The 56264-nt window shown below is 68.8% G+C and carries 55 protein-coding genes, 4 tRNA genes and 1 pseudogene (1 of these 60 running past the window's edge); 24 read left to right on the top strand and 36 right to left on the bottom strand.

From position 1 onward, the window contains the following. The 7 genes from AB0M45_RS19495 to AB0M45_RS19465 form a co-directional block, all read right to left on the bottom strand. Window positions 1–58, bottom strand: the beginning of a protein-coding gene (locus AB0M45_RS19495) for an HIT domain-containing protein (RefSeq protein WP_364330632.1). Its footprint begins 542 nt before the window's first position; 58 of the gene's 600 nt are visible here — the first part of the coding sequence; the start codon lies at window positions 56–58; its stop codon lies off the left edge, out of view. A 64-nt stretch (window positions 59–122) separates the two neighbouring features. Further along, window positions 123–2186, bottom strand: coding sequence for a threonine--tRNA ligase (gene thrS, locus AB0M45_RS19490; RefSeq protein ID WP_364330629.1), 2064 nt, complete (start codon window positions 2184–2186; stop codon window positions 123–125). Window positions 2187–2452: 266 nt separating this feature from the next. Further along, entirely contained in the window at window positions 2453–3067 is a 615-nt protein-coding gene (locus AB0M45_RS19485) for a (2Fe-2S)-binding protein (RefSeq protein WP_364330626.1), read from the bottom strand. Then, the gene (locus tag AB0M45_RS19480) at window positions 3064–3495 is read right to left on the bottom strand and encodes a TIGR02611 family protein (protein ID WP_364330623.1); all 432 of its coding nucleotides are present in this window, start codon (window positions 3493–3495) and stop codon (window positions 3064–3066) included. Before AB0M45_RS19480 ends, AB0M45_RS19485 begins: the two co-directional genes overlap by 4 nt. A gap of 110 nt (window positions 3496–3605) precedes the next feature. Then, window positions 3606–5855: a bifunctional SulP family inorganic anion transporter/carbonic anhydrase gene (locus tag AB0M45_RS19475; protein WP_364330620.1), complete on the bottom strand. Its 2250-nt coding sequence runs from the start codon at window positions 5853–5855 to the stop codon at window positions 3606–3608. 250 nt (window positions 5856–6105) lie between these two features. Continuing rightward, complete coding sequence (locus tag AB0M45_RS19470; RefSeq protein ID WP_364330617.1) at window positions 6106–6276, bottom strand: hypothetical protein; 171 nt, start codon at window positions 6274–6276, stop codon at window positions 6106–6108. A gap of 712 nt (window positions 6277–6988) precedes the next feature. After that, window positions 6989–7060, bottom strand: a tRNA-Val gene (locus AB0M45_RS19465). A 356-nt stretch (window positions 7061–7416) separates the two neighbouring features. Between AB0M45_RS19465 and AB0M45_RS19460 the strand changes: the two genes are divergently transcribed. The 3 genes from AB0M45_RS19460 to AB0M45_RS19450 all read left to right on the top strand — a co-directional run bounded on the left by AB0M45_RS19460 (window position 7417) and on the right by AB0M45_RS19450 (window position 7682). Further along, window positions 7417–7489: transfer RNA gene (locus AB0M45_RS19460), tRNA-Gly, on the top strand. A 46-nt stretch (window positions 7490–7535) separates the two neighbouring features. Next, window positions 7536–7606, top strand: a tRNA-Cys gene (locus tag AB0M45_RS19455). A 1-nt stretch (window position 7607) separates the two neighbouring features. Further along, window positions 7608–7682 (top strand) — tRNA-Val (locus AB0M45_RS19450). Window positions 7683–7810: 128 nt separating this feature from the next. Here AB0M45_RS19450 and AB0M45_RS19445 read toward each other — a convergent pair. The 4 genes and pseudogenes from AB0M45_RS19445 to AB0M45_RS19430 form a co-directional block, all read right to left on the bottom strand. Further along, complete coding sequence (locus AB0M45_RS19445) at window positions 7811–8998, bottom strand: tyrosine-type recombinase/integrase (protein ID WP_364330615.1); 1188 nt, start codon at window positions 8996–8998, stop codon at window positions 7811–7813. 109 nt (window positions 8999–9107) lie between these two features. Next, window positions 9108–9404, bottom strand: coding sequence for a hypothetical protein (locus AB0M45_RS19440; RefSeq protein ID WP_364330612.1), 297 nt, complete (start codon window positions 9402–9404; stop codon window positions 9108–9110). A gap of 162 nt (window positions 9405–9566) precedes the next feature. Further along, complete coding sequence (locus AB0M45_RS19435; protein WP_364330962.1) at window positions 9567–10463, bottom strand: hypothetical protein; 897 nt, start codon at window positions 10461–10463, stop codon at window positions 9567–9569. A 90-nt stretch (window positions 10464–10553) separates the two neighbouring features. Beyond that, window positions 10554–10727: pseudogene (locus AB0M45_RS19430) on the bottom strand (helix-turn-helix transcriptional regulator); the annotation flags it as partial. 444 nt (window positions 10728–11171) lie between these two features. On the opposite strand from AB0M45_RS19430, the gene AB0M45_RS19425 reads away from it, so the two are divergent. Beyond that, complete coding sequence (locus AB0M45_RS19425) at window positions 11172–12392, top strand: sigma factor-like helix-turn-helix DNA-binding protein (RefSeq protein ID WP_364330609.1); 1221 nt, start codon at window positions 11172–11174, stop codon at window positions 12390–12392. Here the strand turns inward: AB0M45_RS19425 and AB0M45_RS19420 are convergent. Then, complete coding sequence (locus tag AB0M45_RS19420) at window positions 12358–13302, bottom strand: hypothetical protein (RefSeq protein WP_364330606.1); 945 nt, start codon at window positions 13300–13302, stop codon at window positions 12358–12360. The two genes, AB0M45_RS19425 and AB0M45_RS19420, sit on opposite strands and share 35 nt — an antisense overlap. 441 nt (window positions 13303–13743) lie before the next feature. On the opposite strand from AB0M45_RS19420, the gene AB0M45_RS19415 reads away from it, so the two are divergent. Next, complete coding sequence (locus AB0M45_RS19415; RefSeq protein ID WP_364330603.1) at window positions 13744–14769, top strand: hypothetical protein; 1026 nt, start codon at window positions 13744–13746, stop codon at window positions 14767–14769. On the opposite strand, the gene AB0M45_RS19410 is transcribed toward AB0M45_RS19415, so the two are convergent. From AB0M45_RS19410 to AB0M45_RS19400, 3 genes are all read right to left on the bottom strand, one after another. Continuing rightward, window positions 14736–15695, bottom strand: coding sequence for a LysR family transcriptional regulator (locus AB0M45_RS19410; RefSeq protein ID WP_364330933.1), 960 nt, complete (start codon window positions 15693–15695; stop codon window positions 14736–14738). The two genes, AB0M45_RS19415 and AB0M45_RS19410, sit on opposite strands and share 34 nt — an antisense overlap. A gap of 192 nt (window positions 15696–15887) precedes the next feature. Next, complete coding sequence (locus AB0M45_RS19405; protein ID WP_364330601.1) at window positions 15888–17447, bottom strand: NAD(P)/FAD-dependent oxidoreductase; 1560 nt, start codon at window positions 17445–17447, stop codon at window positions 15888–15890. A 58-nt stretch (window positions 17448–17505) separates the two neighbouring features. Continuing rightward, window positions 17506–18741 carry a cytochrome P450 gene (locus tag AB0M45_RS19400; RefSeq protein ID WP_364330598.1) on the bottom strand — a complete coding sequence of 412 codons (1236 nt, stop codon included), beginning with the start codon at window positions 18739–18741 and terminating at the stop codon, window positions 17506–17508. A 253-nt stretch (window positions 18742–18994) separates the two neighbouring features. Between AB0M45_RS19400 and AB0M45_RS19395 the strand changes: the two genes are divergently transcribed. Further along, window positions 18995–19534 carry a GNAT family N-acetyltransferase gene (locus tag AB0M45_RS19395; protein WP_364330595.1) on the top strand — a complete coding sequence of 180 codons (540 nt, stop codon included), beginning with the start codon at window positions 18995–18997 and terminating at the stop codon, window positions 19532–19534. A gap of 8 nt (window positions 19535–19542) precedes the next feature. Here the strand turns inward: AB0M45_RS19395 and AB0M45_RS19390 are convergent, their stop codons facing one another. The 3 genes from AB0M45_RS19390 to zapE form a co-directional block, all read right to left on the bottom strand. Further along, entirely contained in the window at window positions 19543–20295 is a 753-nt protein-coding gene (locus AB0M45_RS19390; RefSeq protein ID WP_364330593.1) for an alpha/beta hydrolase, read from the bottom strand. 61 nt (window positions 20296–20356) lie between these two features. Further along, the gene (locus AB0M45_RS19385) at window positions 20357–21007 is read right to left on the bottom strand and encodes a tyrosine-protein phosphatase (protein WP_364330590.1); all 651 of its coding nucleotides are present in this window, start codon (window positions 21005–21007) and stop codon (window positions 20357–20359) included. Between the two features lie 150 nt (window positions 21008–21157). After that, window positions 21158–22174 carry a cell division protein ZapE gene (gene zapE, locus AB0M45_RS19380; protein WP_364330587.1) on the bottom strand — a complete coding sequence of 339 codons (1017 nt, stop codon included), beginning with the start codon at window positions 22172–22174 and terminating at the stop codon, window positions 21158–21160. A 35-nt stretch (window positions 22175–22209) separates the two neighbouring features. Between zapE and AB0M45_RS19375 the strand changes: the two genes are divergently transcribed. The 4 genes from AB0M45_RS19375 to msrB all read left to right on the top strand — a co-directional run bounded on the left by AB0M45_RS19375 (window position 22210) and on the right by msrB (window position 26426). Further along, complete coding sequence (locus tag AB0M45_RS19375; protein WP_364330584.1) at window positions 22210–22971, top strand: pyrimidine reductase family protein; 762 nt, start codon at window positions 22210–22212, stop codon at window positions 22969–22971. A 31-nt stretch (window positions 22972–23002) separates the two neighbouring features. Next, entirely contained in the window at window positions 23003–24559 is a 1557-nt protein-coding gene (locus AB0M45_RS19370) for an alpha/beta hydrolase (protein WP_364330581.1), read from the top strand. A gap of 68 nt (window positions 24560–24627) precedes the next feature. Next, entirely contained in the window at window positions 24628–25986 is a 1359-nt protein-coding gene (locus AB0M45_RS19365; protein WP_364330578.1) for a glycosyltransferase family 87 protein, read from the top strand. Next, window positions 25983–26426 carry a peptide-methionine (R)-S-oxide reductase MsrB gene (msrB, locus tag AB0M45_RS19360; RefSeq protein WP_364330575.1) on the top strand — a complete coding sequence of 148 codons (444 nt, stop codon included), beginning with the start codon at window positions 25983–25985 and terminating at the stop codon, window positions 26424–26426. The genes AB0M45_RS19365 and msrB overlap by 4 nt, the downstream gene beginning before the upstream one ends. A 401-nt stretch (window positions 26427–26827) precedes the next feature. On the opposite strand, the gene hemQ is transcribed toward msrB, so the two are convergent. The 3 genes from hemQ to hemE all read right to left on the bottom strand — a co-directional run bounded on the left by hemQ (window position 26828) and on the right by hemE (window position 30370). Next, window positions 26828–27523, bottom strand: coding sequence for a hydrogen peroxide-dependent heme synthase (gene hemQ, locus AB0M45_RS19355; RefSeq protein WP_364330572.1), 696 nt, complete (start codon window positions 27521–27523; stop codon window positions 26828–26830). Between the two features lie 210 nt (window positions 27524–27733). Continuing rightward, window positions 27734–29074, bottom strand: coding sequence for a protoporphyrinogen oxidase (locus tag AB0M45_RS19350; RefSeq protein WP_364330569.1), 1341 nt, complete (start codon window positions 29072–29074; stop codon window positions 27734–27736). Between the two features lie 231 nt (window positions 29075–29305). Continuing rightward, window positions 29306–30370, bottom strand: coding sequence for a uroporphyrinogen decarboxylase (gene hemE, locus AB0M45_RS19345; RefSeq protein ID WP_364330930.1), 1065 nt, complete (start codon window positions 30368–30370; stop codon window positions 29306–29308). Window positions 30371–30543: 173 nt separating this feature from the next. Here hemE and AB0M45_RS19340 point away from each other — a divergent pair, with 173 nt between their 5' ends. Continuing rightward, entirely contained in the window at window positions 30544–31182 is a 639-nt protein-coding gene (locus tag AB0M45_RS19340) for a DUF3000 domain-containing protein (protein WP_364330566.1), read from the top strand. A gap of 137 nt (window positions 31183–31319) precedes the next feature. After that, entirely contained in the window at window positions 31320–32654 is a 1335-nt protein-coding gene (locus AB0M45_RS19335; RefSeq protein ID WP_364330563.1) for an HRDC domain-containing protein, read from the top strand. Here the strand turns inward: AB0M45_RS19335 and dxs are convergent. Beyond that, window positions 32595–34493 (bottom strand): 1-deoxy-D-xylulose-5-phosphate synthase, encoded by a 1899-nt coding sequence (gene dxs, locus AB0M45_RS19330; protein WP_364330559.1) that lies wholly within the window; start codon window positions 34491–34493, stop codon window positions 32595–32597. The two genes, AB0M45_RS19335 and dxs, sit on opposite strands and share 60 nt — an antisense overlap. 158 nt (window positions 34494–34651) lie before the next feature. On the opposite strand from dxs, the gene AB0M45_RS19325 reads away from it, so the two are divergent. Continuing rightward, window positions 34652–35020 (top strand): hypothetical protein, encoded by a 369-nt coding sequence (locus AB0M45_RS19325; protein WP_364330556.1) that lies wholly within the window; start codon window positions 34652–34654, stop codon window positions 35018–35020. A 39-nt stretch (window positions 35021–35059) separates the two neighbouring features. Beyond that, window positions 35060–35734 carry an SIMPL domain-containing protein gene (locus tag AB0M45_RS19320; RefSeq protein WP_364330553.1) on the top strand — a complete coding sequence of 225 codons (675 nt, stop codon included), beginning with the start codon at window positions 35060–35062 and terminating at the stop codon, window positions 35732–35734. Between the two features lie 89 nt (window positions 35735–35823). Here the strand turns inward: AB0M45_RS19320 and AB0M45_RS19315 are convergent, their stop codons facing one another. From AB0M45_RS19315 to AB0M45_RS19300, 4 genes are read right to left on the bottom strand one after another with little or no spacing between them, the layout of a single operon-like run. Then, complete coding sequence (locus tag AB0M45_RS19315; RefSeq protein WP_364330550.1) at window positions 35824–36189, bottom strand: glyoxalase; 366 nt, start codon at window positions 36187–36189, stop codon at window positions 35824–35826. A 30-nt stretch (window positions 36190–36219) separates the two neighbouring features. After that, window positions 36220–36516: a DUF1330 domain-containing protein gene (locus tag AB0M45_RS19310; RefSeq protein WP_364330547.1), complete on the bottom strand. Its 297-nt coding sequence runs from the start codon at window positions 36514–36516 to the stop codon at window positions 36220–36222. 10 nt (window positions 36517–36526) lie between these two features. Continuing rightward, a complete protein-coding gene (locus AB0M45_RS19305) occupies window positions 36527–37960 on the bottom strand; it encodes a TRAM domain-containing protein (protein ID WP_364330544.1) in 1434 nt (477 codons plus the stop codon). 19 nt (window positions 37961–37979) lie between these two features. Beyond that, window positions 37980–39968, bottom strand: coding sequence for an APC family permease (locus tag AB0M45_RS19300; protein WP_364330541.1), 1989 nt, complete (start codon window positions 39966–39968; stop codon window positions 37980–37982). Window positions 39969–40129: 161 nt separating this feature from the next. On the opposite strand from AB0M45_RS19300, the gene AB0M45_RS19295 reads away from it, so the two are divergent. Further along, window positions 40130–40795 (top strand): TrkA family potassium uptake protein, encoded by a 666-nt coding sequence (locus AB0M45_RS19295; RefSeq protein ID WP_364330538.1) that lies wholly within the window; start codon window positions 40130–40132, stop codon window positions 40793–40795. Window positions 40796–40797: 2 nt separating this feature from the next. After that, window positions 40798–41469, top strand: coding sequence for a TrkA family potassium uptake protein (locus AB0M45_RS19290; RefSeq protein ID WP_364330535.1), 672 nt, complete (start codon window positions 40798–40800; stop codon window positions 41467–41469). Window positions 41470–41514: 45 nt separating this feature from the next. On the opposite strand, the gene AB0M45_RS19285 is transcribed toward AB0M45_RS19290, so the two are convergent. The 3 genes from AB0M45_RS19285 to AB0M45_RS19275 form a co-directional block, all read right to left on the bottom strand. Continuing rightward, complete coding sequence (locus AB0M45_RS19285) at window positions 41515–42141, bottom strand: sigma-70 family RNA polymerase sigma factor (protein WP_364330532.1); 627 nt, start codon at window positions 42139–42141, stop codon at window positions 41515–41517. 166 nt (window positions 42142–42307) lie between these two features. Further along, on the bottom strand, window positions 42308–42997 hold the full coding sequence (locus tag AB0M45_RS19280) for a DUF3159 domain-containing protein (protein WP_364330529.1): 690 nt from the start codon (window positions 42995–42997) through the stop codon (window positions 42308–42310). Window positions 42998–43000: 3 nt separating this feature from the next. Next, a complete protein-coding gene (locus AB0M45_RS19275) occupies window positions 43001–43381 on the bottom strand; it encodes an OB-fold nucleic acid binding domain-containing protein (protein WP_364330526.1) in 381 nt (126 codons plus the stop codon). 131 nt (window positions 43382–43512) lie between these two features. On the opposite strand from AB0M45_RS19275, the gene AB0M45_RS19270 reads away from it, so the two are divergent. Further along, complete coding sequence (locus AB0M45_RS19270; RefSeq protein WP_364330523.1) at window positions 43513–44208, top strand: alpha/beta hydrolase; 696 nt, start codon at window positions 43513–43515, stop codon at window positions 44206–44208. Between the two features lie 23 nt (window positions 44209–44231). On the opposite strand, the gene AB0M45_RS19265 is transcribed toward AB0M45_RS19270, so the two are convergent. After that, window positions 44232–45104 (bottom strand): DUF3710 domain-containing protein, encoded by an 873-nt coding sequence (locus AB0M45_RS19265; protein ID WP_364330927.1) that lies wholly within the window; start codon window positions 45102–45104, stop codon window positions 44232–44234. Window positions 45105–45109: 5 nt separating this feature from the next. Further along, window positions 45110–45610: a dUTP diphosphatase gene (dut, locus tag AB0M45_RS19260; RefSeq protein WP_364330520.1), complete on the bottom strand. Its 501-nt coding sequence runs from the start codon at window positions 45608–45610 to the stop codon at window positions 45110–45112. A 79-nt stretch (window positions 45611–45689) separates the two neighbouring features. On the opposite strand from dut, the gene AB0M45_RS19255 reads away from it, so the two are divergent. After that, a complete protein-coding gene (locus AB0M45_RS19255) occupies window positions 45690–46175 on the top strand; it encodes a DUF3093 domain-containing protein (protein WP_364330924.1) in 486 nt (161 codons plus the stop codon). A 23-nt stretch (window positions 46176–46198) separates the two neighbouring features. On the opposite strand, the gene AB0M45_RS19250 is transcribed toward AB0M45_RS19255, so the two are convergent. Then, the gene (locus AB0M45_RS19250; RefSeq protein WP_014351871.1) at window positions 46199–46501 is read right to left on the bottom strand and encodes a DUF4193 domain-containing protein; all 303 of its coding nucleotides are present in this window, start codon (window positions 46499–46501) and stop codon (window positions 46199–46201) included. A gap of 376 nt (window positions 46502–46877) precedes the next feature. On the opposite strand from AB0M45_RS19250, the gene cei reads away from it, so the two are divergent. Beyond that, window positions 46878–47555, top strand: coding sequence for an envelope integrity protein Cei (gene cei, locus AB0M45_RS19245; protein ID WP_364330516.1), 678 nt, complete (start codon window positions 46878–46880; stop codon window positions 47553–47555). Here cei and AB0M45_RS19240 read toward each other — a convergent pair whose 3' ends face one another. Then, window positions 47556–48458 (bottom strand): inositol monophosphatase family protein, encoded by a 903-nt coding sequence (locus AB0M45_RS19240; protein ID WP_364330513.1) that lies wholly within the window; start codon window positions 48456–48458, stop codon window positions 47556–47558. A gap of 206 nt (window positions 48459–48664) precedes the next feature. On the opposite strand from AB0M45_RS19240, the gene ppgK reads away from it, so the two are divergent. Then, the gene (gene ppgK / locus AB0M45_RS19235; RefSeq protein WP_364330510.1) at window positions 48665–49423 is read left to right on the top strand and encodes a polyphosphate--glucose phosphotransferase; all 759 of its coding nucleotides are present in this window, start codon (window positions 48665–48667) and stop codon (window positions 49421–49423) included. A 193-nt stretch (window positions 49424–49616) separates the two neighbouring features. After that, on the top strand, window positions 49617–50993 hold the full coding sequence (locus AB0M45_RS19230; RefSeq protein ID WP_364330507.1) for an RNA polymerase sigma factor: 1377 nt from the start codon (window positions 49617–49619) through the stop codon (window positions 50991–50993). Between the two features lie 694 nt (window positions 50994–51687). Here the strand turns inward: AB0M45_RS19230 and AB0M45_RS19225 are convergent. Together AB0M45_RS19225 and AB0M45_RS19220 are read right to left on the bottom strand one after the other, a co-directional pair. After that, a complete protein-coding gene (locus tag AB0M45_RS19225; RefSeq protein WP_364330504.1) occupies window positions 51688–52872 on the bottom strand; it encodes a cation:proton antiporter in 1185 nt (394 codons plus the stop codon). 4 nt (window positions 52873–52876) lie between these two features. Beyond that, the gene (locus AB0M45_RS19220) at window positions 52877–53359 is read right to left on the bottom strand and encodes a cation:proton antiporter regulatory subunit (protein WP_364330501.1); all 483 of its coding nucleotides are present in this window, start codon (window positions 53357–53359) and stop codon (window positions 52877–52879) included. Window positions 53360–53471: 112 nt separating this feature from the next. Between AB0M45_RS19220 and AB0M45_RS19215 the strand changes: the two genes are divergently transcribed. Together AB0M45_RS19215 and AB0M45_RS19210 are read left to right on the top strand one after the other, a co-directional pair. Beyond that, window positions 53472–54641 carry a histidine kinase gene (locus tag AB0M45_RS19215; RefSeq protein ID WP_364330498.1) on the top strand — a complete coding sequence of 390 codons (1170 nt, stop codon included), beginning with the start codon at window positions 53472–53474 and terminating at the stop codon, window positions 54639–54641. Further along, window positions 54638–55285 carry a response regulator transcription factor gene (locus tag AB0M45_RS19210; RefSeq protein ID WP_364330495.1) on the top strand — a complete coding sequence of 216 codons (648 nt, stop codon included), beginning with the start codon at window positions 54638–54640 and terminating at the stop codon, window positions 55283–55285. The genes AB0M45_RS19215 and AB0M45_RS19210 overlap by 4 nt, the downstream gene beginning before the upstream one ends. Here the strand turns inward: AB0M45_RS19210 and AB0M45_RS19205 are convergent. Continuing rightward, window positions 55238–55645 carry a DUF952 domain-containing protein gene (locus tag AB0M45_RS19205; RefSeq protein WP_364330492.1) on the bottom strand — a complete coding sequence of 136 codons (408 nt, stop codon included), beginning with the start codon at window positions 55643–55645 and terminating at the stop codon, window positions 55238–55240. The two genes, AB0M45_RS19210 and AB0M45_RS19205, sit on opposite strands and share 48 nt — an antisense overlap. Before the next feature lie 276 nt (window positions 55646–55921). Here AB0M45_RS19205 and AB0M45_RS19200 point away from each other — a divergent pair, with 276 nt between their 5' ends. Continuing rightward, a complete protein-coding gene (locus AB0M45_RS19200; protein ID WP_364330489.1) occupies window positions 55922–56116 on the top strand; it encodes a hypothetical protein in 195 nt (64 codons plus the stop codon). The last annotated feature ends 148 nt before the right edge of the window (window positions 56117–56264 follow it).

Genomic DNA, 56264 nt, shown 5'->3' with positions numbered 1-56264 from the left:
CCGAGGCCGCGGTCTCGTCCAGATCCGCGAGCCCGTCCGGCACCGTGCGCTCGGTCATGCCGTGTCCTTTCGGGCATGAGCGGCGCCCCGCGTGGTTACGCTCCGCTGCCGGACCAGATGGTTCATGCTCCACCCTTGCTCGCGGAGCGGATCTCGAAACCCTCGGCCGTCGGCGACGCGTTCTCCCGGCGGGCGATCCACGCAACGATGGTGGCCACCGCGTCGTCCACCGGCACACCGTTGACCTGGGTGCCGTCGCGGAACCGGAAGCTCACGGCGTTCGCGTTCATGTCGCGCTCACCGGCGAGCAGCATGAACGGCACCTTCTGCGCGGTGTTGTTGAAGATCTTCTTCTGCATCCGGTCGTCGCTGCGGTCCACCTGCGCACGGACGCCCTCGTCCTGCAGTCGCTCGATCACCCGATCCAGATGCGGGACAAAGGTTTCCGCCACCGGGATGCCGACAACCTGCACGGGCGAGAGCCACGCCGGGAAGGCGCCCGCGTAGTGCTCGGTGAGCACGCCGAAGAAGCGCTCGATCGAGCCGAACAGCGCACGGTGGATCATCACCGGCCGCTGCTTGCTGCCGTCGGAGGCGGTGTATTCCAGGTCGAACCGTTCCGGCAGGTTGAAGTCGAGCTGGATGGTCGACATCTGCCAGGTACGGCCCAGCGCGTCCTTGGCTTGCACCGAGATCTTCGGGCCGTAGAACGCGGCGCCGCCCGGATCGGGCACCAGCTCCAGTCCGGAGGCCGAGGCGACCTTGGACAGGGTCTCGGTGGCCTCCTCCCAGATCTCCTCGGAGCCGACGAACTTCTTCGGGTCCTTGGTGGACAGTTCGAGGTAGAAGTCGTCGAGGCCGTAGTCCTTCAGCAGGTCGAGCACGAACCGCAGCGTGTCGGTGAGCTCGCTGTGCATCTGCTCTTTGGTGCAGTAGATGTGCGCGTCGTCCTGGGTCATGCCGCGCACCCTGGTCAGGCCGTGCACCACGCCGGACTTCTCGTAGCGGTACACCGAGCCGAACTCGAACAGCCGCAGCGGCAGCTCCCGATACGACCGGCCGCGCGCGCGGAAGATCAGGTTGTGCATCGGGCAGTTCATCGGCTTGACGTAATAGTCCTGGCCGGGCTTGCGGACGGTGCCGTCCTCGTTGAGCTCCGCGTCCAGATGCATCGGGGGGAACATCCCGTCGCGGTACCAGTCCAAGTGCCCGGAGACCTCGAACAGGTGGCCCTTGGTGATGTGCGGGGTGTTGACGAACTCGTAACCGGCCGCCACATGCCTGCGGCGCGAATACTCCTCCAGCTCCTTGCGGATGATGCCACCCTTCGGGTGGAACACCGGGAGGCCGGAACCGAGCTCGTCGGGGAAGCTGAACAGGTCCAGCTCCAAACCGAGCTTGCGGTGGTCACGGCGCTCGGCCTCGGCGAGCAGGTGCAGGTGTTCGTCGAGGGCCTCCTGGGTTTCCCACGCGGTGCCGTAGATGCGCTGCAGGTCCTCGCGGTTCTGATCGCCGCGCCAGTACGCGGCGGAGCTGCGGGTCAGCTTGAAGGCCGGGATGAACTTGGTGGTCGGGATGTGCGGGCCGCGGCACAGATCACCCCAGATCTTCTCGCCGGTGCGCGGGTCGAGGTTGTCGTAGATGGTCAGCTCTTTGCCGCCGACCTCCATGACCTCCGGGTCGTCGATGCCGGACTTGTCGCTGATCAGCTCCAGTTTGAACGGCTCCTTGGCCAGCTCGACCCTGGCGTCCTCGACCTCGACCACCCGGCGCGAGAACCGCTGCGCGCCTTTGACGATCTTCTTCATCCGGGATTCCAGCTTGGCGAGGTCCTCCGGGGTGAACGGCCGATCGACCCGGAAGTCGTAGTAGAAGCCGTCCTTGATGTAGGGACCGATGCCCAGCTTGGCCTCGGGAAACTCCTGCTGCACGGCTTGGGCCAAGACGTGCGCGGCGGAGTGGCGGATGACGTTGCGGCCGTCGTCGGTGTTCGCGGCCACCGGCTCAACATCGACATGGGCGTCCGGGGTCCAGGACAGGTCCTTCAACTCCCCGTCCACCCGGACGACGACGATGGTGTCCGGCCCCTTGGTCGGCAGTCCCGCTTCGCGCACCGCGGCGCCCGCCGTCGTCCCCGCCGGCACCCGGACGAGGGCGACTGGGCTGATGGGCGCTGAAGTGGTCACGGCTGCGCTCTCCTTGGCGTTCTCGTGTGCGGGTGGGTCCCCGCTGAATGGTGGCCGATCGCGTGTTCGCTCCGGCGCGACCATGCTACTGTGCTCCGCTCCTCTGCCTCTCCGGGCCTTCAGGCCGTACCAGTCAGGTGAGGGGAATTCACGTTCAGGTCCTGCGTCGGGTACCGCTCGAGTTCTGGGCGTGCCCGGCGAGTTACCCATGTGCGCACGAAATCAGATGTCGCGTCGGCACGGCCTTCACGCTATTTCTTATTTCCTCAGCTTTCGGCGGCAAGGTCCGCGAGCAGCGCGTTGCGTTCGGCGGCTGGTCGTTTGGGGCAGCTGGTGCACATCTGGCAGCCGGGGACCTCGAAGACCAGGCAGCAGGAGATGCGCCGGACGAAGGTGCGTCCGCCGATCTCGACGAACCGCGGTGCCGGAAGTTTGCCGCCGATCTCGGCGGCCAGCCGCGCGCCCGCGTCCGGCGAACCGGCGTCCAGCGCACGATTGCCGATTGCGTCGGCGGCGATCGCCCACAGTGCGGGGACTCCCGCCCCGGACACCTCGGCAACCGGCGGGATCACGGTGGCGAGCGTGTCGCGCAGGGCCGCCACGCAGCCGACCGGCGCGCCGCCCGCGGCGAGGATGCGCACCCGCTCGATGCCGCCGTCCGGGCGCACTGCACAATCCAGCCGGTCCAGTGCGGCCTCGGGGGCCGGTTCTTGCTGCGCGTACGCCCGCGCGATCTGCTCCACCAGCGCGGAGGCGACCATGCACCACCACAGCGTGCCCGCGATGCGCGGCGACGTTGTCCCCCACGAGTGACCCATTTCCGCGATACGCTCGGCCAGCCACTCGGGTCGGGTGAGCATCCGCCCCGGGACGGTGGTCACCACTGCAGGGGGCTGCGCAACCATTCCCATTCGACTCCGATCCAACTACCCACGATCCCGAACGTTCCCAATACCCACAGCGTTGCGACGACCAGCGCGGCGGTGCCTGCCGCGGCGAACACCCGCATGGCCGGACCCCGGGCCGAATACCAGGCCATGCCCTGCCGGTACCGGTCGCGCAACCACCCCAAAGCCCTACGTGCCCAAGCGAATTCGGTAGCGAGTATGCCGAGCCCGGCGAACACGATCGCCCAGCCGGGGCCGGGATACGGGATCGCGAGGACGCCGACCGCGAGCACGGCGATACCGACCACCGCGACCCCGATCCGGTAGGTGAGATACAGCGTAGGTCGTCGCGCGAGCCCGGCTCGGAAGGCACGCCAGCCGGTCGGCCGATCGGTCGAGCTCGTTTCCAGATCTGCGGTCACGTCCCCAGGGTACGAGCAATCCGGCACCCGGAAATCCGCTCCTCCCACCCGACCGGATACGACGATCCCTCCCGGGCGACGTCCCAGGGCGGGATCACTCGCCTCGTCGATCACACGAGTTCGGCCGCGGGCTGGCGTCCCGCGTCATCGATGTGCGCGATCCCGTTCACGGTCACCTCGACGACCCGGGCACTGGCGATGTCGAAGAACAGACCCGACACCGTGACACCGCGCTCGGCGACCGCCTTGCGGACCGCAGGGTGCCGCCCCAGCGTCTCCAACTGCATCGCGACATTCACCATGCCGAGCTGGTCGACCTCCCCGAACCCGGCCTCCTGCGCCGCCACCGCGACCGGATGGCCCGCACGGAACCGCTCCAGGCTCGGCCGGGCGTGCGTGAGCCAGGCGTCCACACCGGGGACCTCGGCCCCGGAGTGCAGCGCCGCCATGGCTCCACACGACGAGTGCCCGCACACCACTACCGATCGGACGTTCAGCTTCTCCAACGCGAACACCAGCGCGGCCTCGACCGACGCGTCACCCTCGACGGGCACCAGATTGCCCACGTTGCGCACGGTGAACAGGTCGCCGGGCCCGCTGTTGGTGATGATGTTCGGCACGATCCGCGAATCCGCACAGGTCAGGAAGAACGAATCCGGGTCCTGCTTGTCGCGCAGCTCGTCCAGGTGCGGCCGGACGACGTGCGCGTGACTGCGGTGGTAGGCCGCGACGCCCGCGGCGACCGGGTTGTCGTGCTCCTCGCCGTGGCGCCATGGACCCAGGACGTCGTCCCAGACCGATCGGGCGAAGCTCCGCGCGGGCGGCTTCGCCGTGGCGTGCGCCATCCTGGCGCCGCCGATCTCCACGAAGTCGACGCTGCCGCCCTGGTTCTCCTGCTGCCGCGCGAACTCCTCGATGGCCTCGAAGGCGGCGTGATCGAGGAAGTCGACCGTCATCTCCACCGTGACGTCGGCTCCCGCGGGGATCTTCGCGAACTGCGCCGAGAGCTTCGGCAGCGCGAGGAACGTGGCCGAGCCGTCGATGGTGACCAGCCAGCGTCCGGTGCCTGCGACCGGCTCGCCCTTGATCGCCACCCGGACCACCCGCCACAGCAGCAGGCCGAAGGCCAGCCCGAGACCGATCAGCACGCCCTCGAGCAGGTTCAGGAACACCACGCCGAGCACCGTGACCGCGTACACCAGCAGATCACCGGTACGCCGGGCCAGTTTGATGTGGGCCAGCTTGACCAGCTGGGTGCCGATCACGATGAGCAGACCGGCAAGCGCGGCCTTCGGAATCTGCTCTACCACGGAGACCAGCGCCACCGAGAACACCAGAATCCAGACGCCGTGCAGCACCGCGGAGGCCCGGCTGTGCGCGCCCGCCTGCACGTTCGTCGCACTGCGCACGATCACGCCGGTGACCGGCAGGCCGCCGAGCAGGCCGGACAGGACGTTGGCCGAGCCCTGGCCGATCAGCTCGCGGTCGAAGTTCGTTCGCTTGCGCGTGTGCATCTTGTCCACGGCCACCGCGGACAGCAGGCTCTCCACGCTGGCGATCAGCGCGATGGTGAGGATCGCGAGCGCAAGGGCCGACCAGTCGCCGCTGGGCAGCGCGGGCAGGCCGATCGCGTCGAACAGCGAGCCGTTCAGCACGAGGCGCTCGGCGTCGGTCGGCAGTGCCAGGGAGAGCCCGGTGCCCGCGAGGACCGCGACCAGGGGGCCTGGAACCAGGCGGACTTTGGCGGGCATGTACTTCCAGCCGACCATGATCGCGATCACGACCGCGCCGATGAACGCGCCCCCGCCGTGGAGCGAGGTCAGCTGCCCGGGCAGCTCGATGATGTTCCGCCAGGCGGAGCTGTGCGAGGAACCGCCGAGCAGCACATGGACCTGCTGCAGGGCGATGGTGATGCCGATACCGGCGAGCATCGCGTGGACCACCACCGGCGCCACTGCCAGTGCGGCCCTGGCAACGCGACTCAGCCCGAACAGGATCTGCAGCACACCGGCGGCGCAGATGATGAAACAAGTTGTTCGCCAACCGAATTGGTCGATCGTCTCGGCCACTACGACGGTGAGGCCCGCGGCGGGGCCGCTCACTTGCAGGACCGAACCGCCGAGCAGCCCGGCCACGATGCCACCGATCACGGCGGCGATCAGCCCCGCGGCGACCGGGGCTCCGGAGGCGACCGCGATGCCGAGCGAAAGCGGGAGCGCGACAAGGAAAACCACGATCGAGGCGGGCAGATCGTGGCGGAGGATGTCCGTGACGCGGTCGGGTAATGGTCCGGGCTTGCGGTCCGGGCCCGTCGCTGCGGGCGGTGACAGGGGCGGGGCCAAATCCTGGTCGATAGCCATGACTCTCCTTCGCCGACTCGGCTGTTTCGCCGAGGTCGGTTGACGATCAACATGTCCAGCAGGGCACAAGACCGCGAACCGGCATCTCGCGGTGAAGCAGTCCCGACACAGCGATGAGTCGAGATGTAAACGAGGACAAGTGTATTAGTAAAGACTTAGCAAAGGCTGAGAAAGTGGGCAGATTGTGTGTTGTTCCCCACTGGTCGCTGGTTGCCATGACAGTGACCCACCACACAGAACGTGATCTGGCTCATGGGTCGACAACCGCTGCAACCTGGGCGATTCCGCCCACCATGATCTCGATCGCGCGTGCCAGCGGGAGACCGCCGGCCGACGTCATCCCGAATCCCCAGGCCCACGGCTGGATGCGTGCGCGGCCTCGCCAGTTGCACTCGGCGTTGACCACGCCCAGCGGATCCACCGCCCCGGATCCGGCGGCAGCCGGTTAATGCCGCGGACCATGAACGGGTTTCGCGGGCTGCTGACGACGACGGCATTGCACACGATGAGCACGTCATGCATGCGGAGAGTGAAAGAGGTTGCGACGCAGCTGAAGCGACGCACACCACTCTGCGGCGACCGCGGTGCGGCCCGAGTGCGGCCGGCCGGCCTGGATTGTTCAGCCACCGAGGAGTCCGTCGACGTGCGGCACCGACAGTCCCCATGAAGTCGAGCGAAACCTGAAGGGCGACATGCGGAATAACCATGGAGACGGATGGATCGTCGCGGCCGCTTCCAGCCGGTCGATCGACCGTGCCTGCGTGCGGCAACGTCCGTGATGCGGGATCGGTGTCGGTGGACATATCTCTCCTTCGCCGGGTCCACACCCGGTTCATCGGTCGAACATGTTCTTGGCATCGAAATCGAGCAGCGGGCGAAGCCCGGGACGTTCCTCGGTTCAGGAGGTGCGACCCGTGACGCAGAGCTCGGACTGATAGTAAAGACTTCGCAAAGCACCTGGAAAGGTTTCGGGTCGCACTGATCGCAACCGCTACCAAACTGTGACCCAGGTCACAGTGAAGCATAAGACCGGTTGACGCAACTGCCTATTGGTCGGCCTCGGCGGTCACGCCCCTGGAGGCCAGGAGAAAAGAGAAGACCGGGCATACACTGCACCGGTCTCGCCAATCGAGTGGTCCCAGCTGGGATCGAACCAGCGACCTTCCGCGTGTGAGGCGGACGCTCTCCCGCTGAGCTATGAGACCTGACATGTGCCCGGTGGGGCGGGCGGGGTGCCCTCCGGACGAGACGAAACATTAGCACGCGCCACCGGCGGTTCACCAAATCGCCACCGGGACAGAGACCGGGCCCCTGGACGCGGAAGAGCCGTCGGAAGACGCACCAGCGCCCCCACGAACGCAGTCGGCACCGGCCGGCCGGACCCGACGACTCCCCACAGAAGCATCCATTCCCCCACCAACCCCATGGGCCCCCGGCGTCACAGCGTGCAACGTTCTGGATTTCCCGCGTTCTACCAGCGGATTTGTACCTTTCACCTGGCGTCCGCTAATGTTCTGTCTCGCACCACGGAGGCCGGAAACGAGCCGCCGAGATGCAAAATGCGGATGTAGCGCAGCTGGTAGCGCATCACCTTGCCAAGGTGAGGGTCGCGGGTTCGAATCCCGTCATCCGCTCGAGAGGTAGGGCCAGGCAACATTGATACGCCTTTCCCCCTTGCGCGGTGGAGTGGCCGAGTGGTGAGGCAACGGCCTGCAAAGCCGTGCACACGGGTTCGATTCCCGTCTCCACCTCGCGCGATTAGCTCAGCGGGAGAGCGCTTCCCTGACACGGAAGAGGTCACTGGTTCAATCCCAGTATCGCGCACCACCGTAGTACCAGGTCAGAGGCACTTTCTGAGGAAACTCAGAGGGTGCCTCTTCTGTTTTTCAGCCTCCGAACACACACTCAGCACACACGAGGTTGAGTAACTCCGGGCTAGCGGGAGCAACTCGGAGCTACTTCGAGCCATTCGACATGGCCGCGCCGAGTAGCGCGGCGTGCGCCTCGAGGTCCTTCGGGAACAGGTCGATGTAGACCGATTCCGTGATCGCCGTGGATGCGTGGCCCATCCACTCGGCGATATACCGCGACGAGATACCCGCCGACGCGCACAGGCTCGCGAACGTGTGCCGCAAGTCGTGCGCGGTGAGTTCGGTTTCGCCGTCGTCATCGAGATACAGTCCGGCCAGCTTCGCGGCGGGGTGCAACACCCGCCTGTTCCAGTTGGTCCGCCGGATCGGTCCGCCAGTCGCGGCGGTGAAGACCAGCGCGGCGGCGGGCTTGTCCTTGACGTGCGCGCGGAGTTCATCGACCAAGTCGGGCACGAGATCGAGAGTTCGCTTCTTGTCCCCCTTGGGCAGACCCAACACCAACTTGCCCTTGACGTCGGTGTACGCCTCGAACACCCGCACGTGCAGGGCATCGAGATCGAGATTTTTCACGCGCAGCGCAGAGAACTCGCCGATGCGCAGACCGGTGTAGGCCATGAACCGGATGGCGAGCCCGTCCGGCAACGGAGCGGCTTCCGGGACGATCGGCACGCGGCCGTCGTCGCTTTCGAGGTCGAGTTCGGCCGAGCGGTCGCGCCCGACGCGCTTCCGGTTTCTCCGCAGGCTGTAGAGGTAATCGGCGGCAGCAGCGAGCCGCGCGACTTCGGCGTGATCGAGGTAGTGCTTTTCCTCGTCCTCGATCTTCGGCAACTCGACGTCGCGAGCGGGGTTCGCGCGCATCCGGCCGTCGCGCACAGCAAGGTGAAGGACACCGGCGAGAACCTGGTAGCAACGGTGCACGGTGGCTGGAGCCATCTTCGGCGTGATGTCGCCGACCCACTTCACGACGTCGCCATGCGTGATGGCGCCCAGCTCCCTACCACCCCAGTACGGCAACACGTGATTGCCCAAGATGCTCCCGTAGTTCTCACGGGTGGACTCTGCCTTGCGTATGAGCGACGCCGTCCACGTCTCGGCCATCTCGGAGAACAGCGCGGCCGACTTTCGGTTGTCGATATACGTACCGGTGTGCAGTTCGGAGGCGATGCGGTCGCGTTCGGCAGTTGCCTCGGCCTTGGTCTCGAACGCCGGGAACCGCTGCTTACCGTCGGATTCTCGAACAGAAGCGCGCCAGCGCGTAAGGGTTCCGCTCATTTGCCGCCGCCGCTAATTCAGTCGTCGTAGTCGGACGGCCAGAAGATCATTGCGACGACGACGGCCAGCGGTAGCGCGATCACGAACACAAGAGCGGCTTGCGTCGCGCTCATCGCTGTACCCCGCCGAGTGCGGGCCAGCGGCCGAATGACGCACGCGGCGCAGCGCATTCGACGTCGGCAACCGACATCAAACGGTCCAGCGTCACGAGGTCAACGTGCGCAGAGGACGACAGCAAGACGACCTGCGCCCCGGACGCCTCGACCTGTTCGGCCAGTCCGAGTACGGAGGCCGAGTTCGCCCATCGCAGCGCGTACCCCAACCGCCGCGCCAACCGGCGCACCTGCGCGGTATCCCATTCCGTTGTCGGCGAGCACGGGTTTACCCATCCGAGCGCGTCGTCCATTCCTCGCCTTCCCCTGATGCCGTTGGTAGGCCCCGCCGCCGGGGAATCGAGTTCGACCCGACGGCGCGGCTGTACCGAGCGTCACAGCAGGTGGAGGCCGCCGACAATGGCACTCTCCGGACGCGTCCGGGGAAGTGCCACATCCGATATCTATTGTGGCCGTTAATATTCGAGCTGTACCAAGTCGGCTAGTTCGCGCATTTCCGGCGTGAGGGTGCGACGCTTGCGGATGATGCGGCCCAGCAGATCACGCGCCGAGCGCTGTTCGACCAGCCACGGCCGCGCATCACGCGACAGCGACGCCAGCACATCGAAAGCGGCGTCGTACTGACGTAGCTCCACGTGGGCCGCCGATACGTCGATCATGTGCCGGTTCCGGTTGTCCGACGTCGGCCGCTGGTCCGGCGGGATATCGCGGGCCAAGCGCAACGCGACGTCCGGGCGGTCATCCACCACGGCGTTCTCTACCCGCTTCATAGCCACCGTGGCCGCGTCGAACGTCGTCCAGTACTGGTGATAGGGGCTGGACTCGGGCCGCACCGCGACCGCCCCGGCAGCGGCAAGCCCCATCATCTCGTCGGCCTCATCGGGCCGGTTATCGCGTACCGCCGCCGCCGATGCTCGGAGCAACAGCCATCCCCAGGTCGAAAGCTCGCGCGTCGTCGCGACGGACAGCCGGGGTTCCACGCGGTCGGCCCACCGGGTAGCCAGATGACGCACCGCCTCGAATTGCCGTTCGACAATCAAAAGCCAGCACAGCGTAATCACCGCCGACGCTGCGTCCAGGACGTTGCCCGTCGATTCGGCGTCGGTGAGGGACTGGTTCAGCGCGATGCGCGCCGAATCGGGCTGGCGAGTCTGCACCATCACCGAACCGGCCAGTTGCAGCGTGCGCGACCACAGCAGCGCCGGGGCCGAATTGGCGTCGTCTATAAGGCGCGGCAGGACGCGGGCCAGCCGTTCGTATTCGTTGTCGTGATACAGCTTCGTGGCGTGCGACAGAGCCGCTTCCCGGCCGCGCACCGATAGCGGTTCCGCCGCCGTCGGCGTGTCGCGCATCGACGCCAGAGCTTCGCGTGTCGGCGTCCACAGCTCGCCTCCGCCATTGCCTACCGGCGGTGCGGGATTGGGGCCGAGTAGGACCGTCAACGGGCAACCTAGCGCTACAGCGAACCGGCGCAGGGTGTCCATTCGGGTGTCGTCGCGTTCCCCCTGTTCGATCTTGCGAATCAGAGACAGGGACACCCCGGAGGACTCCGCAAGCTCTCGCTGTGTCAGCCCGCGACGCTTCCGAACGAATTGGAGCCGTTCCCCAAGGTCCATGTCCCAAGGCTACGGGTACGTGTACCCGCTGCGCACCGCACGCCGCGACCTCACTACCGGCGCCCCGAGCTCGCGCAGCGGGTAGGTGCGCTGCCCGCGTGAATACACACACAGCACACACACGCAGAGTTTCACCGGAGTTTTCCGCTGTAGCTCGGAGTTGCTCGAACCCAACGTTTGCGCTGGTAAAGTGCTATTTCTAGTTGAACGGAGTTGTTCGGATTTCCTCAGGTTGAGCGCGATACCATAACTGACACGGAAGAGGTCACTGGTTCAATCCCAGTATCGCGCACCACGGAAATAGCAGGTCAGCCCGGTTTTCACCGGGGCTTTCTTGTTCTCGTGACCAACCTGCGTACATCGGGCACACGGTGGAGTTCGGCTGTCGGTGGGCGGGGATACGCTGTGGCGCACAGTGCCGGAGCCGAGTCAGGGGGTTGTCGCGTGACGATCAGCGTAGAGGTCACGCCGGATGACGACGCTGATCCCGAGTCGCTCGACCTGCGCGACGATATCTCCTTCGACCTCGAAGAGGTCAATGAGGTGCTCGCCGAGCTGATCGCGATGCGGGCCGATCGCAAGGCCAAGGACGGCGAACTGCTGACGGCTCGGTTGGGGATCGGCGGCGAGCGGCCCGAAACGCTGGCGCGCATCGGCGCCCGCTACGACCTGTCCCGCGACCGCGTACGGCAACTGCACACCAAGGCGGTGGGCCAAATGGTCCGGATGGCGGAGCAATCCGGGCACCGCGCCGCCGCGGTGCTGCGCGCACGATATCCGCTCGACGCGCGCGACCGGCAGCTGGTGCGCGCGCTGCTGGTGGAGACGTACGCGACCGACACCGACATCGCCGCCACCGAACTGTCGTACTTGAAGCTGCGGCTGGCCGGGCATGCGGCCGAGGACGCGAAGCGGATCGCCGGATTCGTCACCCAGCGCATCGCGGCCTGGCAGAAGAAGACCAACCGGCGCCTGGCCAAACTGCAGGACGCGCAGCCGCGGGCCACCGGCCAGCTGAATCCGTGGTTGGATCAGGTCGATTGGCCCGGTGCCGGTTCCGCGGCCGCGATTCCCGCCGCCTCCGCGCGCACGGTGGACAGCGACGACGACGGACGCGGGCGCTTCTACCTGGACAAGGTCGGCCGCGACGTGCCGTTCGACTCCGGCCTGGAGGCCAGGTTGCTGTGGATTCTCAACGCGAGCGACCTGGTCGAGACGTTCCAGGAGCATCCAGCGGCAGTTACCTACGAACTCGATGGCGCCGAGCGGTCGCACTGTCCGAGCCTCGTCGCCCGGCTGACCGACGGCCGGATGATCCTCGTCGACGTCGAGCCGCTCGGCCACCTCGGATTCCACGTCAACCGGGTGAAGGCGGCCGCGAGCCGTGCGTACGCGCACGCCAACGGCTGGGGCTGGCTGGTCTGGACGGGCAGCCGCATCGGCGTCCCGGAACTGCGCGCGCGCCGGGTCGAGGCGGCGAGCGAACGGATGCTGGGCAACCTGGTCGAGCGCGGGCCGGTGCACTGGGCCGCGCTGTGCGAGGTGCGCGCGAAGACCGGCCTGGATCTGGTGGACTTCCTCGCGCTGGTGCTGCGCAACGAGTGGCGGTGGGACCGAGCTCCGTTCCGGCTCAGCGCACCACCATCGCCGCCGCCAGGAACGTGACGATCAGCAGCATCGCGCAGACCGTGATCAGCTGCCAGCGCTCGATGGACTGCTCCAGGTTGGCGATGGTGTTGCGCAGCGCCTTGTCCAGCCGGTCATGGTCGGCGATGGTGCGCTGGGCGGCGGCCAAGGTCTCGGCCTGATCCTGCACCGCGACCTCCGCGCGTTCGAGTCTTGTGGTGAGCTTCACCACGTGCTTCTGCTTGTCCCGCAACGACTTCCGGGCCATGGCCAGCGTGGTGCGCTGATTGACCAGCTCTTGGCGCTGCCGGGCGATCACCGTCGCCTGCGTTCTCGTGTGGTATTCCCAGTCGGTCACGGTGGCCCAGCCTCCTGTCCTCTCGTCCCGATAACCCCAGACGAACTCGCCGCGCACCCAGCCCGCGAGGAACTCACGCAGCTCGACCGGCTCGCGCCGGGGCGCCGCCATCGCGTGCTCGGTGTCCAGCACACCAGTGACCGCGCGGTAATCGCAGGTGACGGGGGCGAAGTCCGCGATGCCCAGCGCGTGCAGATACGGCACCCAGTAACCGGGCGGGCACAGCCAGAGCACGTCCGTGCAGCCCGCGGCGCGCAACCGTGCGGTGTGCTCCTGAGCGAGTCCACGCTCCAACGGCCCGCTGCGGACCTCGATCGCGTACACCCGATCGCCCTTGCGCCAATAGACGTCCACGGGCAGTGTTCCGATGCGCCGATCCACTTCCGCCTCGTCGGCGCCGTAGGCCAGGAGCCTGCCGCACAGCCAGTACTTCAACCGCTGCATATCCCACTGCGCGGCGGAACAGTCCGGACACTCGCAGGCGTAGCCGTTCGACGACCCGCGCACCCGGCCGGAACCGTCCCCGATACCCAACTCGGCGAGAAGCGCTCGGCGCCCGCAGGCGATCTCCGCCCGCTGCTTCGTTCTCACGCGACCACTCCCTGCACAAACCACCGCAGGCCTGGCGACCCACGCCATAGATCAAGAGTGCGTCAGACTTGCTCACCTTGCCAGTCCCGTGTACCCCGCGGTCGGGTGCGCCACACCTGATGCTTATGAGGCGATCGGCGCTGGTCTTCTGCGGCACAAGGGTTTTCATCATGCCATGCGGCCTCTCCGGCCACTCGGGATCGGGAATTGATAGTTGCCGCCATCCGCGACACGTCCGTTCGCGTCGGTGACACAAGTGGGGACAAACCGGATCGGCGCGCACTCCGCGTGCGGGGACGTAAACCCGTGGGCCTACGCTGATTCGATCAGGTCAACGGATCGGAGTATCGCCGATTCTTCGCGAGCCGCGGATGTCCAACTGGGCGGATAGAATCGTCCGGCCGAGTGCGAGCTGGGCCGATACGGGGAAGAGGGTACTGGATGGAGCACGGTCAGCAGACCGGCGAGTCGATCGGCGCGATGTTGTCGAGTATCGCGTCGACTCTCCGAGAGGTCAGCGAGAAGCTGGACGCGGTAGCGGCCCGTATCGACGGCACGCCGGCCGTGCCCGGCGAACAAACCATCGAGGCTCGGTTGGCCAAACTGGAGGCTTGGGCCTTGCAGGCCGGACGGGATATTTCCGGCATCGACGCACGGGTGGAACGCCTGGAGTCCAGCGCCCCACCGAATGACCTCGGCGCGGCCCGGTTACCCCGGGGCGGAGCGGTCCGCCCGAATGCAGGCCGGCCGGAGCGCCAGGCCGGGGAATCGGCACCCGCCGCACGGAAGAGCGATTCCCGGGAACCCGCGGGCTCCCGGAACGGCACGCGACCACCGGACCTGCCCCGGGAACCGGTGCACGCCGCCCCGGAGCCGTATTCCTCTGCGCGGACGGGCTTCACCCCGCCCCGTGAACCCGCCATGACCGCGCTGGAACCGAAGGACATGTCCGGGCAGGACTTCACCCCGCCCGCGCCACGCGAGCAGACATCGAACTTCACCGCTCCCCCTGCACATGAGCCGGCCTCGCGCTTTACCACACCGCCGTCGCATGAACCCGCGTCCTTCTCCACGCCGACCGCGCGCCCTATCGGGTCGTCGGCCTCGTACTCGCAGCACGAAAACGCCGCGTTCGAAAGCATTGTCGCCTCCCCCGCCAGCGCCGATCCGGGCGCGGACCACAGCAGTTCCCGGAACGGAACGGCTCCCGACACCCCCGTCGCGAGTCTCACCGGCGCGCGCCACGCCACCGAGGAAGAGCGCACGCCGGTCGAGAACACCCACGTCGACAAGCTGCAGGCCATGCTCGACGAACTCAAGCGCACGGCGGCGGCCCCGCTCGGCCGCTCCGACATCTTCGGTCCACCAGCGGGCGAACCGACTCCGAACGGATATCAGTCCGAGCGCGGCGACGCGCAGCGCAGGCCGGCCGACTACCGGCTCTCCAGTCCGCCTCCGACCTCCTGAGCGACCTTGCTCCGCCGTTTCGGCGGATGCGCCGCAGCTGCCGAGCGCAGCAGGATTTCCTGCACGAGATCGCGGAGCCAACGGTGCCCCCGGTCGGCGGTGTTGCGCGGATGCCAGGCCAGCCCGATGGCGATCTCCGGCAGCGGCAGCGGAATCTCGAACGCGCCCAATCCGATCGCAGGCAGCGTGGCGGCGCTCAGCATGGCGGGCGCCGAGCAGACCAGATCGCTGCCACGCACCGCGAACAGCGCGCTGGTCAGCGTCGGGACGGTCGCCACGACACGCCGGGTACGGCCGTGCAAGGCGAGCCGGTCATCGATCGGGCCGTGCGCGCGTCCGTCGCGCGAAATGCTCAGATGCCGGGAGCCCGCGTACGAGGCGACGGTGACGCGGTCGGTGACCAGGGGATGGTCTGCGGCGGCCACGCCGATCACCCGGTCGGCGAGCACTCTGCGCACCGTGGTCTCCGGGTCGGTGTGGTCGATCACGCCGACCTCGAGATCGACGCGTCCGTCGCGCAGCGCGGCGGTGCCCTCGAGGGTGTCGGGCACGAAGCGCAGGGTCACGCCCGGCGCCTGTGCCCGCGCGGCGGCCAGCAGCGGCGCGGCGAGTTCGGTGACCACCAGGTCGCCCGCCTGTATCGCGAAGGTCCGGCGCAGCGCCGCCGGATCGAGGTCGTCGCGCGGGGTGAGCAGCGCACGCCCCTGTTCGACCAGAGTGCTGACTTCGTAGCGCAATTCCAGCGCGCGTGGCGTCGGCACCAGCGCGCGGCCCGCCCGCACGAGCAAGGGATCGTCGAGCACGACACGCAGCCGAGCCAGCGTCCGGCTCATCGCGGGCGGCGAGGTGTGTAGACGCTGCGCGGCGAGAGTGACACTGTTGGTGTCCAGCAGCGCGTCGAGGGCGACGAGCAGGTTCATGTCCAGCGCTTCCACCCTTGGATTATCGCCAAGACAAGGACTGATCCTTGACATTGCGTGGCAGGGCAATGCCGGTCATCGAAGACGCCACGGATGCCCGTTCTCGATGGTCTGGTTGCCCGGCCACCGGCCATGCGCGACTTCCGGGCGACGAGATCACACTATTCCTGCACTGTGTGCACGAATGGCCGCAAGTCCCTAGTGGCTGACCCGGCCGCTGTCGCCGTCGTACGGAAGCAGTTCGGTATCCCTCGGGGCTGCCGGAGGCATCGTGGGTCCGGCGCCGGGCTTTCGCCGGGTCGCGAGTCCGCGGTAGGACTCGGGCTTGATCCGGCGCAACCACTGGCTCGCGCGGGTGCGCAGCGGAAGACGGTACTTCAGGTCGGCGAGCATCTCATCGATGTTCTGGATGGAGAACGGGATGACCGCGGTGCCGTGCGCGTGATGGCCGTGCGTGCGGTCCTCCATCCAGCGCAGGCGGGCGTCGATCTGCTCGTTCAATGTCTCGGCCGGCGGCAGGTTCACTCGGCCGGTGAGCAGCGCGGCGGTCCAGTGCGCCGCGACTTCGGCGCCGACCGTGCTGATCACCGACGAGTTGTAGCCGGCGAAGGTCAGATTCGGGACCTCCAGCGGGAGGATCTGCCGGTGCAGGCGGAAGTTGCCGTGCTCGTCGGTCAACCGGCGCTGCACGTACGGCGTCAGGAACGGGACGCGCTGATGGAAACCGGTAGCGCACACGACGACATCGGCTTGGAGCACTTGGCCCGTGGACAGGCGCACCGCGGGCGCGGCCTTCGGACCGCCGCCCAGCTCGGTGATCGTCGTGTCGCGGTGCACCACGATGCGACCGCCTGCGACCTGCTCGAAGAAACCCTCGGTGGCCAGGCTGATGGTGCTCTCGGCGATCTCCTCGAATCGGCCGCTGGGCACCAGGCCGAGTTCGCGCAGCCGCAGGCGCTTGGTGGCCAGTTCCTGAATCAGATCGAAGTTGCTGATCCGCACCGATTCGCCCGGCCCGTCCAGGAACCGGTCCGTCCAGCCCGGCCGCAGGTAGTGGAAGTGCGCCTCGCCGAAGCGGGTCAGCATCAGCCGTTCGTAATCGATCACCCGGGCCAGTTTGCGCGGCATCTTCCAGAACAGCCGCCGGGCCACCACCGAGGTGGATGCCGCGACCTCGCTCACGGCGGTGGCGATGTCGCAGGCGGACTTGCCGTAGCCCACGACGACGACCGACTTGCCCCGCACCGATTCCAGATCGAGGAACTCCGAGGAGTGGCACAGCCGGCCGCCCGCCGCGCGGAACCAGTCGGCGCCGCGGTAATCCGGCATCGCGGGTTCGCTGAACACGCCGTTGGCGATCACCAGGTGGTCGCAGGACGTCCGGTGCACACCACTTTCATCGCGAATTTCCAGCAACCACCCGCTGTCCACCGGATCGGCGGCGACGACCTCGGTCCGCAACCGCAGATGCTCGGTCAGCCCGAAGTGCTCGGCGTAAGCGGCCAGGTACGCCTGCATCTGCTGACCGTCGAGGACGCGCGGATAGTCCGCGGGCATCGGGAAGTCGGAGAAGTGATACGTCTCCTTGGAGTTCTGCGCCCGCAGCCCCGGGTACCGCCTGGTCGCGCTCCACACGCCACCGACATCGGGTGCGCGGTCGAAGACCTCGACCGGAAAACCCTCCTGTTTCAGCACTTTCGCGCAGGCGAGACCTGCGATACCCGCACCAACAATCCCGATGCGGCTTCCGCTTGTCATGCGCAGGAGACTACGTCGCCAGCGCCGCACAGCAAAGTCGGCCGACCGAAACGGCTCCTCAGCGTATTGCCGGCGCACTCGCCGGGACGACGGGAAGCTCGAGCAGACCGCGGATCAGGATGCTCTCCCGCCACCGCAGGTCCGCGTCATCGGCGGCCAGCCGCAGCAGCGGGTACCTGCGCACCAGCCTGGTCAGCGCGACGCGGGCCTCGAGCCTGGCAAGTCCGGCGCCGAGGCAGTAGTGGATGCCGTGGCCGAAGGCCAGATGACCGTTCGGCGCGCGGTCCGGATCGAACGTCGCGGGCGCGGCGAAGTGCCGTTCGTCGCGGTTTGCCGAGGCGACCGCGACGAGCACCAACTCCCCTTCGGGGATCACGCTGCCACCCAGCGCGACCGCGGCGGTGGTGTAGCGCAGGGTCACCACGTTGACCGGTCCGTTGTAGCGCAGCATCTCCTCCACCAACGCCGGGACGCCGGCCGGGTCGTCGTGCAGGGCGCGGTACCGGGGTGGATCGGTCAGCAGTTCGAGCACGGTGTTGCCGATCAGGTTGACCGTGGTCTCGTGACCGGCGACCAGGATGAGGAACGCCATGGAGATCAGCTCGTCGTAGCTGAGGCGGTCCCCTTCGTCGCTGGCCGGCAGCAACTGCGAGATCAGATCCTCGCCCAGCCCTTCCGCGCGACGCCGGGCGACGAGGCCGTCGAAGTAGTCGACAATGGCGTCGGTGGCGCTGCGCATCCCTTCCGGTGTCGACATCGGCGTGTCCACCACAGCCGCCGACCAATCCCGGAACCGTGCGCGGTCCTCGACGGGCACGCCGAGCAGTTCGCAGATCACCGTGATCGGCAGGGGAAAGGCGTACTCCGCGAGCAGGTCCACCTGCCCGGTAGCGCCCGCGGTTCGATCGATCGCGTCGAGCAAATCGTCCGCGATCGCCGCGACCCGAGACGCGAGAGCCTCCATCCGCGCGGGCGCGAAAGCGGGGCCGACCAGTTTGCGCAGCCGCGAATGCCGCGGCGGGTCGGCGTTGAGCAGATGGTGGCTCAGACGCTGGTTGGCCGCGGTGACGCCGCTCCGGCCCGCCGACGCCTGACGCGCGCGGGCGCCCGCCGCGGTGTGCGGGTCCTTGCGGACGTCGGGATGGCGCAGGACGTCCTTGGCGGCGTCGTAGTCGACGACGAGCCAGGCGCGTACTCCGGTACGCAACCGGATCAGGTGGACCGGGCCCTCGGCACGCAACTGCTCATAGAAGGCGTACGGCGCGCGAAAGAAATCCGCTGGCAGTTCTCTCATCCGATCGATCCCCCTGCGTTCGCGAGTGTTGGTGCGGCCCTTCGATGGTGACACCGGTCACCGCTCACGGCCAGCCCGCGTGTCCGGCCCATCCGTCCGATCGCCGTTGTCGATCGCCGCAAGCGGCGCGGACCTGTTCCCGCCACGGCGCCGCCGCGGCTGGACCCGAGATCGGACTACCCGAGCGTTCCTCTTGCCCGTCTCGGTAATAGTCCTCGTATGCCCGCCGCGGAAGGTGTGCTCTGATGAAGACATGAGCAACCTCCCAGTCACCGTCGACCGGGCCGGGCTGTGGGACGCGGAGGCCCTCAGTGATGTTGCGGCCGCGACCTTTCCGCTCGCGTGTCCTCCGGGTGCGACGCCCGATGACATCGAAATCTTCGTCACCGACGTGCTGTCGGGCGAACGCTTCGGCGAATACCTGAGCGATCCGGCGCGGATCGTGCTCAAAGCCCGCGCGGGCGACGACATCGTCGGCTACGCGATGCTGGTGGCGGGCGACCCCGGCGACGCGGCGGTGGCCGAAGCGATCGGCCTGCGCCCGGCGGTCGAGATCAGCAAGATGTACGTGTTGCCGGGCCATCACGGCAGCGGGGTGTCCACCGCGCTCATGCAGGCGGCCCTGGAGTGGGCCCGGGCCGAGGGTTATCCAGGGGTCTGGCTGGGCGTCAACCAGGAAAACGTCCGTGCGCAGCGCTTTTACACCAAACACGGTTTCACCGTCGTCGGCACCAGGACGTTCACGGTCGGCAACCAGGTGCACCACGACCACGTGATGCGTCTGGTCTTCTAGCCCGGGGCTCACCGCAGGAAGTCGACGAGCACGGTGTGGAAGGCGGGGGCCAGCACCGCCATCAAGTGATCGCCGGGCACCACGGCCGAGGTGCCGTTCGGCAGGGCCTCGGCGAGTCGTTCGGGTTCGGCGGCGAACGGGTCGTTGTCGCCCGCCAGCACCAGCGTGGGCACGGTGACGTTCGACAGGTCCTCGATCGGGCGGTCATCCAGGCCGGTCGCCAGAGCGTGAATCGCGTCCAGATCGGCGTGCACGGCGTCGGCGAGCACCCGGAACATCATCGCCGTCCGGGAGGCGCCCGCGCCGTCGCCGCGCATCGCGGCCTGTAGATCGGGCAGATCGATGACCCGGCGGTCGACACCGCCGCAGTCGAGCACGCCCGAGCCGATGCCGCCGACCGCCAGGCGCCGCACCCGTTCGTCGGCCGCGGCGACCAGCAGCGAGATCACCCCGCCCATCGAATACCCGACCTGGGCTACTTCGTCGAAGCCGAGCTCGTCGTAGAGCGCGCGCACGTCACGCGCCATCCCGTGCCAGGAGTAGCGCTCCGGCTCGTGCGGTTTGTCCGAGCGACCGTGGCCGCGCGCGTCCAAGGACACCACGGTGTGTCCGGCGGACCGCAATGCGCCGACCACGCCGGTGCTCATCCAGTTCGCATTGGTGTCCGCGACCACGCCGTGTTGCAGCACGACCGGGACGCCTTCGCCCTCCCACACCCGGTACTCGAGCTCCAGGCCGTCCCACGTCTCGAACCTCGTCATGCCGGGATCGTAGTGCGCGGCACGGCCGAAGTGGACATTCGTCCGGGACCCGGCTGGACGCTCAGGCCAGCAACTCGGCCCTCAGTGCGGCGATTTCGGCGCCGGTGAGTTTCAGCCCTTCGCGGACATAGCCCGCGAAACTGCCGTAGGTCTGGTTCGCTTGGTCGAAGGCGGCGTCGAGCCAGGACTGCTGGACTCCGTTGAGCGGGTCGTCGTCGCGCGCGTTGCGGTACCGGTTGGACAGCAGGTAGTCCTCGGTGACCGTGGCGCGATCGACGCCGAGCACGGTGAGCAGGACGACTGCTGCCCAACCGGTGCGATCTTTGCCCGCGGTGCAGTGGAACAGCAGCGCCCCATCGGTGTCGATCACGGACCGCAGCACCGAGGCGAACGCCTCGTTCGCGCCCGGCGCGGTGATGAACGCGCGGTAGAGCCCGTCGCCGCCGGTGAGCGTTGGGGCCAGGACCTCAGGCGGCGCCTGGCCGATCACGTCGGCCCAATTCGCCGTGGCGCCCGCCGGGACGCGGTCCGGGCCGAGCGCGCGCTCGTAGACAGTCCGCAGGTCGTAGACGGAGCGCACCCGGCGGTCGGTCAACCCGGCCAGATCCGCCGCGGTCGCGTTGTTCAACTGCCCGGTTCGGTACACCAGGCCGGTGCGCACGGTCCGGCCGTCGGTCGTGCGGTAGCCGCCGATGTCGCGGGCGTTCTGCACCCTTGCAGAGCCAACGAGCGATCGGCCGAGATCGCGGGAGCCACTGGTGGATCGGCGAGCGTGACACCGGTTACCGGCCCGAACGCGACCGCCAGACCAGCCGCCATGGCGACCGGGGCACGAAAACGATGGGCCATACGGGACAGCGGCCTAGGCCGCGACCTCGAATCGCGACAGCGCGAGCAGGCGCGAGATCGCGCGCAGGTACTTCTTGCGGTAGCCGCCCTCGAGCATCTCCGCGGAGAAGATCTCGTCGAGCTTCGCGCCGGACACCGTGACCGGGACGCTCGCGTCGTAGAGCCGGTCGGCCAGCACCACGATGCGCAAGGCCACGGCCTGATCGACGACCGGGTGCACGTTCGAGATGAATACCGACGACACCCCGGAGATCAACGTGCCGTACTTCGACGGGTGCAGCGTGCTGAGGTGCTTCAGCAGCGCGTCGAATTCGTCGAGCGTGGAGCCTGGTGTGGCCGCGGCGCGCTCGGCCAGCACCTCCGGCGAGGTGGGTTCCGGTGCGGGCGGCAGATCGCGGTGGCGGTAGTCCGGCCCGTCGACGCGCACCGCCTCGAAGATCGACCCGAGTTTCTTGATCTCGCGCAGGAAGTCCTGTGCGGCGAAACGTCCTTCGCCCAGCTGGCCGGGGAGGGTATTGGACGTGGCGGCGATGGACACCCCGGCCGCGGACAGTTCGGTCAGCAGACGCGAGACCAGCATGGTGTCACCCGGATCGTCGAGCTCGAACTCGTCGATGCACAGCACGCTGTTGCCGGAGAGCCGCTCCAGCGCGTTGGCGAAGCCGAGCGCGCCCACCAGGTTGGTCAGCTCGCCGAACGTGCCGAAGGACTTGGGCGCGGGCGAGCTGTGGAAGATCGAGGCCAGCAGGTGGGTCTTGCCCACGCCGAACCCGCCGTCCAGATACAAACCAGCGCCGCTGACCTGCTTCTTCTTGCCGAACAGGCTCTTGCGCCGCGCGGCCTTGCCGATCGCGGCGACCTGCCCGGCGAACTCCTCGGCCTTGCGGACCGCGGCCGCTTGGCTCGGTTCCTTCGGGTCGGGGATGTAGGAGGCGAAACTCACCTCGTCGAACATGGGCGGGGGCACCATCTGGGCGACGAGCTGATCGGCCGGAACCTCCGGGTTGCGATCGACGAGGCGTTCTTGCATGGACGAAGCCTAAAGACGTGGTGTGATCTAGTTTCATGCAGCGTAGCCACAATGCGATCCAGCTCACAGGGCTGAGCCCGGACGACCTCGCGCAGTTGTACGCCTTCCCGCCCCGGCTCGACGTGCCTTGGGTCCGCGCCAATTTCGTCTCCAGCATCGACGGCGCCGCGACCAGCGGGAATCTCTCCGAGGGGCTCGGCACGCCCGCCGACAAGATGGTCTTCCTGTTGTTGCGCGAGCTGGCCGACGTGATCGTGGTCGGCGCGGGCACCGCACGCGCGGAGAATTACGGCGGAGCACGCACCGATCCCGGGCGCCGCCGCGCGTTCCACGAACGCGGCATCGGCGGGCATCCCGACGGCGCGCCGCCGCCGATCGCGGTGGTCACCGCCAGCGCGGTGCTCGAGCCGGACGCGCGGCTGCTCACCGACACCCGGGTGCCGCCGCTGATCATCACGACGGCCGCCGCGCCCGCCGACCGCAAACGGCGACTGGCCGACGCCGGCGCCGAGGTGATCGAGGCGGGCGACATCGCGGTGACACCGCACGGCCTGCTGCGCGCACTCGGCGAGCGCGGCCTGCTGCGTGTGCTGACCGAGGGCGGCCCGCAATTGTTCGGGGAACTGCTCGCGGCCGACGTGGTCGACGAGCTCTGCCTCACCACCGCGCCGCTGCTGGTCGGCGGCACGGCCCGACGAATCTCGCTGTCCGCGCATGAGTTCCGCACCCGCATGACGCGCACGCACGTGCTGCTCGACGACGACGGCACCATGCTCACCCGGTGGGCCCGTCGATGAAACAGGCGCCGGAACCTGGCAGGCTGTAGCAATGCGCTGGACTCGGGCCGCCGTGCTTGCCGCCACCCTCTCGATCGTCACCGCCGGTTGCGGCGCGGGACCGTCGGATCGTCCCGGTGTCGCGGTACAGCGCCCGCCCGTCGCGGGTAACGCCACGACCTCCGCCGCGCCGCAGGCGCCGCCGAACGCCGAGCTGCCCAAGACCGACCTCAGCTGGCGCGACTGCACCCAGCCGACCCTGGACCTGCTCGGGCTCGGCCCCGCGCCCGCTGGGCTGGTGCTCGACTGTGCCGAATTCTCGACTCCCATCGACGCGGCGGGCGCGGTGCTCGGCAACTTCCGCGCCGGGGCGATGCGGGCCCGTCTGGCGCAGACTCCGGCCGACGTGCCGCCACTGGTGCTGACCTCCGGCTCGGACCGGTCCTCGGCCGCCACCCTCGCCGCGCTCGCCGCGGGTCCGGCTGCCGCGTTGCTGGCCGCCCGCCCGATCGTCGCGGTGGACCGGCGCGGTATCGGCAGCTCCCAGCCGATCGACTGCCTGCCGCCGGAGATCCGCCGCGGCCTGGCCGACAACGCCCAATTCGGCCCTGGTCCCGGCGATCCGGTGGCCAGGATGACCACCCTGAGCCAGGACGGCACCATCGCATGCCGGGACTTCCTGCAGCCCTACGAGGGGACGTTCGACGCACCGCACGCCGCCGACGACATCGAGCAGTTGCGCAGGCAGTGGCAGGTCGAGCACATCACGCTGCTCGGCACCGGCAACGGCGCGAAGGTCGCGCTCAGCTACGCCCGCAAGTACGGCGACCACCTCGCCCGGCTGGTGCTCGACTCTCCCGAACCGGTCGGCATGGACGCGGTCACCCGCGCGGAGCAGGCCGTGCAGGGCGCCGAGGCCGCGCTGACCGCGTTCGCGCAGCGCTGCGTCGGCATCGGCTGCTCGCTCGGCGCCGACCCGCGCGCTGCGGTCACCGATCTGGTGAACCGGGCCGGGTCCGGCGGGCTCGGCGACATCTCGGCGAACGCGCTGATCACCGCGCTGTCGGGCTTCCTGGGCAGCCCGCGCGCCGACCAGGCCAACCGGATCGGTGAGCTGTCGGACGCGCTCGCCGCGGCCGGACGCGGCGAGCGCGGGCCGCTGAGCACCGTGATAGCGCGCGAGTCGACCGCTACCGAGAGCGACGGACAGTTCGTCAACCGGTGCACCGATACCCAGCAGCCGCCGACTCCGGGCAAAGCCACCGAGCTCGCCGGCGCCTGGGGAGGCAAGTATCCGATCTTCGGCAAAGCGGCGGCGATCGCGCTGATGGAATGCGCGGCCTGGCCCGTGTCGACCGCGCCGCCGCTGCCGGAAAAGCTCGGCATCCCGGTGCTCGTACTCGGCGGAGTCGCGGATCCGGTGGTCGGCAACGGCGGTCAGTCGTCGGTGACCGGCGCGCTGGGGGCGGCAGGCGCTCGGCACGCGGCACTCACCTGGCAAGGCTTCGGCCATCCGGTGTCGACCCACTCCAGCTGCGCGCAGCGGGCGCTGCTCGACTATCTGAAAGACGGCAAACTCCCCGCTGACGGTACCGCCTGCCCGGCCTGAACGGCGCTGCGCTGGGCCGCTCGAGCGGCGCGTTGGACAGGTCCCGGCAACCACCGGTAACCGATCCGGTGTACCGTGCCCCAGTGTTCCTTCGACAGCTCGAGCCCCGGACCGCTCGTACCACCGCCGAGGTGATCAAGTTCGCACTCTGGCCCCTCGCGGTCATGACCGTGCTGAACCGGGTCTTCATCAAGGCTGTCAACGGCTTCATCACCGACGACTACAGGCCGGTCTACCAGGCATCCCTCGACTTCCTCAACGGCAGGCCGGTCTACACCGCGAACTTCGACTCGGTCGACCCGCACTACCTGTACCCGCCGAGCGGCACCCTGCTCATCGCGCCGATCGCCGCCATCGACTACGAGAAGTCGCGCTGGCTGTTCATCGCGCTGAACGCGATCGCGATACTCATCGCGTGGTACCTGCTGCTACGGCTGTTCCGGTACACGCTGAACTCGGTGGCCGCGCCCGCGCTGCTGCTGGCGATGTTCATGTCCGAGACCGTGATCAACACGCTGGTGTTCACCAACGTCAACGGCTGTGTGCTGCTGGCGGAGCTGGTCTTCATCCATCTACTGCTGCAACGGCGAGATCTGTGGGCGGGCGCCGCGCTCGGGTTGAGTATCGCGGTGAAGCCGACGCTGGCCCCCTTGCTCTTGATCGCGCTGGCGCGTGGCCAGTGGCAGGTGTTCATCACGGCCCTCGGGGTGCCGGTGGCGCTGACCGCGATCGCCTGGCCGCTGTCGAAGGACCCGGAGAGGTTCTTCACCCGCACCTTCCCGTACCTCTTCGAATCCCGCGACTACTTCAACAGCGCGATCGTCGGCAACGGCGAGTACTACGGCCTGCCGCCGTGGCTGACCTGGGGCATGCGCGTGGTGCTCGGCGTGCTCGTGCTGCTGTCGCTGTGGCTGCTGTACCGCTACTACCGCGAGGACGAGTTGTTCTTCGTCTGCACCTCCTCCGGCGTGCTGCTGACGGCGTCGTTCCTGCTCAGCTCGCTCGGGCAGATGTACTACTCGATGATGCTGTTCCCGTTCCTGATGACGGTGGTGCTGCGCAATTCGGTGCTGCGCAACTGGCCTGCCTGGCTGGCGATCTTCGGCTTCATGAGCTACGACAAGTGGCTGTCGGACCGCTGGCAGCACATCGGGCGCAACCTGGAGTATCTGCGCATCACCTTCGGCTGGGGTCTGCTGCTGATCGTCGTGTTCTGCGTGCTGGGCGACCGTTATCTGGCGGCGCGGCGGGAAGGCCGGCTGCCGTTCGGGATCGATCCCGCGTGGATGCGTTCGGCACCGGACCCGCGCGGCGACGAGCCGCAGCAGGCCCTTGCCGCACCCGACGCCGCCTTCGCGACGGAAACCCCCAGGCCACAAAACGGTTCGGCACCGGTGGAGCAGAGTCGTATTAGCGTGGAGCCATGAGTTCCGAAGCCGACACGTCCCTGCCCGCACCGCGGATCCAGCTTTCGCCGCAGCAATGGCGGTCGAAGCTGAATCCGGCGGAATACGCGGTGCTGCGCGAGGCCGCCACCGAACGCCCGTTCACCGGCGAGTACACCGACACCAAGACCGAAGGCATTTACGCCTGCCGGGCCTGCGGCGCGGAGCTGTTCCGCAGCACGGAGAAGTTCGACTCGCATTGCGGCTGGCCGTCCTTCTTCGACCCGGCGGCGTCCGACGCGGTGATCCTGCGGTCGGACGACTCGCTCGGCATGCACCGGGTCGAAGTGCTGTGCGCGAACTGCCACAGCCACCTCGGCCACGTGTTCGAGGGCGAGGGGTACAACACGCCCACCGACAAGCGTTACTGCATCAACTCCATAGCCCTGCGACTGCACCCCTCGGACAGCGCAGCGGAGTAAAGCCCGACGCTGTCCAGAAGAGTACGGACCCACCCGCCGCCGCGCATGCCCCGAGATCCCGGGGCACGTGCCATACCACAAATCACAGGTGGCCCGCCTCGAGCCGGCGCACCGTCCGCGCTCTCCTCTACCCGCCAGTATTCGGTAGCACCCGCCGAAGCATAGAGTTTCGGCTCGGTCTCCCATACTCGCGTACCGAACCGGGCGAGACGACCTCCACGAGGAGCGCGAACTCCGCGGCGGGACGATACCCGTGATCACCTTGCGGCGGCGGGCGGTAGACGCCCACATCGCACGTTCGGATCTCACCGTCACCCAGGACAATGCCTTGCTCGATGTAGGCCGATCCGGCGTCCGCCGCATAGCTGCCGGGCTCGCGCTATTCCGGATCGGTGGCGAAGTCAGGGCAGGGCGGCGATCAGCTTCTCGATCTCCACCCGCGGGCCGGTGAAGAACGGGATCTCCTCGCGCACATGCCGCCTGGCGTCGGTGGCCCGCAGATCGCGCATCAAATCGACGATGCGGTGCAGTTCCGGCGCCTCGAAAGCGAGAATCCACTCGTAATCGCCGAGCGCGAACGAGCTGACCGTGTTGGCTCGCACGTCCGGGTAACCGCGCGCGGCCTTCCCGTGTTCGGCCAGCATCCTGCGCCGCTCGTCGTCGGGCAGGAGATACCACTCGTAGGAGCGGACGAACGGGTACACGCAGATGTAGTCGCCCGGCTCCTCCCCGGCGAGGAAGGCCGGGATATGGCTCTTGTTGAACTCGGCGGGCCGGTGCAGCGCCGCGTTGCTCCACACCGGCGCGCTGGCCCGGCCCAGTTCGGTGCTGCGGCGGAAATCCGCGTACGCCGCTTGCAGGTCCTCGACGCGTTCGGCGTGCGTCCAGATCATGAAGTCGGCGTCGGCGCGCATCCCGGCCACGTCGTAGATGCCGCGGACCACGACGTCGCGCTCCACGAGACCGTCGAAGAACGCCCTGGCCTCCTTGGTCGCGGCGTCCCTGTCCTCACCCAGCACTCCTGGCTGCACCTGGAAGACCGAGAACATCAGGTAGCGGATGGTGGTGTTGAGAGCCTGATAGTCGAGTCGCGCCATAGCCCTATCGTGCCACTCGGCCGGGAGCGCCCCTGTCGGCGGGCGTGAACTGCTCGATGCGGACCCGGTCATCCGGGACGCCCGCGTCGTGGAGCTGGATGTCGCGCGGGAATCCGGGCGGGCCGCAGACTTCTGTGGCAGTCGATCCCGCTGTTCACAAGTGCTCATTCACCGGTCGCGAACGGGCGAGACGAGAAACGTGCCGGAGGATCAGGGGGCGGCGATCCGCTGTGCGGCGGCGGTGCCGGAGGCTACGCACGCGGGCACGCCGACGCCGTGCAGATACGCACCGGCCACGGCCAGGCCGTCGAGCGTGGCCACCTCGGCTTCGACGGCCGCGATACGGGCTGTGTGGCCGGGCGCGTACTGGGCGAGGCCACCGGGCCAGCGTTGGACCACGGCCGCGGACGGTGCGATGTCGACGCCGGTGACGGTGGCCAGATCTTCCGCGGCGGCGGCGACGAGTCCGGCGTCCGGCCACGACAGCGCGGCGTCGTCCCCGAACTTGCCGAAAGATGCTCGGACCAGGGCGGTTTCGCGGTGCGCGAGGTGCGGCCACTTGCGGCTGGAGAGGGTGAACGCCTTGGCGCGCAACGGTTCTCCGGTGGCCACCAAGATGCCGGAGTTCTGCGGCAGCGCGGTCCCGCGCGGCAACGCGAGAGCGACGACCACCGACGAGGACAGCTCGACGCCAGCCAGCTCCGCGGCCGCGGCCGGGGCGACGCCGCCCAGCAGCCGTGCGGTCACCGGCGCGGGGGTGGCGAGTACCACCGCGTCGACCGCGCCGATCGGGTCCACCACCCAGCCGCGCAGACCCCTGGCCAGACGGGTCCCCGGCGTCGCGGTGACGAACTTCGCCGCCGACCGTGCGGCGAGCGCGTCGAGCAGCGTCCGGTAGCCGTCGCGGATTCCGCCGAAGACCGGCGCGTTGGAAGGCGGCGGCAGCGCGGCGCGGACGGCCGCGGTGAGGCTGGGCGCGCCGTTGTCCAGGGCCGCGGCGAGTGTGGGCAGCGCGGCGCGGACGCCGATGGAGCGCGAACTACCCGCGTAGACGCCGCCGAGCAACGGATCGACGCTGCGTTCGGCGACCTGCGCGCCGAATCGGTCAGCCACCAGGCCGTAGACATCGGTGTCGGAGCCCGGTAACCAAGTCAGCGGCCGTTCGGGCTCGGCGGCGATCCGCGCCAGCGTCGCGGCATCGGCCAGCCCGCGCATCGACTCGGCGTTCGCCGGGATACCCATCAGCGTGCCCTCCGGCAGCGAATGGACGGCACCGCCCGACCACACCAGCGGCCGCAGCCCGGCGGGGGTCACCAACTGCGACTCGAGCCCGAGCTCACACAGCAACTCGGGCACCTCCGGCCGCCGTCCGACGAACGCTTCCGCTCCGAGATCCAAGGGCTCCCCGGCCAATGCACCGGTGTAGAGGATGCCGCCGATCCGATCGGATCGATCGAGCACGAGCAGGTCGGCGTCCGGGCCGAGCAGTGTCCGCAGCCGATACGCGGCCACCAGTCCGCTGATTCCACCGCCGACCACCGCGATACGCATACCTCGACCGTATCGTGCTTCGCGGCCGCGCCCGTCGAACGGTTGGCGCGCTGTGCTTCGCCCCACAATCGCGAGCTACGCCGGCTCCGCGGCGACCGACGACTTCACCTTCGGCTCGAACTCGTCCTCGACGGTGTCGCGGCCGCGGTGAAACGGTCGTCGTGAGGGGCCCTGCGATGCGGCGCGAGTAACCCAGCTATCGGGTCGGCCGGTTACCGCCCGCTCAGGTCCTCACAGTTCGTGGACGAGCTCCACCAAGGCGGTCAGCACGCCCGGGTCGGTGTCCGGGAGCACTCCGTGTCCCAGGTTGAAGATGTGTCCGGAGGCGCCCATCGTGATCGCCTCGTCCGCTTCGCGCACGATCCGGCGGGCCTGCGCCTCGATCGCCGCGGGTCCGGCGAACAGCACGGCGGGATCGAGGTTGCCCTGCAACGCTTTTCCGGGTCCGACCCGGCGGACGGCGTCGGTCAACGGCACCCGCCAGTCGACGCCGACCACGTCGGCGCCCGCCTCGCCCATGGCGCCGAGCAGTTCGCCGGTGCCGACACCGAAGTGGATCCGCGGCACGCCCGCGTCGGCGATCTCGGCGAACACCCGCTCCGAGTGGGGCAGCACGAAGGTGCGATAGTCGGCCAGCGACAGCGCACCCGCCCAGGAGTCGAACAACTGCACCGCGTCGACGCCCGCCGCCAGCTGGGCCTGCAGGAACGCGATGGTGATGTCGCTGAGCGCACCGAGCAGCGCGTGCCAGGTCTGCGGGTCGGCGTACATCATCGCCTTGGTGCGCTCGTGGTTCTTGCTCGGGCCGCCCTCGACCAGATAGGAAGCGAGGGTGAACGGCGCGCCCGCGAACCCGATCAGGGGCGTCTCGCCCAGCGCATCGACCAGCAGGCGCACGCCGTCGGTGACCGCGCCGACTTCCTCGGGACGCAGCCGGGGCAGCGCGCGCACGTCGGCGACCGTCCGCACCGGCGCGGCGACCACCGGGCCGACGCCGGGCACGATGTCCAGATCGATCCCCGCCGCTTTGAGCGGAACGACGATGTCGGAGAACAAGATCGCCGCGTCGACGTTGTGCCTGCGGATCGGCTGCAGGGTGATCTCGCACACCAGCTCCGGATCGAAGCACGACTCGAGCATCCCGATGCCCGCCCGCACGTCGCGATATTCGGGCAGCGAGCGTCCGGCTTGGCGCATGAACCACACCGGACGCCTGCTGGGCGTCGCGCCGGTGGCGGCGGCCAGGAACGGGGCATCGGTCAACCGGCGGCGGGTATGAGTGCTCATCACGGCTATCGTAAGCGGGCTCGGCGGGAGCGACGGACCCGGAGGCGGCAGTGGACGTCGCCGTGAGCGAGTCTTACGAACACGCCGCGCCGCAGATTCAACACAGCCCCGGCGCACGCCGCATCGCGTACAGCGGCGCGCCTCCGACCGCGCCGTGTGCACAAGGTCTACCGTCAGCATTCGTGACACCGCTCGACTTCCGCGACGGCGCCGCACCGACCGAAGGACCCCAGGGCGAGCCCGCTCTATTTCGCGCCGCGGTCGATGCGATGGGCACCGCTACCGTGCATCCCCGGATCGAGCTCGCGCCTATCCGGCCGCCGCAACGACTCGCGCCGTACTCCTACGCCGTCGGCGCCGAGGTCAAACACCCGGACGCCGCCGTGGTTCCGATCGAGTCCGAAGGCGACGCGTTCGGCAGGTTGATCCTGCTGCACGACCCGAACGGCGACGACACCTGGCACGGCACCCTCCGTCTGGTCGCCTACATCCAGGCCGACATCGATGCCGCGCTGGCCACCGACCCGCTGCTACCCGAGGTGGCATGGAGCTGGCTGGTGGACGCGCTGGAGTCGCGGGCCGAACCGTTCACCGCACTGGGCGGTACGGTGACCTCGACCAGCTCGGTGCGCTACGGCGATATCGCCGGTCCGCCGCGCGCCCACCAGCTGGAGATACGCGCCTCCTGGACGCCGGTCACCACCGACATGCGGCCCCATCTCGAGGCATTCTGCGAGGTGCTGGCCTACGCGGCCGGTCTGCCGCCCGCAGGGGTGACCCAGCTGCAGATGCGTCCGGGCTTGCCCGGCGACCAACCGTGAGCACGCCCCGCCGCGGGGTGTGACCTGCGCCGGGACCAGCGCATAAGATGACCGGGTGCGTCACGGCCGCTCGATCGACAGATTGATGCGCCGATAGGACGGCGGCGCCTTCGAGTCGGCACGTAAAGTTCAACACCATGTCCGTACCAGAAGAATCCGAACCCTCGGTCGCGACGCCCTTGCTCGCGCCTGCGGAGGGTGTGCCACCGGTACTGGACACCGCCGCCGAGATCAGCGCGGCCGCCGCCCGGCTCCTCGCGGGCACCGGACCGCTCGCCGTGGACGCCGAACGGGCCTCCGGCTTCCGGTACTCGGCACGCGCGTATCTGATCCAATTGCGCCGCGCCGGCGCGGGCACGTTCCTCATCGATCCCATTCCGCTCGCCGACGGTCTCGCTCCGCTGGCCGAGGCGATCAACGAACTCGAGTGGGTCCTGCATTCCGCGGACCAGGACTTGCCCGGTCTGGCCGAGCTCGGCTTGCGCCCGGCCCGGCTGTTCGACACCGAGTTGGGCGGACGGCTGGCCGGTTTCGAACGCGTGGGACTCGCCGCGATGGTGGAGCGTCTGCTCGGCCGGGCGCTGCGCAAGGGGCACGGCGCGGCCGACTGGTCTACCCGGCCCCTGCCCGACGAGTGGCTGAACTACGCCGCGCTCGACGTGGAATTGCTGCTGGAGCTGCGCGACGCGGTGGCCGCCGCCCTCCGGGCGCAGGGCAAAACAGAATGGGCGGCACAGGAATTCGAGCACATTCGCACGCTGGATCCGCCCGCTCCGAAAGCCGAGCGCTGGCGGCGCACCTCGGGCATCCACACGCTGCGCCGGGCCAGGCAGCTGGCGGTGGTGCGTGAGCTGTGGACCGCAAGGGACGTGCTGGCCCGCACCCGCGATGTGGCGCCGGCCCGCATTCTCCCGGATGCCGCGATCATCGCCGCGGCCGCTGCGGAACCGAAGTCGATCGCACAATTGCGCACGCTACCGGTGTTCGGTGGGCCGCGGCAACGCCGGTATTCCCGCGAATGGCTCGCCGCGATCGAGCGCGGCCGCACCCTGCCGGACAGCGAGCTGCCGCCACTGACCCAGCCGTTCGACGGTCCGCCGCCGGTCAACCGCTGGGAGCGCCGTGACCCGGCCGCGGCCGCGCGCCTGGCCAGAGCTCGGGCCGCGATGGGCGAGCTGTCGGCCGAGCAGGCGATTCCGGTGGAGAATCTGCTCGCGCCGGATCTGGTGCGCCGTCTGTGCTGGGACGGGCTGGCCGATTACGACGTGGCCGAGCTGTCCGCCGCGGTCGACGGATTCCTGAAGTCCGGCGGCGCACGGCCCTGGCAGCGGGAGCTGGCGGTGCCGCGGCTGACGGCCGCGTTGCCGCCGGCGAACCGGCTCGTGCTCCCCGCGGGGTCGCCCGCCGTGACCTCAGCGAGCGGCGAGCCACCCGCCGATGCGGCGGGCGATATCGGGAGCGGTCAACCCTAGGTCCGCGTGCACTTCGCCGCGCGAAGCGTGGTCCAGGAACTGTTGCGGCACACCGAGATCGCGGGCCGGGATGTCCAGGCCGGAGTTACGCAGGCGGGCCGAGACCGTGGAGCCGATGCCGCCGTGCAGTCCGCCGTCCTCCAGCGTGACCACGAGCCGGTAGTTCTCGGCGAGCTTGAGCAGTGTGTCGGATACCGGCAGCACCCAGCGCGGGTCGATGACGGTGACCGAAACCCCTTCCGCGCCGAGCAGATTCGCCGCCTCCAAGGCTACGCCCGCGAACGAGCCGACGGCGATGAGCAAGACGTCGCCGTGCACCGCCTGCACCGAGCCGCCCTCCGGCTCCGCCATCCGCAGCACGTCCACGCCGTCCAGCCGCTCGATGGCCGAGATATCTTCGGCAACACTGCCTTTCGGGAATCGCAGCGCGGTCGGACCGTCGTTGACGGCCAGCGCCTCGGCCAGTTCCTCGCGCAGCGTCGTGGCATCGCGCGGCGCGGCGACCCGGATGCCGGGAATGATGCCGAGCACCGATAGATCCCACATGCCGTTGTGGCTGGCGCCGTCGGAGCCGGTGATGCCCGCACGGTCCAGCACCACCGTCACCGGCTGCTTCAGCAGCGCCACATCCATCAGCAGCTGGTCGAAGGCGCGATTGAGGAAGGTCGAGTAGATCGCGACCACCGGATGCATGCCGCCGAGCGCCAGACCCGCGGCCGAGGCCATGGCGTGCTGTTCGGCGATGCCCACGTCGAACATGCGGTCCGGGAACCGCTCCCCGAACGCCGCGAGCCCGGTCGGCCCCGGCATGGCGGCCGTGATGGCCACGATGTCGGCGCGCCGCTCGGCGTGCGCGATCAGTTCCTCGGAGAACACCGAGGTCCAGCCCAGCGCCTTCGGGCCGCCCACCGGAGCGCCGGTCAGCGGGTCGATCGGGTCGCAGGCGTGCATCTGGTCGGCGACATGATTCTCGGCCGGCGCGTAGCCGCGGCCCTTCTGCGTCACGGCGTGCACCACAACCGGTCCGCCGAAGTCCTTCGCCCGGCGCAGCGCCGCCTCCAAGGCGGCGACGTCGTGGCCGTCGACCGGCCCGACGTACTTCAGGCCGAGGTCGCTGAACAGCTCCTGCGGGCTGACCGCGTCCTTGATCCCGGCTTTCACCGCGTGCACCATCGAGTACGCCGATTCGCCCACCCGCGGGATGCTCTTCAGGATGCGTTTGCCCGCGTCCAGCGCGTGCTCATAGGCGGGCTGGGTACGCAGCGCGGTCAGCCGGTCGGCCAGCCCGCCGATGGTGGGCGCGTAGGAGCGGCCGTTGTCGTTGACCACGACGACCACCGGACGATCCGGAGCGGCGGCGATGTTGTTCAACGCCTCCCAGCACATGCCGCCGGTAAGCGCGCCGTCGCCGACCACCGCGACCACGTGCCGGTCCTGCCCGCTGAGGGCGAACGCCTTCGCCAGCCCGTCCGCGTAGGACAGCGCCGCCGAGGCGTGCGAGGACTCCACCCAGTCGTGCGCGCTTTCGGCCCGGCTCGGGTAGCCGGACAGGCCGCCCTGCTTGCGCAGCGAATCGAACTCCTCCTTGCGACCGGTCAGGATCTTGTGCACGTAGGCCTGGTGCCCGGTGTCGAAGATCACCGGGTCGGCCGGTGAGTCGAAGGTCCGGTGCAGCGCGATGGTGAGCTCGACCACACCGAGGTTGGGGCCGAGGTGCCCGCCGGTCGCGGCGACCTTGCGCACCAGGAACTCGCGGATCTCCTCCGCCAGCTCGCGCAACTGCGGCACCGTCAGCCGACGCAGATCTTCGGGCGAGTCGACCCGGGAAAGCACTCCCACCTGAACTAGCTCCCTCCGGATAGCGCATCTGATCCGATCAGTCTACGGAGCGGCGGATGGCACGCCCGCACGAGAACCATCACACCGACCGGCATCGCACCGGAATGTGAGCTCGGCCGCACCGCCGGGACATACGGTACCCGGCCTAGAGTGGCAGGGTGGCCCAGCCCGAGCAACTGGTCTCGCGGACAATTGAACCCGGCGTTGTGGCGCGGATCGCCGACGGCGCCCACCGGCGCTGCCGGGTCGGGGATTCCCCGGCCGCCGGCCGGCTCGTTCCCGAACTGGCTGGGGTGGAACTCGATTCGTTCGACGTGTGCCCGGCCACCGCCGAAGGCCGGTTCTACGGCGCGGGGCCCGCGACCAGGGACCGGGCGATCACTGCGGCAGTGGTGGAGCAGGTGCTCAGCGTGATGACCGCCTCCCGCGTATACAACGCCACCGAACTCGAACGACTCGCCGCCGAGCATCACACAGATCAACGCGGGGCGATTACCGGGCCGCGCGGCGGGCACAGCACGGTATGACGGCAGCTCGAACCGACACCGATCATCGAGGAGAATTCCGTGAGCGAGAAGTCCGATTTCGGGGCAGGCACCGTCACGACCTTCGGGCACGGCACCGCCCGCGCCACCCCCGATCTGATGCGGGTGACGATCTCCGTGGAATCGCGGGCCAGCAAGGTCGCGCTCGCCTACGGCCGGGCCGGTGAGCGCGTGGCCGCGGTGACGCGGTCACTGCAGTCCGATGGTGTCGACGGCGCCGACATCGCCACCAGCGGTCTGTCGGTGCAGACCGAGACGGTGTGGACCGAGGGCCAGGGCAACCGGATCACCGGATACCTCGCTAGCACGTCGCTGACCGTGGCGTTGCGCGATATCGGGGACAACGCCGATCCCGGACCCGCCACGATCATCGCCAACTGCGTCGAGGCAGGCGGCGACGACGTCCGTCTCGGCGGCCTGATGCTCACCGTCGCCGATCAGGACTCCTTGCTCGCCCGGGCGCGCGACACCGCGTGGGGGAACGCCCTCGCCAAGGCCGAGCAGTACGCCCAACGCGCGCAGCGCACGCTCGGCAAGGTCCTCGAGATCACCGAGGACGCGGCCTCCGCGCCACCGGCCCCGCGTGCGCAGAGCATCTCCGCCCCGATGGAGATCTACCGCGCCGCCGCGGTCCCGGTCGAACTGGGCGAGAGCGAGATCTCCGCGGTCATACGCATCACGTGGCAACTCGACTGACGCCACGCCGATCGACGTCCAAGCGCCAGGTGCGGTGTCGCGTGACAAGCCGATGGCAGGCCGCGCTGAACACGACTCGTCCGGCATGATCAATCCGCCAGGAATTCCAGCCGATTACCGACCGCATCGTAGGTGTGGAACCGGCGCCGCCCCGGAATCTCGGCCGGATCGGCCCATGCCACCGGGTATCCCGCGGCCGAAACCGCCGCGGCGACAGCATCGATGTCCACGACGAACGCCGGGTCCGCTTTGACGGCGGGACGGAAGTCGTCCTCCACGCCGACGTGTAGTTCACCGTCCGGGCCGCCTCGGCCAGGGACGCGGAACCAGCAACCGCCCCGGGCGGCCAGCAGTGGCGGCTTCGGGAGTTCCGGCCAGCCCAGCACGCCGGTGTAGAAGCCGCGCTGCCGGTCTTCCGCACCCGCGGGACAACACAGTTGCACGTGATGGATCATCAGCTCATCGTGCCATCGGCGTCCGACGGCTCAGGAGTGACCGAGGCCGTGTACCAGCAGGCTCACCGTGTCGGCTCCGGCGTAGCGATCCTTCGAGATCTCTTGATACTCCGGCGATTCGGCCCAGGCTCGGAAGGACGGTTCGTCGGGGAACGACATCAGGACCACCTTCTCGCGGTCGGTGGCGCCCTCGACTACCCGAGGGGATTCGTCCGCGGCCAGCAGCGTGCCGGAGTAGCGGACGAAGACGTCGAGGAAGCGCGCCTGGTAGCGATCGTAGGCGGCACGATCGGTGAACTTCAGCTGCGCAATTACATACACGGTCATGGTGATGACTCTAATTAGGTAGTGCCGCCGGTCGAGCCTCCAGCAGCGCGAGGCATTCGACGTGGTGCGTCGCGGGGAACGCGTCGAACGCGCGCAGGTCGGCGAGCCGGTAGCCCGCCGCCTGGTACAACCCGAGGTCGCGGGCGAACGCCGCCGGGTCGCATCCGACGTGGATGATCCGCGCCGGTCCGCTCGCCGTGACCGCCCCGACCACCTCCTTGCCCGCGCCCGCGCGCGGCGGATCGAGCACCACCAGGTCCGGCGCCGCCGCGCCGACATGCTCCACCACCCAGCGCTCCACCCGCTGGGCGCGTAACTCCACCCAGGGCAGATCGCGCAGCGCGGCGGCGCCATCCGCGACCGCGGATCGCGCGGATTCCACTCCGAGCACCACACCGGTCCGGCCGACCTGCTCGGCCAGGCGCGCGGCGAAGACGCCCGCACCGCTGTAGAGATCCCAGGCGCGTCCGCCGGGGCCGAGCGCCGACCACTCCGCCACGAGATCGGAATACCGTTGCGCCGCGCCGCGGTGCGCCTGCCAGAAGCCGGTCGCCGCGATCTCCCACCGACGGCCCGCCACATACTCGACCGCGCGACCACTGCCCGCGAACACCCATTCGTCGCGTGCCGCGTGCGCGGCCGCGCGCCGCGCGGAGGTGTCTCGACGTTCATCCCGCCGGGTGGACGACGCCGCGGCTGCCTCGCTGCCCCGCCGATCGGAGCCGCGCCGTCCACCGCGGCGATCGCGGCCGTGCGGACGGTCGCGTCGCCTGGAGCCGTCCCGCCGGTCGTTTCCACCCGGACCGCGCCGGTCGCCGCCGCGGCTGCCCGCTCCCGTCTCCGCGGGCGCCAGCTCGACGATGTGGCGGATGCCGTCACCGTCCACCGCGATCACCAGATCGGCGCCCGGCGTCCACTGCCGATCCGCGATGCCCTCCAGCGCCCCCGCGACCGGTTGCGGGCATCGCAGATCCGCGATCACGTCGGTGCTGCGATATCGGTGCACGCCGGCGCGGCCCCATTCGTCCACCGCGAGCCGCACGCGGGTGCGCCACCCGCCGATCGTTTCGCCGGACTCGATCGGCTCCACCACCACGTCGCGCTCGATCCCGGCCACTCGGCGCAGCTGTTCGGCCACCACCGTGGCCTTCAGCGCGCGCTGCGCCGCCGGCGTGGCGAAGGAGAAGTCACAGCATCCGGCGCCGCCGGGACCGGATACCGGGCAGGTGGGCGGCACCCGGTCGGGTGACGCCTCGAGCACCTCGACGGCGTCGGCCCGGCAGTACGAGCCGCCCCGGTCCTCGGTGACCCGGGCCCGCACCAGTTCGCCGGGGAGCCCGTGCCGGACGAACATCACACGTCCCTCGTGCCGTGCGACACAGAAGCCGCCGTGCCCTGGCGGCCCGAGCCGCACCTCGAACGTGCTTGTCCGCCAATCACTCATCCCGATTACTCCCTGGACGTCATGTCCGGTCCTCGTACCCGCGCCGCACCGCGCCGGGTGCGTTCACCACGCCGGGCACCCTCGCCCGAGCGGACGAGCTCAGCTGCCACGGCACGCTGGTCACCATCACGCCCGGCTCGAACAGCAACCTTCCCTTCAGCCGTAGCGCGCTCTGGTTGTGCAGCACCTGCTCCCACCAGTGGCCCACCACGTACTCGGGGATGAACACCGTCACCACGTCGCGGGGGGCGTCCTTGCGTACCCGCTTGACGTAGTCGAGAACCGGTTTGGTGATCTCCCGGTACGGCGATTCGATCACCTTCAGCGGCACCGTGATGTCGCTGTTCTCCCACTCCCGCACCAGCGCCCTGGTGTCGGCCTCGTCCACGTTCACCGTCACCGCCTCCAACGTGTCGGGGCGGGTGGCGCGGGCATAGGCCAGGGCCCGGCGGGTCGGCAGGTGCAGCCGGGAGACCAGCACGATGGAGTGCGAGCGGCTGGGCAGCACGCCGTCCCACTCGTGCTCGTCCAGCTCGCGCGCGACCGAGTCGTAGTGCCGGCGAATCATCTTCATCACCACGAAGATCGCGACCATGGTGAAGATGGCGATGTAGGCGCCGGCGAAGAACTTCGTGATCAGCACGATCACCAGCACCGCGCCGGTCGCGCTGAGGCCGACCGCGTTGATGACCCGGGACCGCTTCATCCGCGCGCGCTGCGCCGGGTCGGTCTCGGTGCGCAGCAGGCGGGTCCAGTGGCGCAGCATGCCGGTCTGGCTGAGCACGAACGAGACGAACACGCCGACGATATACAGCTGGATCAGCTTGGTCACCTCGGCGCCGAACAACACCACGAACGCGATGGCCGCGCCGGAGAGGAACAGGATGCCGTTGCTGAACGCCAGCCGGTCGCCTCGGGTGTGCAGCTGCCGGGGCAGGTAGCGATCCTGTGCCAGGATCGAGCCGAGCACGGGGAACCCGTTGAAGGCGGTGTTCGCGGCGAGCACCAGGATCAGCGCGGTCACCGTCGTGATGAAGAAGAAGCCGATCGGGAAACCCTGGAAAACGGTATCGGCGAGCTGGGCGATGAGCGTCTTCTGCTGGTAGTCGTCCGGCGCGCCGGTCAGCTCGGAAACGTTGTGCGCGTAGACGATTCCGATCTTCTGGGCCAGGACGATGATGCCCATCAGCAGCACGATCGCGATGGCCCCCAGCATCAGCAGCGTGGTGGCGGCGTTGCGCGACTTGGGTTTGCGGAACGCGGGGACGCCGTTGCTGATCGCCTCCACACCGGTCAGCGCGGCGCAGCCGGAGGAGAACGCGCGCGCGATGAGGAAGGCGAACGCCAGGCCGTACAGGTGCTCGTCCTCGGCGTTCAACCCGAATCCCGCCGACTCGGCCCGCAACTGTTCACCGAGCACGAAGATCCGGAACAAGCCCCAGCCGAGCATGATGAACATGCCGGCGATGAACGCGTAGGTCGGAATCGCGAACATGCTTCCCGATTCGCGCACCCCGCGCAGGTTCATCGCGGTCAGCGCGGCGATGGCCACGACGGCGAACAGCACCTTGTGGGTGGCGACGAACGGAATGGCCGAGCCGATGTTGGACGCGGCCGAGGAGATCGACACCGCGACGGTGAGCACGTAGTCGACCAGCAGCGCGCTGCCGACGGTCAACCCCGCGGTGGGGCCGAGGTTGGTCGTGGCGACCTCGTAGTCGCCGCCGCCGGATGGGTACGCGTGCACGTTCTGCCGGTAGCTGGCCACCACCACCGCCATCACGAAGGCGACCGCGAGGCCGACCCACGGGGCGTACAGATAGGCCGAGATGCCTGCGGCCGACAGGACGAGGAAGATTTCTTCGGGGGCGTAGGCGACCGATGACATGGCATCGGAGGCGAACACAGGGAGCGCGATTCGCTTCGGCAGCAAGGTGTGACCGAGCGAGTCACTGCGGAAAGGCCTGCCCAGCAGCACTCGCTTCGCTGCCGTCGTCAACTTGGACACTGGAGCGAGCATAGGCCCCCGCACGGTGGATCGCGCGCGTGGCTCGCAGGTTTGCTCGGCGGCTGGAGGGGGAACGTGGCCGATGGAATCATTCGACGGGTAGCGTTCGACCGAACAGCAGAGCAGACCGAACACCATGGTTCCAGGAACGAGGTTGCACGGTGTACGTAGTGATCATGGGGTGCGGGCGCGTCGGCTCCTCGCTCGCCCATGCCCTGGTCCGCATAGGTCATGAGGTCACCGTGATCGACCGGGATTCCAGTGCGTTCCTGCGTCTCGGCTCCGACTTTCCCGGCACTCGGGTGACCGGCGTCGGATTCGATCGAGATGTGCTGATAAAGGCGGGGATCGAGCAGGCCGACGCGTTCGCGGCGGTCTCCTCGGGCGACAACTCGAACATCATCTCGGCGCGGGTCGCCAGGGAGATGTTCGGCGTGCAGCGCGTCGTCGCCAGGATCTACGACGCCAAACGCGCGGCCGTCTACGAGCGCCTCGGCATCCCGACCATCGCCACGGTGCCGTGGACGACCGACCGCTTCCTGCGTGCGCTCATCGGCGATCCCAGCACCACCACGTGGCGAGACCCCACCGGGACTGTTGCTGTAACGCAACTGACGCTGCACGAAGAGTGGTACGGCCGCACGGTGCGCGACTTGCAGCAGACCATCGCGGCGCGGGTCGCGTTCATCATCCGTTTCGGCCAGGGATTGCTGCCCGACAGTAAGACCATCGTCCAGGCCGACGACATCGTCTACGTGGCCGCGACCTCCGGCACCGTGGGCGAGGCCGTCGCCCTGGCCGCGAAGCCCCCAGCGAGCGAGGACTGAACATGAAAGTGGCCATCGCCGGAGCAGGCGCCGTCGGCCGATCGATCGCCAGGGAGCTCCTGCGCGGCGGGCACCGGGTGATGCTCCTGGAGCGGCAGCTCGAGCACATCGATCCCACGGCGATCCCGGACGCGATCTGGGTGCACGCCGACGCGTGCGAGCTGGCGCTGCTCGAGCAGGCCGGGCTGGAGACCTACGAGGTGGTCATCGCGGCCACGGGCGACGACAAGGCCAACCTGGTGCACAGCCTGCTGGCCAAGACCGAGTTCGGGGTACGCCGGGTGGTTGCCCGGGTGAACGATCCGCGCAACGAATGGCTCTTCGACGCCTCGTGGGGTGTGGACGTCGCGGTGTCCACGCCCCGGCTGCTGGCCTCGCTGGTGGAGGAAGCGGTTTCGGTCGGGGATCTGGTGCGCCTGCTGACGCTGCGCCAGGGCCAGGCGAACCTGGTGGAGATGACGCTGCCCGCGGATACCGCGCTGGCGGGTAAGCCGGTGCGCGCGCTCACCCTGCCGCGCGACGCCGCCCTCGTGACGATCCTGCGCGGCGGACGGGTGATCGTGCCGCAGCCGGACGACCCGTTCGAGGGCGACGACGAACTGCTGTTCGTGACTTCGGTGGAAGCCGAGGAAGACCTCCGGCTGGAGCTCGCCAACCACGGCATCAGGCCATAACCCTCCGATACGGCCGATGCGTCCGCGGCGCAGCACCGCCGGGGACTACGCGGCCGGCTTCAGCTCCGCGCGCAGCTTGTTCAGCGCGCGGTGCTGCATCACCCGGACCACACCCGGGCTGGTGCCGATGGCCTCCGCGGTCTGCGCCGCCGACCAGCCGAGCATGATGCGCAACACCAGCACCTCGCGGTGCGCGGGCGCCAGCACTTTCATGAGTTCCCTTGTGGCGGTGCGGCGTTCGGAGGCCAGCGCCCACTCCTCGGGTCCGGCGGCGGAGGACGCGGCATCCGGGACGTCGGCCACCGGGTAGGCGGGGTGCTGCTGCGAGCGGCGGAACGCGTCGGCGACCTTGTTGGCCGCGATGCCGTAGACGAACGCCAGGAACGACTTGCCCTGGTCGCGGTAGCGCGGGATGGCGTTGACGGTGGCCAAGAGGACCTCCTGCACCACGTCGTCGGCGGTGACCTGCAGATGGGCCGTATTGCCCAGGCGCGCACCGCAGTAGCGCCGCACCAGCGGGTGCACCACCCGGATGATCTCGGCGACCGCCTGACGGTCGCCCGCGGCCGCCGGACCGATCAGCTTGTCCAGCTCGGCCGATACCCGGCGGCTCTCCGAGAGAGCGGGGTTGTGGTTCTTGGGCAGCGCCGCGGTGTTGTGCTCGGTAGCCACGTCCGAGTCCTTCCTTGCCGATCCAGTGCGTGTTTGCGATACACATAGATCGTCCGACGAACTCGGGACGGCAACCAGGCACCCCAGGGTGGGTTACCGCCCACCTCGGCGGTGGTACTTACCCCACCCCTAGGGATTTCGCCGGTCGGCGGCGGAGAGTTAACGATCAGGCGGGTTCGGTCGCAGCCACCGTCTTGGTGGGCAGATGGCCCGCCCGGCGCACCGCCCAGACGGTGACGCCCAGCGCCACCGCGGTCAGCGGCCAGCCCATCACGATGCGGGCGAACGCGAGCCAGCCGGTCCGGTCGGTGTCGTAGAGCTGCGACTGCACCAGGTAGCGGGCGCCGAAGACGAGCACCCACGTGGTGGTGGCCAGGTCGTACAGGCGCACCAGCCGGGGATCGGACCGCCAGTCGGAGCCGTGACCGTTCAGTACGCCCCAGATCACGCCGACCAGCGGCCAGCGGACCAGGATCGAGACGAGGAACACGCCGGCGTAGATCAAGCTGGTGTAGATGCCGAAGAGGAAGAATCCCTTGGCCTCCCCCATCCGGTAGGCGATGAAGGCACAGACGCCGACGCCGAGAAACCCGGAGATGGCGGGCTGGACGGGACTGCGGCGCACCAGGCGCCAGACCAGGATCGCCGCGGCCACGCCGAGCGCCGCCCAGATCGCGGCGGTCAGCCCGGCGAGACTGTTCACGGGGACGAACACGACAACGGGCAATGTCGAGTAGATCAGGCCGCTCAAGCCGCCCAGCTGTTCCAGGAGGGTCTGCTGGGCACGTTCCTCGTCACGGCCGAGCTCGAGCCCGGTGCGATCGTTCGAGCCTGCGTTGTCGTCGCTCGATGGCATACGTCAGCTGTTCCCGCGCAATTCGTAGTAGGGGTTGTAGATCACTTTGCGGCCGTCCCGGTCGCCCACCCGGCCACGGACCAGGATGCGCCGCCCCGGCTCGATGCCGGGAATGCGCCTGCGCCCGATCCAGACCAGGGTGATGGCGTCGGTGCCGTCGAAGAACTCCGCCTGCACACTGGCGCCGGCGGACTTGGGACACGCTTCGACGCTCCGGAGCCTACCGAGCATGGTGGCCTCGTCACCGCGCCGACACTCCGACGCGCGGTGGGCTCCTGACGCCTCGGAAGTCTCGGCCAGCTCTTCGGCATCCAGCTGATCGATATCTTCGGTCAGTCTGCGGCCCAGACGTCGAAAATAACCTGAGGCTGCGGATGACGACATGGTGCACGCTCTCCTGCATAGAGCAGATGGCGTGGTTCGCACACCATCGTGGGGATTCCAACCGCACGACCCGTTCAGGCCGTACACCGCCACTGTAGATGGGCTGGGCGACCCCCGCTACGCTCGGACCGATGTTCGACTCCCCACATCCCGCTCGAGTCGTGGCGCTGCCCGGCACCGGATCCGACGCCGATTTCGCCCGGCGCGCCTTCGGGCCGGCCAGCGCGGCACGCGGGCTCGACTTCGTCGCGGTGGAACCGGATCCGCGCGGGGTGGTCGCGAGCTGCCGGGCCGGATTGGACGCGGCGGCGCGGTCGGGGCCGGTCCTCGCCGCTGGGATCTCGCTCGGTGCGGCGATCGCGCTGGAGTGGGCGGCCGAGCACCCGGATCGTGTGGTCGGGGTCGTCGCGGCGCTGCCCGCCTGGACCGGACCCGACACCGCCGCCTGTCCGGCCGCGCTCAGCGCCGCGGCAACCGCCGCGCAACTGCGCGCCGACGGTCTGACGGTGGCGCTGGACCGTATGCGGGCGAGCAGCCCGCAGTGGTTGGCGGACGCGCTGACCCGATCCTGGCGGGCGCAATGGCCACACCTGCCCGCCGCCCTGGAGGAGGCCGCCGACTACAAATGGCCGGACGCCGAGCGGCTGGCCACCTTCGAGCTGCCGCTCGCCGTGGTCACCGCGATCGACGACCCGGTACATCCGGTGACGGTGGCCGAGGAGTGGGCCGCGCTGGCCCCGCAGGCGCACCTGCACCGGATCACCCTGGACGAACTGGGCGCGGACCCCGCGATCCTCGGACATACCGGAATCGGCGCCTTCGGCTGAGTTCGCGCCCGGGTCCGCCCCGCTCAGTTCAGGCCGAGCTGCTGCATAGCCGACCCGTCCGCACCGCGGCGCGGCCCCTCCGGCATCCGCGGCGGCAGCACCGGTTGTGCCCCGGTCTGCGCCGCGGCCGCTTGCGCGGCCATCGCCTGCTGCTGAGCTTCCACCTGCTGCTGATGGGCCGCGGCCAGTTGCTCGGCCAGTTCCTGTGGCAGTACCACCGGCAGCGGCTCACGCACCGGCAGCGGATCCTCGCCGCGCCGCACCACCGTATCGCTGAGGATGGCGCGCGCCGCCTTGACCAGCGGGCTGCCGTCGTTCGCCGCACCGGACGGGCCCGCGGCGACCAGGCGCACCATCCAGCGGTAGCCGTCGACGCCGATGAAGCGCAGGTCGGCACCCTCGGTGAGCGCCAGCAATTCCCGACCCCACGGCCCGTTCTCCACCGAGACCCTGGCGCCGTCCTTGCGGAGGGAGTCGGCGAGATCCGCGGCGACCAGACGCCATTGGCCCGAGGTCTTGGGCGCGGCATACGCCGCGACGGTGATCCGGCCGTGCTCGGTGGCCAGGTGCACCGCCTGCGGCTGGCCTTCCGGAGTCATCTCGACCTGCAACTGACCGCCCGGCGGGACCGGCAGCAGCACCGACCCGAGGTCGAGCCGCTGCTCGGACCCATCCTCCAGCAGTTCGGCGACCTCGTCGTAGTCGTACGGGCCTGGCTGGCCCCCCAGTGTGTCGGCGTTGAAGTTCACGCCTTCGTACGACCGCTCGTCGGTGGGCGCGTCGTCGTAGTACTCATCGTCGTAGCCGGACTCGTAGTCCGCATCGGCGTAGTCGCCCGCCTCGTCGTACCCGTCGTCCGCGTACCGGTCCGAGGACTTCTTTCGCTTTCCGAACATTCCCGTCATGCCTCCTCGGCGGTCGCCCGCCCCGCCCCGTTCGTGCGCGCGCTCAGGCTCGCGTGACCGCCGCTGGAGCCGTAGCCACCCGCCCCACGGGTCGTCTCGTCGAGCGAGTCGACCTCCACGAAATCCACCAGCTCCACTCGCTGCACCAGCAACTGCGCAATCCGGTCGCCGCGACGCAAGGCGATCGGCGTGCGCGGGTCGTGGTTGATCAGGCACACCTTGATCTCACCCCGATACCCGGCGTCGACCGTACCGGGGGTGTTCACCACCGAGAGCCCGGCCTTGGCCGCCAGACCCGAGCGCGGATGGATCAGCCCGACCGTACCGACCGGCAGCGCGACGGCGACGCCGGTGCCGACCAGCACCCGCTCCCCCGGCTCCAGGATGACGTCCTGCGTGGTGCACAGATCCACGCCCGCGTCGCCCGCATGGGCACGCGTGGGCACGGGGATGCCGGGGTCGAGCCGCAGCAAGGGTATGGGTGAAAGTGCGCTCACGTTGGACGAGCCTACGCGTAGGCTGTTTGCCCTCGTGACTTAGTGTTGACTCGTGTCGGACCAGCCCAATCCCGTGACCATGGACGAGAAAAAGCAGCCCGCGCTCGGCTACCGCGAGCGCCTGTGGGTGCCGCTGTGGTGGTGGCCGGTAGCGTTCGCCATCACGGGATTGCTCGCCGCGGAGATCCATATGGGCGCGCCGGGACTGCGTGCCTGGCTGCCTTACGTACTGCTGTTCCCGGTCCCGGTCTGGGTGCTGCTGTGGCTGAGCCGCCACCGCGTCGAGGTGGCGCCCGACGCGGCCGGCACCCCGGAGCTGCGCGCCGACCGCGCACATCTACCGGTGAATTTCGTCGCCCGCGCGGCCACCGTCGCCCCCACCGCGAAGAGTGCGGCGCTGGGTCGCCAGCTCGACCCCGCCGCCTATGTCCAGCATCGCCCCTGGATCGGGACGATGGTCTTGCTCGTGCTCGACGACCCGGACGATCCGACGCCGTACTGGCTGGTCAGTACGCGACGGCCCGAACGGGTCCTTGCCGCGCTCGGTCTTCCGAGCGCGGGCTGACACATTGTTCGATCTCGTCGAGATCAGGCGGCGCAGTCCATGCAGATCATCTGGCCGCCCTTGTCGCTGGCCAGCCTGCTCCGGTGATGGACCAGGAAACAGCTGGAACAGGTGAACTCGTCGGCCTGCTTCGGGATCACCCGAACCGTCAGCACTTCCTCGGACAGGTCGGCGCCGGGAAGCTCGAACGACTCCGCGGTATCGGATTCGTCGATATCCACGACGGCGGACTGTGCCTCGTTACGACGAGCCTTCAGCTCCTCCAGCGAATCTTCCGACACATCGTCGGATTCGGTGCGCCTCGGTGCGTCATAGTCGGTTGCCATGTCGTCTTCCCCTCGTCCTAACTCCGTGTATCCCGGACCGGTCCGTTCACACCCGATTCCTGCCGGAATCGGTGCGACCAGCACCGCCCCGCCGGTGGTGCACGTCACACGTACACCGGTCGCCTATCGGGGCGGATCACACCGATCCACTCTCGATAGCGCTGGGTAAACGCAGGACATGCCCTTCTTGTTCCCGCGACCGACCACCGGTTTCAGCACTGGTGATTCGATCTGGGCCGCCAGACAATAGCGGACCGCGGAGCAAAAGTCGCAATCAAAACCCAGCCGAGTCGAAACTGAGGGGCAATCGACACCGACGGTGGAACGCACCGAGACCTTGCACGGCGCCCGGGACACATTTTCGTAGAGTGTGTTGGTGGTTTCACTGATCACCGAAGGCACCGCGACGGATTCGTACGGTCGGCCGTTCCTTCGGCGCCGCCCCCAGCCCTGGCTCGTCATGCTCGGCGTTCTCGCACTGATCTGCGGGATCGTCTGGATCAAGGCACTCACGACGCACGACGCCGACCACACGGCGATGGCCTGCAACTCGCCCAGTCCGGCCACCGATCCTGGTGCGCCGCAACCAGTTCCGCTCGGCCAGCGGGTCGGCGCCGGACGGCTGCAGGATGTGGAACCCGCCCCGCTGGCGGCCAGCAAGGTGCGCGTACTGAACGCGAACAACCAGCGCGGCCAGGCCGCCCACGTGGCCGCTCAGCTCGGCGATCTCGGCTTCGCGAGCGCGCCGGGGACGCAATACGGCAACGATTCGGTATACGTCAACGGCGACCTGGAGTGCACAGGCCAGATCCGCTTCGGTGTGAGCGGGCGTCCGGCCGCTGCCGCGGTGCAGTTGGTCGCACCGTGCGCCGAGCTGATCGAGGATCAGCGCGGCGACGACACCGTCGATCTGGTGCTCGGTTCGCTGTTCCGGGATATCCGGCCCAGCAATGACGCCGAGGAGGTGCTGCGTTCGCTGAAGAATCCGGCACCGGGCAACTCCACGGCGATCGATATCGAGTTGCTCGACGCCGCTCGGCAGGCCCGCTGCTGATCAGCGATCGGGAATCGGCTCGGTAGCGCCGACCCGGGCCAGCAGCGCCCCGAGTTCGTCGGCGATGCCGGGCGCGGCAGCCACCACCAGATCGCCGTCGGTACCCGGGGACGTGGCAGGCGGAAGGGTCAGCCGCGCGCCCGCCTCGGCGGCGATCAGCGCGCCCGCACCCCAGTCCCAGGCGTTGAGGCCGTGCTCGTAATACGCGTCCACCCGGCCCGCGGCGACGTGGCACAGATCCAGCGCCGCCGCGCCGAAGCGGCGGATGTCGCGCACATGCGGCAGCACCTGCGCGACCAGCTCGGCCTGCCGGGTCCTGCGCCGGCTGCCGTAGGCGAATCCGGTGGCCACCAAGGACATCGAAACCGATTCGACGGACGTACAGCGCAGATGCTCCACCACGCCGTCGGCGCCGACGCGCAGCGCGCCGAGCCCTAGCCCGGCGCTGTAGGTGGCCGCTCGCGCGACGTCGACCACGGCGCCAGCGACCGGTCGCCCACCGCGCAGCGCGGCCACCGAGACGGCGTAGCCGGGGATGCCGTAGAGAAAGTTGACCGTGCCGTCGATCGGATCCACGACCCAGTGGACGATGTCGGGGCTCGCGTCGTCGATACTGCCGCCGCCCTCCTCGCCGAGGATCGGGTCGCCGGGGCGCTGTTCGGCGAGCAGTCTTCGGATCAGCTCTTCGGTTTCGGTGTCCACGATGGTCACCGGGTCGGTCGCGTGGCTCTTGGCCTGCACGGCGCCTTCGGCGTGCGCGCCCGCGGGGCCGAACACCTCGGGACGGCGGGCGCGGACATGGGCGGCGGCGGTTTCCGCGAGGTCGACCGCGACGCGGCGCAGATCGGCCTCGTCGCCGCGCGCGACGATCGAGACGAAGGAGTCGGGGGTGTAGTCGGACACTGACGATGAGGTTTCCGGCACGCCTTCCATCGCATCACAGATCCTCGGCGAACGCCCAGCCCCGATGTCGCATTACTCTTGTCGTGCACGACACAGCGCCGTCGTCGGGCATCCCATCCCATCGCATCGCCCTGTCATGGCGTGGTGGGTCCGGGTGCGGCGACGCTGTCACCACACCGGCCAGCACAGGGAACGAGGGGTTAGTCATGTCCGCTCGGGGGCACGCATTCGGCATCGATATCGGCGGTAGCGGCGTCAAAGGCGCCGCGGTGGACCTGGCCACCGGCGATTTGGTCCATGAGCGGATCAAGATCGCGACGCCGCATCCCGCGACACCCCAGGCGGTGGCCGAAGCGGTGGCCGAGTTGGTCGCCAAGGCGGAGTGGGATGGGCCGGTCGGTCTCACCCTGCCCGCGGTGGTGATCGGCGGCGTGGCGCGCACCGCGGCCAACATCGACAAGTCCTGGATCGGCACCGACGCGCGGGCGCTGTTCTCCGCCGCGCTGGGCGGGCGTCCTGTCACCGTGCTCAACGACGCGGACGCGGCGGGCATGGCCGAGGACCGCTACGGCGCGGCAAAGGATTTCGCCGGGCTGGTCCTGCTGCTGACCTTCGGAACCGGCATCGGCTCCGCACTGCTCTACCACGGCACGCTGGTGCCCAACACCGAGCTCGGCCACGTCGAGGTCGGCGGCAGGGAGAGCGAGCACCGCGCGGCGGCCTCGGTGAAGGAGCGCGACGGCCTGACCTACGAGCAGTGGGCCGCCGAAGTCAGCGTCGTGCTGACCACGCTGGAAAACCTTTTCTTCCCAGTCGTAGTCGTCGCCGGCGGCGGCATCAGCCGGGATGCCGACCAGTGGATCCCCTTGCTCACCAACCGAACCCCGGTCATTCCCGCCCACCTGAGGAATACCGCGGGCATCGTCGGGGCGGCGATGGCGATCGATGGAGGCATCACTCCCTGAGGCGCGCGGGCGCGGCGGGGATGCCGTTCCTGGCATCGTGCCATAGGTACCCTGGTTAGATCGTTACAATGGAACGTGCCCGGCTGAGCCGGAGAAACCCCGACCGGCTCTCCGCCGGTGAAACCCGACAGATCGCTCCGCCGGAAAACTACTCTGGCGTGACGCCGCACGAGACCGTCACGAAAGGGCGTACGTGGTAGCCACGAATACCCGTCAGACCGCCGAATCGGCCGATGCCGACTCCGCAGATGTAACCGCAGCACGGCCGGTCCGTAAGGCTGCCGCGAAGAAGGCTCCGGCGAAGAAGGCCGCCGCCAAGAAGGCGCCTGCCAAGAAGGCCGCCAAGGCGACCAAGGCTCCGGCGAAGAAGGCCACCACCAAGAAGGCGGGGCCGGACGGCGAGCCCGCCGCCGAGGAAGCCCTCGAGGACGAGTCGCTCGACCTCGACGATCTCGGCGATCTGGAGGTCTCCGACGAAGACCTCGCCGACGGTGACGAGCTGGTCGAGGTCGCCGACGAGGCCGAGACCGAGGAAGCCGAGGGCGAGGCCGGCGAGCCGACCGCCGCGGAGAAGGCCTCCGGCGATTTCGTCTGGGACGAAGAGGAATCCGAGGCGCTGCGGCAAGCCCGCAAGGACGCCGAGCTCACCGCCTCGGCCGACTCGGTGCGCGCCTACCTCAAGCAGATCGGCAAGGTCGCGCTGCTCAACGCCGAGGAGGAGGTCGAACTCGCCAAGCGGATCGAGGCCGGTCTCTACGCGGCGGAGAAGGTGCGCGAGTTCGCCGAGCAGGGCGAGAAGCTTCCGGTCGCGATGCGGCGCGATTACAACTGGATCGTCCGCGACGGCAACCGAGCCAAGAACCACCTGCTCGAGGCCAACCTGCGTCTGGTCGTGTCGCTGGCCAAGCGCTACACCGGCCGCGGTATGGCGTTCCTGGACCTGATCCAGGAGGGCAACCTGGGTCTGATCCGCGCGGTGGAGAAGTTCGACTACACCAAGGGCTACAAGTTCTCCACGTACGCCACCTGGTGGATCCGGCAGGCCATCACTCGCGCCATGGCCGACCAGGCCCGCACCATCCGCATCCCGGTGCACATGGTCGAGGTCATCAACAAGCTCGGCCGCATCCAGCGCGAGCTGCTCCAGGACCTCGGCCGCGAGCCGACGCCGGAGGAGCTGGCCAAGGAAATGGACATCACGCCGGAGAAGGTGCTGGAGATCCAGCAGTACGCGCGTGAGCCCATCTCGCTGGACCAGACCATCGGCGACGAGGGCGACAGCCAGCTCGGCGACTTCATCGAGGACTCAGAGGCCGTCGTCGCGGTGGACGCGGTGAGCTTCACGCTGCTGCAGGACCAGCTGCAATCCGTGCTGGAGACCCTGTCGGAGCGCGAGGCGGGCGTCGTCCGGCTGCGCTTCGGCCTCACCGACGGCCAGCCGCGCACTCTCGACGAGATCGGCCAGGTCTACGGGGTCACCCGCGAGCGCATCCGCCAGATCGAGTCGAAGACCATGAGCAAGCTGCGCCACCCCAGCCGCTCCCAGGTGCTCCGCGACTACCTGGACTAGGTCGCTTCGTCTCGACGCCCGCATGCGTTGTGCCGCTCGATATTCCAGCGGCACCGCGCATGCGGGCGTCGCGCTTTCCGGATGCCGGCCTCCGGTGTCCGTCCGTCGTGCACAAGCACCGGCTCGATCACTGAGGGCCGACCTCATTGCCGTGACGCTTCAGTTGCGCAGTGCCGGATATCGGGCAGTCTTGCTGCCGTCCTGGGGTTGACCCTGCGTCCACGAGCGCAACAGGGGCGACGGTCGAGATCTACCGCGGCGGCATCGGTCCTTCCTGCGTTGACGCGAGCAGACCGGAACCGAGCCGATGGTTGACCCCGGACATGACGACAGGCACCGAGAACGCGATGTCGGCGCGTGCACAGTGCCCGTTCTGCTGTAAGGACCCGGTATCAGCTGAGGCCGAAGTCGAGTCCGAACATCAGCGCGAGCCACCTGGCGAATACGCCGAGACCCACGCCGAGATCGATGCCGAAGGAACCCATCGATCTCATCTCCTTCCAAGGTCGAATCCGTGGATTCCCGACCCGGTATCGATTTTATCGCTGGTCGCAGCAGCATCGCGCATCAAAATAGGCGCTGATCTTGCCAGCGACCGGAATCGGGCATTTCGACTGCCTAGCGGTCAGCCCCACCGCGACCCAGTTCTGGCGCAGGCGCTGACGCGACGCAAGGACTCGACGACGCAGGCCGATCAGGAGATCGCGGGCTCGGGACGCGCGCGGCGTTGCAAAAGCCCCACCATGGGCTCGACCACTCGCGCCGCGATCGGGCCGAGCACGGCCATCAGGAGCACGTAGGTCGACGCGAGCGCGGTGAGCTGCCCGTCCATCGCACCGGCGCTCACCGCCAATCCCGCAATGACGATCGAGAATTCGCCTCGTGCCACGAGCGCGGCGCCCGCCCTGGCCCGGCCCATCCGGCGGATGCCCTGCCTGGCCGCGGCCCACCAGCCGGTGGCGATCTTCGTCGCCACCGTGATCGCCGCCAGCACGATCGCCCAGCCGAGCACTGGCGGAATCGACCGCGGGTCGGTGTTGAGTCCGAAGGCTACGAAGAAGATCGCGGCGAACAGGTCGCGCAGAGGTTCGAGCAGTTTCGCCGCCGCGGCCGCGGTCGAACCGGAGATCGCGATGCCAAGCAGGAACGCCCCCACCGCCGCTGACACGCTCAGCGCCGAGGAGATGCCCGCCACCAGCAAGGCCCCGCCGAGCAAGGTCAGCAGGAACACCTCGCGGTCGGCACTGTCCACGATCGCCGAAACGTGGCGGCCGTAGCGCAGGGCGACGATGAGAACCAGCGTGATCGTCAGCAGCGCCAGCCCGAGCGCGCGCATACCGCTGACCCAGCTCAACCCGGCCAGGACCGTGGTGAGGATCGGCAGGTACACCGCCATCGCCAGATCCTCGAACACCAGGATGGACAGGATCACCGGGGTCTCGCGGTTGCCGAGGCGGCCGAGATCGTCGAGAACCTTCGCCACGATGCCCGAGGAGGAGATGTAGGTGACGCCCGCCAGCGTGATCGCACCCGGGACGCCCCAGCCCAGCAGCAGGGCCACCACCGCGCCCGGTGTCGCATTGACCACGATATCGACAACTCCGGCCGCCCAGGAGCGGCGCAACCCGGTCACCAGTTCCGTCGCGGTGTACTCCAGGCCGAGCAGCAACAGCAGCAGCACCACGCCGATCTCTCCGGCGACATGGCCGAATTCGTGGGCCGACTCGAGTTTCACGACACCGCCCTGCCCGAAGACCAGTCCGCCGATCAGGTACAGCGGGATCGGTGACATGCCGACGCGGCCTGCGACACGACCCAGCATGCCGAGGGCGAACAGAACCGCTCCGAGCTCGATCAGGGCGAGCGCGGTGTCTGTCACGTGCTCAGCCGTGCGTCAAGATCTTCGCGGCGGCATCGAGACCCTCCGGGGTGCCGACGACCACGAGCAGGTCGCCCGCGGTGAAGGTGAAATCGGGACCGGGCGAGGGATGCAGCTGTCCCGCCCGCATAACCGCGACGATGGAGACCTTCGTGCGGGTGCGCATCTGGGTCTCGCCGAGGGCGCGCCCGTCGTAGGGCGACTCATCACCGATCGGTAGCTGACGGGTGGTGATCCCGGGCAGGTCGCGGTGATCGTCGTTGAGCTTGGCGACCAGCTGCGGCGCGCCGAGCAGATTGGCCAGCACCGCCGCCTCGTCGGTGGACAGCGGGATCTGCGCGGCACAGGCATCCGGATCCTCGAGCTTGGAGACGATCAGGTCGATATCGCCGTCGCGGTGGGCGACCACGCCGATTCGGCGACCGGAGCGCACTTCGAAGTCCTTGCGGACACCGATGCCGGGTAGTGCGGTGACGTCGACGTTCACGCCCTCCAGATTAGCCGGATGTCCGAGCCGATGAACTCTTCCGTCATCACTTCGGCCGATGGCGCGTCGCGTGCCCTGTGCTGTGATGGAGGGCGTGCGGCGGTGGTCGGAGATGCCCGAGAGAACCCGGGACGCGCTCGGCGCGGTGATCGTTTTCGCCGGCGGCACCGCGCTGTATCTCACCGGGCTGTCCACGATGACCGAGCGCGGCACGCAGCTGCCACTGTGGGTGCGCCTCGGCGTGCTACTGGGGGTGTGCCTGGCGACGTTCTTCCGCCGCCGGAGTCCGCTGGCGGCCATGCTCGGTGGCCTGGTTCCCTTGGCGGTGGACACCTGGCTCGGCGCGACGCTGCCGGTATGGCTCGTCTACGCCGACCTGATCTATTCGGCCGTGCTCTACGCCGGGCGCCGGGCGTCGCGGATCACGACGCTGTGCTGGTCGGCGTTCTCCGGCCTGATCGTGGTGCTCACGCTGGCGCTGACCGCCGACCCGCGTGCGGTCGCGCTGGCGCTGGTGGCGGTGTTCAGTTTCGTGGCGACGCCGATCTGGTGGGCGAACTCGGTGCGCACGCACAAAGAGATCGCGGCGGCCGAGCGCACGCGCGCGCAGGCGTTGACTCTGGTCGCCGACCTCGACCGGCGCGCGGCCATCGCCGACGAGCGCACCACGATGGCACGCGACCTGCACGACGTGATCGCCGGTCACCTGTCGGCCATCGCGATCCAATCCGAGGCGGCGCTGCGGATGCCGGCCCGCCACGACCCAGCGGTCGCCGGAATCCTGCGGTCCATCCGTTCCAACAGTGTCGGCGCGCTGCAGGAGATGCGCACGATGATCGGGTTGCTGCACAGCGACGGTGATGCCGAGGAGGTAGGCGCGCCCCGCAGACTGGCTCAGCTGTCGATCCTCGTGGACGCGGCACGGGCGGCGGGGATCTCGGTACGGGTGCACGAAGCGCTCGACGGCGCGGCGCTGCCGAGCGCCGTCGACCAGGCCGCCTACCGGATCGTTCAGGAGGCATTGACCAACGCCATGAAACATGCACCGGGACAGGAGGTTTCGATCGACGTGCGCGCCGAGGACGAGGTGTTGAGCGTCACGATACGCAACCCGGCCGGCTCGGTGCGGCCGCACCACGCGGCCGCGCAAGCCGGGCACCGCGGACTGGTGAACATGCGCGAGCGTGCTGCCGCGCTCGGTGGAAGCTTTCGGGCCGGGATGGCTTCCGGCTGCTGGGAAGTGCTGGTCCGGCTGCCGTTCGGCTCCGCGAGCGCGTCATGACGATTCGGGTGGTGATCGCCGACGACCACGCGGCGATCCGCGCGGGACTGCGCATGATCCTGGACGTCGAGGACGATATCGAAGTGGTCGGCGAGGCCGCCGACGGCGATATCGCGGTCGCGCAGGCCAAAGCGCTGCAGCCGCAGGTGGTGCTGATGGACGTGCGGATGCCCGGGATGGACGGGATCACCGCGACCGGGCGGATCACCGCCGTCGGTTCGGCCAGGGTGCTCATCCTGACCACGTTCGACTTGGACGAGTACGTCTTTCGCGCGCTACGCGCCGGTGCGTCGGGGTTCGTGCTGAAATCCGCGTCGGGACACTCGCTGGTCGAGGCGGTACGCGCGGTCGCCGCAGGTGACGGCGTGCTGGCCCCGGAGGTGACCAAGGCGGTGATCTCGGCATTCGCCGCGTCCGACCATGCTGCAGCGCAATCGGTTCCGGCCGGGCTGGACGAGCTCACCGAGCGGGAACGCGAAGTGCTCGACTGCCTAGGCGACGGTCTGTCCAACGCGCAGATCGCGGCCAGGCTGTTCATCGGCGAGACCACGGTCAAGACACACGTCTCGCGGGTGCTGATGAAACTCGGTGTGCGATCACGGGTTCAGGCCGCGATCCTCGCCCGCGAGATCCGCGGCCGGTGACCACCTATCGAGCGGGGCGAATGTCCCGTCCGCACCGGGCTGGTACTTCTCCACCCCGGTGACCGCCGCCACCGGCAGCGGCCCGTACAGATGAGGAAAGAGCATCGACTCCGGATCGGTCGGCACACCGGGCTCCCATGTGATCGGCGAGCCCACACGGCCCGGGTCGATGCGCAGGAGCACCAGATCGCGCCGTCCCGCGAACAACCGGTTCGCGGGCAGGTGCACCTGCCCCGGCGCCGAGAGGTGGATGAATCCCGCCTCACCGAGCGAGGGTGCGCGGTACTCCCCTGTTTGCCGGGCGGAAAGCCACTCACCCAAAGTGCATAGGTGAACCAGCGTGTGAGTGTCGTAGGTCACGGGTAATCTCCGGGTGGACAACTGGATCGGCCGATCGAGGATGTGATGGAGTGCACTTCGATAACCTGACCTGTGGCGTTCGCCCTTAGCGAAATCCCTGGTCGTGTTATCGAAAACACACTGAATCATTCGCGGGAACAAAGTCCCCCGTCCCGAACGTCTGACAGAGTAGTCATACCCCTGCTGGGAAGTAGCGGTAGCGAGCTCGTGGTGAGTGACCACGGGCCCCACACCAGGTGAACGGTCGTCGGGACCGGGAGCCAGGACGGAGGAGTCATGCCAGGAACCCTGACAAGCACCCCACTGACCGCGGTCGATCGTTGCGACCGCTGCGGGGCGGCGGCCAAAGTGCGTGCCGTACTTCCCGCAGGTGGAGAGTTGCTCTTCTGCCAGCACCACGCGAACGAACACATGGATCGGCTGCGTGAGCTGGACGCCGTGATCGACACGGAGTCCGCTCCCGCGCTCTGATTCGCTCCTCGCGTCCTGACACAACAGCATCGGACAACAGAACACCGTCAACCACCGGCAGCGGGCGCGGACTCCGTGTCGATCACGGCGTCCAGCTCACGCAGCCGATCCATGTGTTCGTTCGCGTGGTGCTGGCAGAAGAGCAACT

It is taken from the genome of Nocardia sp. NPDC051787 (genome assembly GCF_040681325.1).
Taxonomy (GTDB): Bacteria; Actinomycetota; Actinomycetes; order Mycobacteriales; family Mycobacteriaceae; genus Nocardia.
Note: the sequence above shows the minus strand (reverse complement) of the source record. Positions and strands in the feature narration are given on the sequence as shown.

What these genes read in the sequence shown, in the direction of transcription:
- ppgK (WP_364330510.1), top strand. Translation starts at nt 48,665, where the DNA reads ATGTCCGCTCGGGGGCACGCATTCGGCATCGATATCGGCGGTAGCGGC.
- AB0M45_RS19405 (WP_364330601.1), bottom strand. Translation starts at nt 17,447, where the DNA reads ATGACAAGCGGAAGCCGCATCGGGATTGTTGGTGCGGGTATCGCAGGT.
- AB0M45_RS19390 (WP_364330593.1), bottom strand. Translation starts at nt 20,295, where the DNA reads ATGACGAGGTTCGAGACGTGGGACGGCCTGGAGCTCGAGTACCGGGTG.
- AB0M45_RS19200 (WP_364330489.1), top strand. Translation starts at nt 55,922, where the DNA reads ATGCCAGGAACCCTGACAAGCACCCCACTGACCGCGGTCGATCGTTGC.
- AB0M45_RS19350 (WP_364330569.1), bottom strand. Translation starts at nt 29,074, where the DNA reads ATGCGTATCGCGGTGGTCGGCGGTGGAATCAGCGGACTGGTGGCCGCG.
- AB0M45_RS19440 (WP_364330612.1), bottom strand. Translation starts at nt 9,404, where the DNA reads ATGGACGACGCGCTCGGATGGGTAAACCCGTGCTCGCCGACAACGGAA.
- AB0M45_RS19210 (WP_364330495.1), top strand. Translation starts at nt 54,638, where the DNA reads ATGACGATTCGGGTGGTGATCGCCGACGACCACGCGGCGATCCGCGCG.
- AB0M45_RS19290 (WP_364330535.1), top strand. Translation starts at nt 40,798, where the DNA reads ATGAAAGTGGCCATCGCCGGAGCAGGCGCCGTCGGCCGATCGATCGCC.
- AB0M45_RS19215 (WP_364330498.1), top strand. Translation starts at nt 53,472, where the DNA reads ATGCCCGAGAGAACCCGGGACGCGCTCGGCGCGGTGATCGTTTTCGCC.
- AB0M45_RS19445 (WP_364330615.1), bottom strand. Translation starts at nt 8,998, where the DNA reads ATGAGCGGAACCCTTACGCGCTGGCGCGCTTCTGTTCGAGAATCCGAC.
- AB0M45_RS19255 (WP_364330924.1), top strand. Translation starts at nt 45,690, where the DNA reads ATGGACGAGAAAAAGCAGCCCGCGCTCGGCTACCGCGAGCGCCTGTGG.
- AB0M45_RS19435 (WP_364330962.1), bottom strand. Translation starts at nt 10,463, where the DNA reads ATGCGCGACACGCCGACGGCGGCGGAACCGCTATCGGTGCGCGGCCGG.
- zapE (WP_364330587.1), bottom strand. Translation starts at nt 22,174, where the DNA reads ATGCAAGAACGCCTCGTCGATCGCAACCCGGAGGTTCCGGCCGATCAG.
- AB0M45_RS19415 (WP_364330603.1), top strand. Translation starts at nt 13,744, where the DNA reads ATGGAGCACGGTCAGCAGACCGGCGAGTCGATCGGCGCGATGTTGTCG.
- AB0M45_RS19475 (WP_364330620.1), bottom strand. Translation starts at nt 5,855, where the DNA reads ATGGCTATCGACCAGGATTTGGCCCCGCCCCTGTCACCGCCCGCAGCG.
- AB0M45_RS19280 (WP_364330529.1), bottom strand. Translation starts at nt 42,997, where the DNA reads ATGCCATCGAGCGACGACAACGCAGGCTCGAACGATCGCACCGGGCTC.
- AB0M45_RS19395 (WP_364330595.1), top strand. Translation starts at nt 18,995, where the DNA reads ATGAGCAACCTCCCAGTCACCGTCGACCGGGCCGGGCTGTGGGACGCG.
- AB0M45_RS19250 (WP_014351871.1), bottom strand. Translation starts at nt 46,501, where the DNA reads ATGGCAACCGACTATGACGCACCGAGGCGCACCGAATCCGACGATGTG.
- AB0M45_RS19400 (WP_364330598.1), bottom strand. Translation starts at nt 18,741, where the DNA reads ATGAGAGAACTGCCAGCGGATTTCTTTCGCGCGCCGTACGCCTTCTAT.
- msrB (WP_364330575.1), top strand. Translation starts at nt 25,983, where the DNA reads ATGAGTTCCGAAGCCGACACGTCCCTGCCCGCACCGCGGATCCAGCTT.
- AB0M45_RS19270 (WP_364330523.1), top strand. Translation starts at nt 43,513, where the DNA reads ATGTTCGACTCCCCACATCCCGCTCGAGTCGTGGCGCTGCCCGGCACC.
- hemQ (WP_364330572.1), bottom strand. Translation starts at nt 27,523, where the DNA reads ATGGCGCGACTCGACTATCAGGCTCTCAACACCACCATCCGCTACCTG.
- AB0M45_RS19305 (WP_364330544.1), bottom strand. Translation starts at nt 37,960, where the DNA reads ATGAGTGATTGGCGGACAAGCACGTTCGAGGTGCGGCTCGGGCCGCCA.
- AB0M45_RS19275 (WP_364330526.1), bottom strand. Translation starts at nt 43,381, where the DNA reads ATGTCGTCATCCGCAGCCTCAGGTTATTTTCGACGTCTGGGCCGCAGA.
- AB0M45_RS19265 (WP_364330927.1), bottom strand. Translation starts at nt 45,104, where the DNA reads ATGTTCGGAAAGCGAAAGAAGTCCTCGGACCGGTACGCGGACGACGGG.
- AB0M45_RS19370 (WP_364330581.1), top strand. Translation starts at nt 23,003, where the DNA reads ATGCGCTGGACTCGGGCCGCCGTGCTTGCCGCCACCCTCTCGATCGTC.
- AB0M45_RS19375 (WP_364330584.1), top strand. Translation starts at nt 22,210, where the DNA reads ATGCAGCGTAGCCACAATGCGATCCAGCTCACAGGGCTGAGCCCGGAC.
- AB0M45_RS19310 (WP_364330547.1), bottom strand. Translation starts at nt 36,516, where the DNA reads ATGACCGTGTATGTAATTGCGCAGCTGAAGTTCACCGATCGTGCCGCC.
- AB0M45_RS19315 (WP_364330550.1), bottom strand. Translation starts at nt 36,189, where the DNA reads ATGATCCATCACGTGCAACTGTGTTGTCCCGCGGGTGCGGAAGACCGG.
- AB0M45_RS19335 (WP_364330563.1), top strand. Translation starts at nt 31,320, where the DNA reads ATGTCCGTACCAGAAGAATCCGAACCCTCGGTCGCGACGCCCTTGCTC.